59 protein-coding genes and 1 tRNA gene (1 of these 60 cut by a window edge) are annotated in these 55918 nt (G+C 71.1%); 41 read left to right on the top strand and 19 right to left on the bottom strand.

What is annotated here, in order from left to right; genetic code table 11:
- Both VFW71_06830 and clpX read left to right on the top strand, forming a co-directional pair.
- A protein-coding gene (locus tag VFW71_06830) for an ATP-dependent Clp protease proteolytic subunit (GenBank protein ID HEU5002477.1) crosses the window boundary here: on the top strand, positions 1-186 show its 3' portion. It extends 453 nt beyond the left edge of the window; only the last 186 of its 639 coding nucleotides appear in the window; its start codon lies off the left edge, out of view; the stop codon is at positions 184-186.
- A gap of 45 nt (positions 187-231) precedes the next feature.
- On the top strand, positions 232-1506 hold the full coding sequence (clpX, locus tag VFW71_06825) for an ATP-dependent Clp protease ATP-binding subunit ClpX (GenBank protein ID HEU5002476.1): 1275 nt from the start codon (positions 232-234) through the stop codon (positions 1504-1506).
- Positions 1507-1600: 94 nt separating this feature from the next.
- Here clpX and VFW71_06820 read toward each other — a convergent pair whose 3' ends face one another.
- Both VFW71_06820 and VFW71_06815 read right to left on the bottom strand, forming a co-directional pair.
- Complete coding sequence (locus VFW71_06820) at positions 1601-1894, bottom strand: hypothetical protein (GenBank protein ID HEU5002475.1); 294 nt, start codon at positions 1892-1894, stop codon at positions 1601-1603.
- Positions 1895-2109: 215 nt separating this feature from the next.
- A complete protein-coding gene (locus VFW71_06815) occupies positions 2110-3090 on the bottom strand; it encodes a hypothetical protein (GenBank protein ID HEU5002474.1) in 981 nt (326 codons plus the stop codon).
- Between the two features lie 373 nt (positions 3091-3463).
- On the opposite strand from VFW71_06815, the gene VFW71_06810 reads away from it, so the two are divergent.
- The 10 genes from VFW71_06810 to rpmA all read left to right on the top strand — a co-directional run bounded on the left by VFW71_06810 (position 3464) and on the right by rpmA (position 16218).
- Entirely contained in the window at positions 3464-6109 is a 2646-nt protein-coding gene (locus VFW71_06810; GenBank protein ID HEU5002473.1) for a valine--tRNA ligase, read from the top strand.
- Complete coding sequence (locus tag VFW71_06805; GenBank protein ID HEU5002472.1) at positions 5998-7476, top strand: cyanophycin synthetase; 1479 nt, start codon at positions 5998-6000, stop codon at positions 7474-7476. Before VFW71_06810 ends, VFW71_06805 begins: the two co-directional genes overlap by 112 nt.
- A gap of 19 nt (positions 7477-7495) precedes the next feature.
- A complete protein-coding gene (gene ndk, locus VFW71_06800) occupies positions 7496-7900 on the top strand; it encodes a nucleoside-diphosphate kinase (GenBank protein HEU5002471.1) in 405 nt (134 codons plus the stop codon).
- A gap of 321 nt (positions 7901-8221) precedes the next feature.
- Positions 8222-9259, top strand: coding sequence for a rod shape-determining protein (locus VFW71_06795; protein ID HEU5002470.1), 1038 nt, complete (start codon positions 8222-8224; stop codon positions 9257-9259).
- Positions 9260-9379: 120 nt separating this feature from the next.
- Entirely contained in the window at positions 9380-10228 is an 849-nt protein-coding gene (mreC, locus tag VFW71_06790) for a rod shape-determining protein MreC (protein HEU5002469.1), read from the top strand.
- A gap of 32 nt (positions 10229-10260) precedes the next feature.
- Positions 10261-10764 (top strand): rod shape-determining protein MreD, encoded by a 504-nt coding sequence (gene mreD / locus VFW71_06785; GenBank protein ID HEU5002468.1) that lies wholly within the window; start codon positions 10261-10263, stop codon positions 10762-10764.
- 98 nt (positions 10765-10862) lie between these two features.
- Positions 10863-12071 carry a rod shape-determining protein RodA gene (gene rodA, locus VFW71_06780; GenBank protein HEU5002467.1) on the top strand — a complete coding sequence of 403 codons (1209 nt, stop codon included), beginning with the start codon at positions 10863-10865 and terminating at the stop codon, positions 12069-12071.
- A gap of 1710 nt (positions 12072-13781) precedes the next feature.
- A complete protein-coding gene (locus VFW71_06775) occupies positions 13782-15512 on the top strand; it encodes an Rne/Rng family ribonuclease (protein ID HEU5002466.1) in 1731 nt (576 codons plus the stop codon).
- 93 nt (positions 15513-15605) lie between these two features.
- Positions 15606-15944, top strand: a complete 339-nt coding sequence (rplU, locus tag VFW71_06770; protein HEU5002465.1) for a 50S ribosomal protein L21 — start codon at positions 15606-15608, stop codon at positions 15942-15944.
- A gap of 25 nt (positions 15945-15969) precedes the next feature.
- On the top strand, positions 15970-16218 hold the full coding sequence (gene rpmA, locus VFW71_06765) for a 50S ribosomal protein L27 (protein ID HEU5002464.1): 249 nt from the start codon (positions 15970-15972) through the stop codon (positions 16216-16218).
- A 188-nt stretch (positions 16219-16406) separates the two neighbouring features.
- Here rpmA and VFW71_06760 read toward each other — a convergent pair whose 3' ends face one another.
- On the bottom strand, positions 16407-16631 hold the full coding sequence (locus tag VFW71_06760; GenBank protein HEU5002463.1) for a hypothetical protein: 225 nt from the start codon (positions 16629-16631) through the stop codon (positions 16407-16409).
- 214 nt (positions 16632-16845) lie between these two features.
- Here VFW71_06760 and VFW71_06755 point away from each other — a divergent pair, with 214 nt between their 5' ends.
- Complete coding sequence (locus tag VFW71_06755; GenBank protein HEU5002462.1) at positions 16846-18057, top strand: DUF222 domain-containing protein; 1212 nt, start codon at positions 16846-16848, stop codon at positions 18055-18057.
- A gap of 125 nt (positions 18058-18182) precedes the next feature.
- On the opposite strand, the gene VFW71_06750 is transcribed toward VFW71_06755, so the two are convergent.
- The gene (locus VFW71_06750) at positions 18183-18995 is read right to left on the bottom strand and encodes a substrate-binding domain-containing protein (protein ID HEU5002461.1); all 813 of its coding nucleotides are present in this window, start codon (positions 18993-18995) and stop codon (positions 18183-18185) included.
- Between the two features lie 56 nt (positions 18996-19051).
- Between VFW71_06750 and obgE the strand changes: the two genes are divergently transcribed.
- The 3 genes from obgE to zwf are packed head-to-tail and all read left to right on the top strand — an operon-like array spanning position 19052 to position 22934.
- Positions 19052-20362, top strand: coding sequence for a GTPase ObgE (gene obgE, locus VFW71_06745; protein ID HEU5002460.1), 1311 nt, complete (start codon positions 19052-19054; stop codon positions 20360-20362).
- Positions 20359-21441 carry a glutamate 5-kinase gene (gene proB, locus VFW71_06740; protein HEU5002459.1) on the top strand — a complete coding sequence of 361 codons (1083 nt, stop codon included), beginning with the start codon at positions 20359-20361 and terminating at the stop codon, positions 21439-21441. The genes obgE and proB overlap by 4 nt, the downstream gene beginning before the upstream one ends.
- A 41-nt stretch (positions 21442-21482) precedes the next feature.
- Positions 21483-22934, top strand: coding sequence for a glucose-6-phosphate dehydrogenase (gene zwf / locus VFW71_06735; protein ID HEU5002458.1), 1452 nt, complete (start codon positions 21483-21485; stop codon positions 22932-22934).
- A gap of 32 nt (positions 22935-22966) precedes the next feature.
- On the opposite strand, the gene VFW71_06730 is transcribed toward zwf, so the two are convergent.
- Positions 22967-23548, bottom strand: a complete 582-nt coding sequence (locus VFW71_06730; protein ID HEU5002457.1) for a DUF192 domain-containing protein — start codon at positions 23546-23548, stop codon at positions 22967-22969.
- Between the two features lie 142 nt (positions 23549-23690).
- Here VFW71_06730 and VFW71_06725 point away from each other — a divergent pair, with 142 nt between their 5' ends.
- The 9 genes from VFW71_06725 to VFW71_06685 all read left to right on the top strand — a co-directional run bounded on the left by VFW71_06725 (position 23691) and on the right by VFW71_06685 (position 29146).
- On the top strand, positions 23691-23858 hold the full coding sequence (locus VFW71_06725; protein ID HEU5002456.1) for a hypothetical protein: 168 nt from the start codon (positions 23691-23693) through the stop codon (positions 23856-23858).
- The gene (locus VFW71_06720; GenBank protein ID HEU5002455.1) at positions 23858-24496 is read left to right on the top strand and encodes a PH domain-containing protein; all 639 of its coding nucleotides are present in this window, start codon (positions 23858-23860) and stop codon (positions 24494-24496) included. The genes VFW71_06725 and VFW71_06720 overlap by 1 nt, the downstream gene beginning before the upstream one ends.
- Complete coding sequence (gene nadD, locus VFW71_06715) at positions 24493-25128, top strand: nicotinate-nucleotide adenylyltransferase (protein HEU5002454.1); 636 nt, start codon at positions 24493-24495, stop codon at positions 25126-25128. Before VFW71_06720 ends, nadD begins: the two co-directional genes overlap by 4 nt.
- Before the next feature lie 14 nt (positions 25129-25142).
- Positions 25143-25526 carry a ribosome silencing factor gene (rsfS, locus tag VFW71_06710; protein HEU5002453.1) on the top strand — a complete coding sequence of 128 codons (384 nt, stop codon included), beginning with the start codon at positions 25143-25145 and terminating at the stop codon, positions 25524-25526.
- Complete coding sequence (locus VFW71_06705; protein ID HEU5002452.1) at positions 25523-26545, top strand: hypothetical protein; 1023 nt, start codon at positions 25523-25525, stop codon at positions 26543-26545. Before rsfS ends, VFW71_06705 begins: the two co-directional genes overlap by 4 nt.
- Before the next feature lie 58 nt (positions 26546-26603).
- A tRNA-Ala gene (locus VFW71_06700) sits at positions 26604-26676 on the top strand.
- A 79-nt stretch (positions 26677-26755) separates the two neighbouring features.
- Positions 26756-27205 carry an SRPBCC family protein gene (locus VFW71_06695; protein ID HEU5002451.1) on the top strand — a complete coding sequence of 150 codons (450 nt, stop codon included), beginning with the start codon at positions 26756-26758 and terminating at the stop codon, positions 27203-27205.
- Positions 27206-27260: 55 nt separating this feature from the next.
- Complete coding sequence (locus VFW71_06690; protein HEU5002450.1) at positions 27261-28277, top strand: ATP-binding cassette domain-containing protein; 1017 nt, start codon at positions 27261-27263, stop codon at positions 28275-28277.
- A gap of 5 nt (positions 28278-28282) precedes the next feature.
- Positions 28283-29146, top strand: coding sequence for an ABC transporter permease (locus VFW71_06685; protein ID HEU5002449.1), 864 nt, complete (start codon positions 28283-28285; stop codon positions 29144-29146).
- A 5-nt stretch (positions 29147-29151) separates the two neighbouring features.
- Here VFW71_06685 and VFW71_06680 read toward each other — a convergent pair whose 3' ends face one another.
- The 9 genes from VFW71_06680 to VFW71_06640 all read right to left on the bottom strand — a co-directional run bounded on the left by VFW71_06680 (position 29152) and on the right by VFW71_06640 (position 35634).
- Positions 29152-29934: an SDR family NAD(P)-dependent oxidoreductase gene (locus tag VFW71_06680; GenBank protein ID HEU5002448.1), complete on the bottom strand. Its 783-nt coding sequence runs from the start codon at positions 29932-29934 to the stop codon at positions 29152-29154.
- Positions 29927-30286, bottom strand: coding sequence for a holo-ACP synthase (gene acpS, locus VFW71_06675; protein HEU5002447.1), 360 nt, complete (start codon positions 30284-30286; stop codon positions 29927-29929). Before acpS ends, VFW71_06680 begins: the two co-directional genes overlap by 8 nt.
- 111 nt (positions 30287-30397) lie before the next feature.
- Positions 30398-31633 (bottom strand): beta-ketoacyl-ACP synthase II, encoded by a 1236-nt coding sequence (gene fabF / locus VFW71_06670; protein HEU5002446.1) that lies wholly within the window; start codon positions 31631-31633, stop codon positions 30398-30400.
- Positions 31626-31892: an acyl carrier protein gene (locus tag VFW71_06665; protein HEU5002445.1), complete on the bottom strand. Its 267-nt coding sequence runs from the start codon at positions 31890-31892 to the stop codon at positions 31626-31628. The genes fabF and VFW71_06665 overlap by 8 nt, the downstream gene beginning before the upstream one ends.
- Positions 31893-31968: 76 nt before the next feature.
- Positions 31969-32694 carry a 3-oxoacyl-ACP reductase family protein gene (locus VFW71_06660; protein HEU5002444.1) on the bottom strand — a complete coding sequence of 242 codons (726 nt, stop codon included), beginning with the start codon at positions 32692-32694 and terminating at the stop codon, positions 31969-31971.
- Complete coding sequence (locus VFW71_06655) at positions 32691-33728, bottom strand: beta-ketoacyl-ACP synthase III (protein HEU5002443.1); 1038 nt, start codon at positions 33726-33728, stop codon at positions 32691-32693. The genes VFW71_06660 and VFW71_06655 overlap by 4 nt, the downstream gene beginning before the upstream one ends.
- 34 nt (positions 33729-33762) lie before the next feature.
- Positions 33763-34080, bottom strand: coding sequence for a hypothetical protein (locus VFW71_06650; protein HEU5002442.1), 318 nt, complete (start codon positions 34078-34080; stop codon positions 33763-33765).
- Complete coding sequence (locus tag VFW71_06645) at positions 34073-35089, bottom strand: ACP S-malonyltransferase (GenBank protein HEU5002441.1); 1017 nt, start codon at positions 35087-35089, stop codon at positions 34073-34075. The genes VFW71_06650 and VFW71_06645 overlap by 8 nt, the downstream gene beginning before the upstream one ends.
- Entirely contained in the window at positions 35089-35634 is a 546-nt protein-coding gene (locus tag VFW71_06640; GenBank protein HEU5002440.1) for a sigma-70 family RNA polymerase sigma factor, read from the bottom strand. Before VFW71_06640 ends, VFW71_06645 begins: the two co-directional genes overlap by 1 nt.
- 62 nt (positions 35635-35696) lie before the next feature.
- Here VFW71_06640 and VFW71_06635 point away from each other — a divergent pair, with 62 nt between their 5' ends.
- The 3 genes from VFW71_06635 to VFW71_06625 are packed head-to-tail and all read left to right on the top strand — an operon-like array spanning position 35697 to position 38222.
- Positions 35697-36362 (top strand): TetR/AcrR family transcriptional regulator, encoded by a 666-nt coding sequence (locus VFW71_06635; protein HEU5002439.1) that lies wholly within the window; start codon positions 35697-35699, stop codon positions 36360-36362.
- Positions 36363-36381: 19 nt separating this feature from the next.
- Positions 36382-37662 (top strand): histidine--tRNA ligase, encoded by a 1281-nt coding sequence (gene hisS / locus VFW71_06630; protein HEU5002438.1) that lies wholly within the window; start codon positions 36382-36384, stop codon positions 37660-37662.
- Positions 37659-38222: a hypothetical protein gene (locus tag VFW71_06625; GenBank protein HEU5002437.1), complete on the top strand. Its 564-nt coding sequence runs from the start codon at positions 37659-37661 to the stop codon at positions 38220-38222. The genes hisS and VFW71_06625 overlap by 4 nt, the downstream gene beginning before the upstream one ends.
- A gap of 24 nt (positions 38223-38246) precedes the next feature.
- Here VFW71_06625 and VFW71_06620 read toward each other — a convergent pair whose 3' ends face one another.
- The 3 genes from VFW71_06620 to VFW71_06610 form a co-directional block, all read right to left on the bottom strand.
- Complete coding sequence (locus tag VFW71_06620; GenBank protein HEU5002436.1) at positions 38247-39614, bottom strand: cation diffusion facilitator family transporter; 1368 nt, start codon at positions 39612-39614, stop codon at positions 38247-38249.
- A gap of 105 nt (positions 39615-39719) precedes the next feature.
- Positions 39720-40382 carry a response regulator transcription factor gene (locus VFW71_06615; protein HEU5002435.1) on the bottom strand — a complete coding sequence of 221 codons (663 nt, stop codon included), beginning with the start codon at positions 40380-40382 and terminating at the stop codon, positions 39720-39722.
- A gap of 4 nt (positions 40383-40386) precedes the next feature.
- Positions 40387-41721, bottom strand: a complete 1335-nt coding sequence (locus tag VFW71_06610) for an ATP-binding protein (protein HEU5002434.1) — start codon at positions 41719-41721, stop codon at positions 40387-40389.
- Positions 41722-42600: 879 nt separating this feature from the next.
- Here VFW71_06610 and leuS point away from each other — a divergent pair.
- Together leuS and cobO are read left to right on the top strand one after the other, a co-directional pair.
- Entirely contained in the window at positions 42601-45135 is a 2535-nt protein-coding gene (leuS, locus tag VFW71_06605) for a leucine--tRNA ligase (GenBank protein HEU5002433.1), read from the top strand.
- 9 nt (positions 45136-45144) lie between these two features.
- Positions 45145-45693: a cob(I)yrinic acid a,c-diamide adenosyltransferase gene (gene cobO, locus VFW71_06600; protein HEU5002432.1), complete on the top strand. Its 549-nt coding sequence runs from the start codon at positions 45145-45147 to the stop codon at positions 45691-45693.
- A 157-nt stretch (positions 45694-45850) separates the two neighbouring features.
- Here cobO and VFW71_06595 read toward each other — a convergent pair whose 3' ends face one another.
- A complete protein-coding gene (locus VFW71_06595; GenBank protein ID HEU5002431.1) occupies positions 45851-47215 on the bottom strand; it encodes an AarF/ABC1/UbiB kinase family protein in 1365 nt (454 codons plus the stop codon).
- A gap of 278 nt (positions 47216-47493) precedes the next feature.
- Here VFW71_06595 and selD point away from each other — a divergent pair, with 278 nt between their 5' ends.
- The 11 genes from selD to VFW71_06540 all read left to right on the top strand — a co-directional run bounded on the left by selD (position 47494) and on the right by VFW71_06540 (position 55597).
- Positions 47494-48543, top strand: coding sequence for a selenide, water dikinase SelD (gene selD, locus VFW71_06590; GenBank protein ID HEU5002430.1), 1050 nt, complete (start codon positions 47494-47496; stop codon positions 48541-48543).
- Positions 48540-48974: a M67 family metallopeptidase gene (locus VFW71_06585; protein HEU5002429.1), complete on the top strand. Its 435-nt coding sequence runs from the start codon at positions 48540-48542 to the stop codon at positions 48972-48974. Before selD ends, VFW71_06585 begins: the two co-directional genes overlap by 4 nt.
- 51 nt (positions 48975-49025) lie before the next feature.
- Complete coding sequence (locus VFW71_06580) at positions 49026-49949, top strand: VOC family protein (GenBank protein HEU5002428.1); 924 nt, start codon at positions 49026-49028, stop codon at positions 49947-49949.
- Positions 49950-49965: 16 nt separating this feature from the next.
- Complete coding sequence (locus tag VFW71_06575; protein HEU5002427.1) at positions 49966-50241, top strand: ubiquitin-like small modifier protein 1; 276 nt, start codon at positions 49966-49968, stop codon at positions 50239-50241.
- Between the two features lie 24 nt (positions 50242-50265).
- Positions 50266-51198, top strand: a complete 933-nt coding sequence (locus VFW71_06570) for a cysteine synthase (GenBank protein HEU5002426.1) — start codon at positions 50266-50268, stop codon at positions 51196-51198.
- Positions 51199-51205: 7 nt separating this feature from the next.
- Entirely contained in the window at positions 51206-52018 is an 813-nt protein-coding gene (gene murI / locus VFW71_06565) for a glutamate racemase (protein ID HEU5002425.1), read from the top strand.
- A complete protein-coding gene (locus tag VFW71_06560) occupies positions 52003-52761 on the top strand; it encodes an MBL fold metallo-hydrolase (GenBank protein ID HEU5002424.1) in 759 nt (252 codons plus the stop codon). The genes murI and VFW71_06560 overlap by 16 nt, the downstream gene beginning before the upstream one ends.
- A gap of 58 nt (positions 52762-52819) precedes the next feature.
- Positions 52820-53542, top strand: coding sequence for a ribonuclease PH (gene rph / locus VFW71_06555; protein ID HEU5002423.1), 723 nt, complete (start codon positions 52820-52822; stop codon positions 53540-53542).
- Between the two features lie 38 nt (positions 53543-53580).
- Entirely contained in the window at positions 53581-54195 is a 615-nt protein-coding gene (gene rdgB / locus VFW71_06550) for an RdgB/HAM1 family non-canonical purine NTP pyrophosphatase (GenBank protein ID HEU5002422.1), read from the top strand.
- Between the two features lie 62 nt (positions 54196-54257).
- Complete coding sequence (gene mscL, locus VFW71_06545; GenBank protein HEU5002421.1) at positions 54258-54707, top strand: large conductance mechanosensitive channel protein MscL; 450 nt, start codon at positions 54258-54260, stop codon at positions 54705-54707.
- Between the two features lie 8 nt (positions 54708-54715).
- Positions 54716-55597: an A/G-specific adenine glycosylase gene (locus VFW71_06540; protein HEU5002420.1), complete on the top strand. Its 882-nt coding sequence runs from the start codon at positions 54716-54718 to the stop codon at positions 55595-55597.
- On the opposite strand, the gene VFW71_06535 is transcribed toward VFW71_06540, so the two are convergent.
- Positions 55594-55918, bottom strand: a 325-nt coding sequence (locus VFW71_06535) for a DUF559 domain-containing protein (protein ID HEU5002419.1), incomplete at its 5' end; no start/stop codon positions are given. The genes VFW71_06540 and VFW71_06535 overlap by 4 nt on opposite strands.

Genomic DNA, 55918 nt, shown 5'->3' with positions numbered 1-55918 from the left:
CTCCTGGACCAGATCCTGGCCGACAAGACCGGGCAGACACTGGAGAAGGTCTCCCACGACACGGACCGTGACTTCATCATGAATGCCGACCAGGCCAAGGCTTACGGCATCATCGACCAGATCATCGTGGCCCGCGAACAGTCCCCGGTCCTCGCTGAGCAACTCGACGAAGCAACCGCTAGCTGATCCACCCACTGCAGCAAACAACAGCCTTTTAGGGGGAGCGACGGGATGCCGAAGTTCGGCGATGGCGGCGATCTGCTTAAGTGCAGCTTCTGCGGCAAGTCTCAAAAGCAGGTCAAGAAACTCATTGCTGGGCCTGGCGTCTACATCTGCGACGAGTGCATCGACCTCTGCAACGAGATCATCGAGGAGGAACTCACCGAGTCACCGGAGCTGAAGCTCGAGGAGCTGCCCAAGCCCCGGGAGATCTACGAGTTCCTGAAGGACTACGTCGTCGGCCAGGACCAGGCCAAGAAGATCCTGTCGGTGGCGGTCTACAACCACTACAAGCGCATCCAGGCAGGTGCTCGCCGGGACAGCGACATCGAGCTGCAGAAGTCCAACATCCTGCTGCTTGGCCCCACCGGCTGCGGCAAGACCCTGCTGGCCCAGACGCTGGCGAAGATGCTGAACGTGCCGTTTGCCATCGCCGACGCCACCGCCCTCACCGAGGCGGGCTACGTGGGCGAGGACGTCGAGAACATCCTGCTGAAGCTCATCCAGGCGGCGGACTACGACGTGAAGAAGGCCGAGACCGGCATCATCTACATCGACGAGGCCGACAAGATCGCCCGCAAGTCCGAGAACCCCTCCATCACCCGGGACGTGTCCGGCGAGGGCGTGCAGCAAGCCCTGCTGAAGATCCTCGAGGGCACCACCGCCAGCGTGCCGCCCCAGGGGGGCCGCAAGCATCCCCACCAGGAATTCATCCAGATCGACACCTCCAACATCCTCTTCATCTGCGGCGGTGCCTTCGCCGGGCTGGAGAAGATCATCGAGGCCCGTGTCGGCGCCCGGGGCATTGGCTTCGGCGGCGACGTGCGCAAGCGGGAGGAGAAGGAGATCGGCACCATCCTGGCCCAGGTGCTGCCCGAGGACCTGCTGAAGTACGGGCTCATCCCCGAGTTCGTGGGCCGGCTGCCGGTGATTTCCTTCGTGCACAACCTGGATCGCCGGGCGCTGATCGAGATCCTGACCAAGCCCAAGAACGCCCTCGTGAAGCAGTTCAAGAAGGTCCTGGAGTACGACGGCGTCGAGCTCCAGTTCACCGAGGAGGCGCTGGCCGCCATCGCCGACCAGGCGATGTTGCGGGGGACCGGCGCCCGCGGCCTCCGGGCGATCATGGAAGAGGTCCTCCTCGACGTGATGTACGACCTGCCCTCCCGCAAGGACGTCGGCAAGTGTGTGATCGACAAGTCCACCGTGCTGGAGAAGGTCAACCCGACGCTGATCCCCCGCACGGCCGAGCGCAAGCGGCCGGAACGGGGCGAGCGCTCGGCCTAGCTTCTCGGCTTCGGTCTCTCGGCAGTGGAAAACGGCCCCCCGGCGGGGCCGTTTCTGTGTTTCTGGCGAAGCTGGGAGCGCCATTCCCGCCTGATCAGCAGCCTGGCAGGGAGCCGACCGCCGTCGTGGTCCCGGTGACCAGCCAGATGGTGAAGCCCGGCCCGGCGGGCGCCTCGGCGAGGAACTGGGGAACCAGCGCGGTGACGCTCGGGGGCGGCGTGGCATTCAGGGCCTCGTACTCCCCGGCGGCGGCCTCGACGGCCTGCTTGTCGGCCTGGCAGGCGGTGAGCGAGGCCGTGCTGGGGGCCGTCGATGGGACATGGGTCACGCTCTGCCGGGCCGCCAGGGCGATGATGACGAGGGCGGCCGGGCCCCGCAATATGTGCAACTGGATACATACCGGAGCAAACTTGTGGATCCAGCCGCCATAGTGGCGGCCATTTCCACAAGTTTCTGCGCCACTCAACGCCAGCGGCCGGCGCCCCCATGGATCGGGGACACCGGCCGGCTGGCGGCGGGGAATCGGTACTGCGGTACTGCCGTGCTGCGGTGCTGCGGTGCTGCGGTGCTACAGGTGATGCTTGCGTGACCGGAGACTGCGAGTTAGAGCAGCGAGCCCGGGATCTGCACCGGCAGGCCGCCCAGCAGGTAGGTCAGGTCGGGGAGCGGCAGGCTGTTGACCACCTGGGTCGGGTTGGCCACGATCGCCGACAGGTTCGGCACCGGCACCGGCAGGGCGGACAGCAGGGCGGTCAGGTTGGCCGCCGGCAGGTTGCTGAGCAGCGACGTGGGGTCGGCGAGCAGGGCCGTCGGGTTGCCGATGATGGAGTTCAGGGTGCCCAGCAGGCTGCCCAGGCCGAGGCCACCGAGGAGCCCGGTGGGGTTGCCCAGCAGCGACGACAAGTTGGAGGGCAGGGCGACCGGCAGGGTGTTCAGCAGCCACTGCAGGTCGGGGAGGGGCAGGTTGTTCAGCAGGGTGGTGGGGTTGGCCGCCAGGGACGTGATGTTCAGGCCGGTCAGCACGGGCAGGTGACCGAGCAGCGCGGTGAGCTCCGAGGTGGGCAGCGAGGTGATCAGCGAGGTGACCCCGGCGCTGGCCGAGACCGAGCCGGCGGGCGTGGTGACGGTGCCCCCGGCGGAGCCGCCGGTCGAGCCGCCGACGGAACCGAGGATGCCGGTGGCGGTGTTCAGGGCGCCGTTCACGGCCCCGCTGGCGGTGTTGACTGCGCTGCCCACCACGCCGGTGGTGGTCTTCAGGGCGCCGTTGACCGCGCCCGTGGCGGCGTTGAGGGCACTGCCGGCGGCTCCGGTGGCGGCACCGGCGGCATTCTCAGCCGTCCCGGCGGCTCCGGTGATGTCCGGGGTGGGGGCCGAGGCGTTCACCGAGGCCTTGGCACCAGTGGAAAGGTGCGCGTTGCCCGCCGAACCGTTCGACGCTGTCGAGGCGGAGATGGAGGCCTGGCCGGCAGGTGACTTCGAGCCGGCCAGCTGGCCAGCGCCGGTCAGGGCGACCGCAGAGGCGGCAAGGATGCCGACCCCGATGATGCCGCCCGCAAACGGCAAGACGTACTTCGGGTACCGCATAGGAGTAGCTCCTTCCGTGAGTGGTGCAACCTGGTGCGAGGTGCTGACGCTGGCGGAGGCGCTCCTCGCTGCGGTGATCGGCCTCCGGAAGGGCCCTTGCCGCTCGATAAACGTCCCTTAACTAACCTCGGCCAGGGAGTGGCTCACCTGCATAGCTAGGCGAGACCAATTCCCGCTGCACCATTCGGGGGAGCGATCGGGGGATCGGCTTCCACGTGGGCCATAGCCGTTCCCCATGGGCGATAAAACGACGGATTCGAGGGTGGTCGCGCAGCTCCTGGCCGCCGGGCGACGGGGGAACCCGGCCCGACGAGCGGGGTATCCCGGGGGAGCCCGAAGGGGCCACCGGGTGAGCCCCACTACACTGGCTCACATGCCCGAGTTGCCAACGGTGTATGAACCGCGGGAGGTGGAGGACCGCCTCTACCGCTTCTGGGAGGACGGCGGTTATTTCGGCGCGCAGCCGAACCCCGACCGGACCCCATTTACCGTGGTCATGCCGCCACCCAACATCACCGGGGCGCTGCACCTCGGCCACGGCATGGACGAGACGCTCCAGGACATCCTGGTGCGCTGGCGCCGGATGCAGGGCTACGAGGCCCTCTGGGTGCCGGGCACCGACCACGCCGGGATCGCCACACAGAACGTCGTCGAACGTGAGCTGGCCAAGGAGGGGATCAGCCGGCACGACCTCGGCCGGGAGGGCTTCATCGCCCGGGTCTGGGAGTGGCGGGAGCAGTACGGCACCCAGATCGTGAACCAGCTCAAGCGCCTCGGGTGCTCGTGCGACTGGAACCGCCTGCGCTTCACCTTGGACCCGGGCCTGGTCCGGGCCGTGCGCACGCTCTTCGTCGACCTGTTCGACGCCGGCCTTATCTACCGGGGCAACCGGATCATCAACTGGTGCCCGCGCTGCGGCACAGCCATCGCCGATGTCGAGCTGGAACACAGCGAGCACGAGGGCGAACTGGTCCAGTTCCGCTACCCGCTGGAGGGCGGCGGGGACATCACCGTGGCCACCACGCGCCTGGAGACCATGCTGGGCGACGTCGCCATCGCGGTGAACCCGGCCGACGAACGCTACCGGAGCCTGGTGGGCCGCTTCGCCATCCACCCGTTCAACGGGCGCAAGCTCGCCGTCGTCGCCGACGAGGCGGTGGACCCGGCCTTCGGCACCGGGGCGGTCAAGATCACGCCCGCCCACGACCAGACCGACTTCGAGATCGCCGAGCGCCACGGCCTGGAGGCGATCAACATCTTCGACACCCGGGCCCGGGTGACCGACGCCGGGGGGCGCTTCGCCGGCATGGACCGCTACGACGCCCGTGAGGCGGTGCGCACGGCCCTCGATGACCTCGGGCTGCTGGTCGGCTCGACGCCGCACTCCTACGCCATCGCCCGCTGCTACCGCTGCCACACCATCGTGGAGCCGTGGCTGTCAGAGCAGTGGTTTGTGAAGATGGAGCCGCTGGCCCGCCCGGCGATCGAAGCGGTGGAGTCCGGCCGGACGAGGTTCTCCCCCGAGCGCTGGACCAAGTACTACCTGAACTGGATGGAGCAGGTCCGGGACTGGTGCATCTCCCGCCAGCTGTGGTGGGGCCATCGCATCCCGGTCTTCTACTGCGACGCGTGCGGCGATGTCTGGGCGGCCCTCGAGGATCCCGAGCACTGCCGCAGCTGCGGCGCCGGCCACCCCCGCCAGGACCCCGACGTGCTGGACACCTGGTTCTCCAGCCAGCTCTGGCCGTTCTCCACCCTGGGGTGGCCGGAGCAGACCGAAGACCTGGCCTACTTCTACCCGACCTCGGTGCTGGTCACGGGCTACGAGATCATCCACCTGTGGGTGGCCCGCATGATGATGGCCGGGCTGCGCACCCAAGGCGACGTCCCGTTCACGTCGGTCTACATCCACGGCATCGTGCGGGACGCCCAGGGCCGGAAGATGTCGAAGTCGCTGGGCAACGTCGTCGACCCGCTGGACCTCCTGGAGCGCTACGGCACGGACGCCCTGCGGTTCATGATCGCCGAGCACGCCACCGGGCAGGACATCTTCCTGCACGACGAATGGACCGCCGGCGCCCGCAACTTCGCCAACAAGTTGTGGAATGCCTCCCGTCTGGTGATGATGCACCTGGGCGACACGGGGCGGTTGGACGCCCCGCCCACCGGGGACCTGGCGCTTGCCGACCGCTGGATCCTGGCCCGGCTCTCGGCCACCATCGGCGAGGTCACCGGGGGCCTCGAGGGCTTCGACCTCTCGGCCGCCGCCAAGGCGGTCTACGCCTTCGTGTGGAACGAGTTCTGCGACTGGTACCTGGAGGCGGCCAAGCTGGCGCTGCGGGAGGCGAACGCCGGCGGGGCCACCCGGGCCGTGCTCCGCTACGTGCTGGAGGCGGTGCTCCGCCTCCTCCACCCGTTCATGCCTTTCGTCACCGAGGAGATCTGGCAGAAGCTGCCCGCGGCCATGGACGCCGAGGACCCGTCGATCATGCGAGCGCCCTGGCCGCAGCCCTTCGAGGTGGCAGGCGGCCAGGCCGCGGTCGAGGAGTTCGGCTGGGTGCAGGGCGTCATCTCGGCGGTGCGCAGCTTCCGGGCCGACCACCACGTCGAGGCCGGGGCCAAGATCCGGGCGGAGCTGGTGGCATCGTCGGGCGGGGTCCGGTCGGCGCTGGAGCGGGAGCGCCCGACGCTGGAGGCTCTCGGCCGCCTGGCCGAGGTCTCGGTGGTGCCCGGGGCGGGCACGGCGGAGGGCCGCGGCCCGGCGACCCGGCTGGTGGCCGGGCCGGTGGACGTGGTGATCCCGCTCGCCGGCGTGCTGAACCTGGACGCCGAGCGCGCCCGCCTGCGCAAGGCCCTGGACCAGGCCGAGTCCGAGGTGCGCCGCTTCGAAACCAAGCTGGGCAACGAATCCTTCCGAGCCAAGGCGCCCCCGGCGGTGGTGGCCGGGGAGGAACGCAAACTGGCCGAGGCCCAGGCCACGCGGGAGAAGCTCCAGGCCCAGCTCGAGGAGCTGGCATAGCCGCCGACGTCCCCGACGTCCCAGCCGCCGGGCTCTCCTACCGGGAGGCCCTGGCGGTCGTCGAGGGGCGGGGCCAGGGGATCACGCCCGGGCTGGGCCGCATCGAGGCGCTCCTCGGTCTGCTCGACCACCCGGAGCGCACCTACCCCACGGTGCACCTGGCAGGCACCAATGGCAAGACGTCCACCGCCCGCATCGTGGGGGCGGTGCTGGCGGCGCACGGCCTTCCGGCAGGCGTGTACACCTCGCCCCACCTCCAGTCGCTGCGCGAGCGCTTCGTCCGCTGGGGGCGTACCGAAGAGGGACCCCTTGCCGGCGAGGCCATCAGCGAAGACGAGTTCCGGGCGCTGGTGGAGTACCTGGTGCCGTTCGTGTCCCTCGTGGAGCAGGCCGGGGAGCCGGTCACGTACTTCGAGCTGACCACCGCCCTGGCGTTCGAATGGATGGCGCAGGCCACCGTGGCAGCGGGCGTGGTGGAGGCCGGGCTGGGGGGGTCGTGGGACGCGACCAACGTGGTGGCCGGGGACGTCTCGGTGCTCACCCGCATCGGCGTCGATCACCGTGCCTTCCTGGGCACGACGCCGCTGGCCAATGCCCGGGAAAAGGTGGGCATCCTGAAGCCGGGCATGCGCTGCGTCAGCGCGGCGCAGGACGCGGACGTGGCGGCGCTGGTGGCCGCCACCGCGGACGAACGGGGCCTGGCGCTCGCCGTGATGGGCCGGGACTTCGACCTTATCGACGACGAGCCGGCCTTCCGGGGGCGTCAGTTCAGCGTCCGGGGGCCGTCGGGCCAGATCTACTCCGAGCTCTACCTACCCCTGCTCGGCGGCTTCCAGGCGACCAACGCCACGCTGGCGATCGCCGCGTGCGAGGAGCTCCTGGGGCGCCCGCTCAATGAGGAGGCCCTGGGGGAGGCGCTGGCGGCGGTGACGTCGCCCGGTCGGCTGGAGCAGGTGGGTTGGGACCCGGCGATGGTCCTCGACGGGGCGCACAACCCGCAGGCCGCCCAGGCCCTGGCGGTGGCGCTGGCCGAATCCTTCGGGCGGCTCCCCAGGACATTCGTGATCTCGGTGTTCGCCGACAAGGACGTGCCCCAGGTGCTGGCCCCGATGCTGGCCTCGGCTCACCGGGTCATCTTCTGGACCAGCTCCAGCCCCCGGGCGGCGCCCGCCGGCGACCTCGCCGAGGCCGCCCGGGCCCTGGGCACGCCGGCGGGCATGGTGGAGGTCGCGAGCTCGCTGCAGGACGCCCTGGACCGGGCCCGGGCCGGTGCCGATCGGGGCGTGATCGTGATCACCGGATCGCTCTACGCCGTGGGCGAGGCCCGGGATCTCCTTCTGGGTCCGGTGGGGGGCAGCGCGGAGTAGTCCGCTATAGTCCCCGCCCGTGGACCGCACCCTCATGCTCGTGAAGCCCGACGGCGTCCGTCGGGGACTGGTGGGCGACATCGTCGCCCGGGTGGAGCGCAAGGGCCTGACACTCGTTGCGCTGCACCTGATGCAGGCCGACGAGGGCCTCGCCAGCCAGCTCTACGCCGAGCACATGGGCAAGCCGTTCTACGACAACCTGGTGGCCTTCATCACCTCGGGGCCGATCGTGGCGATGGCGCTCGAGGGGCCGGGCGCGCAGGGCGTGGTGCGCACCCTGATGGGGGCCACCAACCCGGCCGAGGCGGCGCCGGGCACCATCCGGGGCGACTACGGCCTGGTCATTGACTCCAACATCGTCCACGGGTCCGACTCGCCGGCGTCGGCCACCCGGGAGCTGGGCCTGTTCTTCCCGGGTCTCTAGGGCTGGAGGAGCGCGGTCGCGGTGCGGCTGCCCGGCTGGTTTCTGTGAGTGCTCAGTCCCGTATAGCACCCCTGAACACTCACAGACAGTCGGAGAGCCACTGAGGCGCCAGCTTGCGGGATTCTGTGAGTGCTCAATCCCGCATAGCACCCCGGAACACTCACGGAAAATGGGGCATGGCAGGCGGCCGAGAAGTCACAGCCGGGCTTTGCCCGGCCGCGAGTTTTGCCCAACTGGCGTAGGGTAGCGTTCCCGCGTTTACCTGTCACCCTTGTATCCCGGGGCCGCCGCCCACCCGAGCCCCTCGTCGAGGGAGACCGCATGCGACTCGATAAAGCCTTCCAGTTCATGGGCCGGGACATGGCCGTGGACCTCGGCACGGCCAACACCCTGGTGTACGTGCGCGGGCGCGGGACGGTGCTGAACGAGCCGTCGGTGGTGGCGATCAACACCAAGACCGGCGCCATCCTGGCGGTGGGGGCGGAGGCCAAGCGGATGATTGGCCGCACCCCGGGCCACATCCTGGCAATCCGGCCCCTGAAGGACGGCGTCATCGCCGACTTCGACGTCACCGAGAAGATGCTGCGCTACTTCATCCAGAAGGTGCACCGCCGCCGGGTGCTGGCCAAGCCCCGGGTGGTGGTGTGCGTCCCCTCGGGCATCACCGGCGTCGAGCAGCGGGCGGTGGAGGAGGCGGCCATCGCCGCCGGCGCCCGGGCGGCGTACATCATCGAGGAGCCCATGGCCGCCGCCATTGGCGCCGGCCTACCGGTGCACGAGCCCGCCGGGAACATGGTGGTCGACATCGGGGGCGGCACCACCGAGGTGGCGGTGATCTCGCTGGGCGGCATCGTGACCGCGCTGTCGATCCGCATCGGCGGCGACGAGCTCGACGAGGCGATCATCGCCTACATCAAGAAGGAGTACTCCCTCGCCCTCGGCGAGCGCACCGCCGAGGAGATCAAGATGGCAATCGGCTCGGCGTTCCCGCTGCCCGAGGAGCCCAATGCCGAGATCCGGGGGCGGGATCTGGTGACCGGCCTGCCCAAGACGATCATCGTGTCGTCGGAGGAGATCCGCCGGGCCATCGAGGAGCCGGTGAACGCCATCGTGGACGCCTGCAAGTCGACCCTGGACCGGACGCCCCCCGAGCTGGCCGCCGACATCATGGACAAGGGCATCGTGCTCACGGGCGGGGGAGCCCTGCTCAAGGGCCTGGACGAGCGGCTGAAGCACGAGACCGGCATGCCAGTGCACCTGACGGAGAACCCGCTGTCATGCGTGGCGGTGGGATCGGGCAAGTGCCTGGAGGAGTTCGAGGCGTTGAAGCCCATGCTGATCGCCTCCAGCCGCCACTAACGACCCCCGGGCCGCAGCGCGGGCCGCACCGCGAGCTCAGGGCGTCGAGCTCGCGCCGGGCACGCCGGGCACGCCGGGCGCACCGAGGCACGGCCGTACAATCTCGGCCGGGAGGACGACGTGAGAGTGACATACCGCAGGTCCAAGTCGCGGGTGGTCCTCGCCGCCTTGCTGGCGGCCAGCGTCACGCTGATCACCATCGGGTACCGGTCGGGCAGCACCGGCCCCCTGCACAAGGTGCAGCAGGCGGCGCTCACTCTCATCTCTCCCCTGCAGAAGGGCGTCACCCGCGTGCTCTCGCCCGTGGGCGGGTTCTTCGACGCCATCGGCCGGCTGCCCTCGGCGGAGAGCCAGAACACCAAGCTGCGCAAGGAGGTCGCCTCGCTCAAGCACCAGCTCAACCAATACCCCGCCATCCAGCAGCAACTGAAGGACGCCCTCGGGCTGTTGCAGGAGCAGACCTGGATCAGCGGGCCGACCTTGGGCGCGGAGGTGATCGCCGGTGGCCCCTCGAACCAGGAATGGAGCGTGTTCCTGGACAAGGGCACCAACGCCGGGGTCGCGGTGGGCATGTCGGTGGTGGCCGAGAACGGGCTGGTGGGCCGCGTCACCGACGTCGGGGGCACCTGGTCGAAGGTTCTGCTCATCCTCGACCCGACGAGCAGCGTCGGCGGGCGGCTGACCACCACCGGCGACACCGGGGTGGTGACCGGGGGCGGGAACGCGGCGCTCAGCCTGGGCCTGCTGGCGGTGACCGAGACGGTGGCCACCGGTGCGGAGGTAATCACGTCGGGCTACAACGGGGGCGTCTTCCCGCCCGGGATCCCGGTGGGCCGGGTCCTCCACGTCAACCCGACCACCGACGGCCTCAGCCTGCGGGCGTCGGTGCAGCCCTACGTTGACTTCAACCGGCTCCAGCTCGTGCTGATCCTCCTGGGCACCAAGCCGGTCCCGTTGCCCGGGACCTAGGCCGGGGCGGGACGGTGCGTCGGGTCGTCGGTGTGGCGACGCTCATGCTGGTCGCCGTGGTGCTGCAGACCACGGTGGGGCATCACCTGGTGATCTTCGGCGTGTCGCCGGACCTCATCCTGGTGGTAACCATCTGCATCGGCCTGTCCACCGGTCCGTCACCCGGGGCCTTCGCCGGCTTCGGCGGCGGCCTGCTGCGCGACTTCATGCTGAACGCCCCCACCGGGCTCTCGGCACTGGCCTACCTGTCTGTGGGCTACGCGGTGGGTGCCATCCGGCCCTACGTGCGCTCGTCCAGTGTGGCCGTCCCCCTGGTGGGGGTGGCGGCGGGTTCCCTGGTGGGCGAAAGCTTCTACATCGGGCTGTCGCTGCTGCTGGGCGTTCCCGCCGAGCCCGGATCCCGCCTGGTGCAGGTGATCGTGCTCACCGGGCTGTACAACACCCTGCTGGCGCCGCTCATCTACCCGATCGTCCGGCGGTTGTCGGCCGACCCGTACGGCGAGGCCGTCTTCCCCGGGCGCGCGGGCCGGGCGTAAATGGGCCGACTGGCTGCGGGCACATGCGCGGGGTCCTCGGGTAGCCTGATGGCCGTGACTGGTTCCGGGCCGGCGGGCCACGCGCGGGGGGACGGCTGATGGCGGGGCAGGGGACCTACCTCGGCCGGACGGGCACCTTTGGCAGGCAACGGGTCATGGCCGGGCCGCTGTCGGCCAAGCACCCGGTGCGCCACGTCGATCTCTCCTTGCTGGCGGCGGCCATGGCCCTGGCGGTGATCGGGTGTGTCGCGGTGTACTCGGCCACCCGGCCGCACCTGCTGGCGGTCGGGACCGATCCCAACTACTACCTGAAGCGCCAGCTCACGTATGTGGCGCTGGCGCTGATCATCCTGCTGATCGCGGTCATGTTCGACTACCGCCAGCTCCGGACGCTGGCGCCGCTGGCCTACCTCGGCGGGCTGGCGGGGCTGCTGCTGGTGCTCACGCCGATCGGGCAGCGCCAGCTGGGTGCGCAGCGCTGGATCACGGTCGGCATCCTGCAGATCCAGCCCTCGGAGCTCATGAAGCTGGTGCTCATCGTGGCCCTGGCCGCCCTCTGGGCCGAGCGGGGCACGGACGACGGCGGCCCGAAGGTGCTGATCGCCGTGGCCCTGGCTGCGATCCCCGCCGCGCTGGTGTACCTGCAGCCCGACCTCGGCACCGTGCTGGTGCTGCTGTTCGTCTCGGTGACGATCATCGTGGTGGCGGGGGCGCGGTTGCGCTGGCTGGGGGTCCTGGCCGCGGGCGGGGCGGTGGTGATCTTCCTCGCCCTGCACTTTGGCTTCATCCATCAGTACCAGCTCGCCCGCATCACCGGGTTCCTCAACCAGAAGTCGGCGGCCGCGTGTCAGACCCAACCCAACGCCTCCGGATGTTCGGCGGCCTACAACCTGGGGCAGTCGAAGATCGCCGTGTCCTCCGGGGGCCTGACCGGCAAGGGTCTCCTGAAGGGGACGCAGACCAACCTGGACTACGTCCCGGAGAACCAGACCGACTTCATCTTCACCGTGATCGGCGAGGAGACCGGGTTCCTCGGCTCCCTGCTGGTCATCGGGCTCCTGGCGTTCCTGATCTGGCGGGCACTCCGGATCGCTGTGTTAGCCCGGGACCAGTTCGGCACCCGCCTGGCCATGGGGGTGGCGGCGATGCTCGCCTTCCAGCTCTTCATCAACGTGGGCATGACGATCGGGATCGTGCCGATCGTGGGCATCCCGCTGCCGTTCATCTCGTACGGGGGCTCGTCGCTGCTGACGTCTTTCTGCGCGGTGGGTATCTTGATGAACATCCACATGCGACGGTTCGTGTAGCCGGCTCGGCGCCAGTCGTTGCCGGATTCCCCGGCGCATGGGAGTATTCGGTACAACCTTCCGGGGAGGCGCTCGCGCGCTGGCCCGGGTGGTCCCGCTGCCCTCCGACGCTGACGCGCCGACCGAGTGCCCCTGCGTAACCCAGGTGCCGCGGCCGAGCCCGGCGGTTGGTAGGGCGGCCCCACGAGGCTCCGGAGTACGCCACGGGCTCCGCAGCCGGAAGATTTTGAGGAGGTTTGTGTGGCTGACGAGGGTACCCCTCGCCCGGACGGGGAAGCCCCCGCGCCGAAGGCGAGGAAGCGGAAGGCAACCGCTCCTGCGGGCGCCGAGCAGCAAGCAGTAGCAACGCCGGTGGAGGGTCCCGCGGAGGGTCCCGCGGAGGGAGAGCCGGCCGGCAGCAAACCCAAGCGCGCACCACGGGCACCGCGCGCACCGGCGGCGCCACGGGTGGCCAAACTTGGGGCCGAGTCCGCCGCCGGACCGGCTGGATCGGCTCCGCCCGAGCGCCCGCCGCCTGGGGGTGGAGCACCTCCGGGCGGAGCGCCTGCGGGTTGGGCGCCTCTCCCCGAGAAGCCGGCCCCGGTGAAGCGTTCGCGGACCCGTCGAGGCGCGGGTACCCCGGCGGCGGAGGTGGCGGAGGAGGCGGCCCCAGAAACCGCCGCTCCGGCGAGGCCGGCACGGCCGCGCCGTGCGCCGGCCGCCACGACCGCTGCAGCGCCGAGCGTGAAAACGACAAGCCCCGAGCCGAGCCCTGCGCCAAGCCCTGTGCCGACTTCTGTGCCGACTCCCGTGTCGGGGGACGTGCCGGCAGAGGCGCCCAAGCGGGTGCGGACCCGGAAGCCGAAGGTATCGGCTGCCGAAGAGGCCGCGCCTGTGGCTTCACCTCCACTTCCGGCACCGCCTGCGCCGCCGGCCGAGGCCGAGACGCCGGCACGGCCCGCCCCGAGGAGGAAGAGGGCACCCTCGGCGCGGCCCGCGGGGTCCTCTGCTGGAGAGCCGCCCTCTGCTGGAGAGCCACCCGCACCGGTCGCCGCACCGGCTGCCCCGGAGGTCCGGGCTCCGGCTACGGCGGCGGGGGCTGCCGCCAGTGTCCCCGAAACCACGGACGAAGCCCCGAGGCCCCCAACCCGCAGGCCCCGTAAACCCAGGACGCCGCCGGTGGCCGGCCCCGAGTCGTCGCCGGCCCCTCCGACCGCTCCGGCCGAGGCTCCCAGCGCCGAGGAACCCACCGGCGAGGCTCCCAGCGCCGGGGCTCGACCCCCCCGACGGCGGCGCACGCCCACCCCTGGATCTCCTGTAGCGGCATCAACTGCAGTCGAGGCGCCGGCTGCGGAGGCGGAGGCGGCGCCCTCGGAAGAGGGCGAGGCCGGCACACCCGGCGAGGCCAGGCCCCGGCGGAAGCGCCGCCGGCGCCGGGGATCCGGGGGAGGGGCGGGTTCTACGCCAGGCGACGCCGACGAGGCGCCAGCCGAGGCTGCACCTGCAGTCGCCGTGGAGGCAGTGCCCGACGAGCAGGCACCGGCCGCCCCGGCCGCCCGACCGCGCCGCCGGCGCCGGGGATCGGGGGGCGGAGCCGCTGGTGAAGAGGCCGCCGCACCCGCACCTGCGGGCGATGCTGGACCGACTCCCGCCGCCTCCGGGCCGACTGATGGGGCTGAGACCCCGCTCTCGCCTTCCGCCCGCCGCCGGAGGCGGCGCAAAGCGGCTGCGGTGGCCCGGGCGGCTGCCGAGGGGGGCGCATCCGAGGAGGAGCCGGCCGCCTCGCCGCCCGCTGTTCGGCCCGCGCGGGCCGAGTCCACGGCGACCGACGAGTCCGAGGAACCCACTCCGCCCGCTCCCGCGGGCAGGCGTCGCCGGCGCCGGCGGGGGAGCGCTTCCGGCGCCGGCACCGCCGAGTCCAGGGAGGCCGAAGAGCTGTCGGTCCCCGCGCCAGCCGTTGAGGGCGAGGAAGCGGTCCGAGCCCCCAGCACCCGGCGCCGCCGCAAACGCAAGTCGAACGGTGCCGCCGCAGGCGAAACCGACGCGGCGGCCGCAGTCGATGCGCCCGAATTGGTAGTCGTCCCCTCAGCCGATGTCGTCCCCGGCGACGGCACCGAGCCCACCGGCGACGGCACCGATCGCAGGCGCCGCCGTACCCGCCGGGGCCGCGCCGAGCGCCAGCCCATTCCCGCGACACGGCCCCGAACCATGCTCATCACGGTCCGCCCTCACCGCACCCAGATGGCTGTGCTCGAGGAGTCGGAACTGGTCGAACTGTACGTGGCCGGCCAGGAGGATCAGTCCATCGTGGGCAATGTCTACCTGGGGCGGGTGCAGAACGTGCTGCCCGGCATGGAGGCGGCGTTCATCAACATCGGCGAGGAACGCAACGCGGTCATCTACGTGGGCGAGGTCTCCTTCGACGAGGACGTCGAGGGGATCGGGCGGCGCATCGAGAAGGTGCTGAAGTCCGGCCAGCCGATCCTGGCCCAGGTCACCAAGGACCCCATCGGCTCCAAGGGGGCCCGGCTCACCTCCGAGATCTCCCTCGCCGGGCGGTACGTCGTGCTGGTGCCGGAGGAGGACTCCCTCGGGGTCAGCCGCCGCCTGGGCGACGAGGAGCGGACCCGGCTGCGTGAGATCGCCCAGCGGCTGCGGCCGGAGGGGTACGGGCTCATCGTCCGGACCGCCGCCCGGGGGGCGACCGAAAGCGACCTGGAGGTTGATATCCAGCGGCTGGTCGTTACCTGGGAGGAAATCTCGGCCCGGGCGAAGCAAGCCCAACCCCCCGCCCTGATCCACGCCGAGCCCGAGATGGCTCTACGGGTGATTCGGGACCTGCTGACCGAGGACGTCGAGCGGGTGGTCACCGACAACCCGGAAGTCTTCGATCAGATCCGCACCTACGTGGCCGATGTGACACCGGCGCTGCTGGAGCGCCTGGAGCTCTACGAGGCCACCACCCCGCTGTTCCGCACCTACAACGTGTACGAGCAGCTGCGCCGGGGCCTCGACCGCAAGGTCAGCCTCCCGTCCGGGGGCCACCTCGTGATCGACCGGACCGAGGCCCTGACGGTGATCGATGTCAATACCGGGCGGTACGTTGGCCGGTCCACCCTGGAGGACACCGTCCTGAAGACCAACCTCGAGGCAGCAGTCGAGGTGGCCAAGCAGCTGCGCCTGCGGGACATCGGGGGCATCATCGTCGTGGACTTCATCGACATGCTGCAGATCCGCCACCGGGAGGAGCTGGTGCGGGAGTTCAAAGCTGCCCTCGCCCGCGACAAGACCCGTACCCAGGTCTTCGATGTCTCCGAGCTGGGCCTGGTGCAAATGACCCGCAAGCGCATCTCCGAGGGCCTTCTGGAAGCCTTCTCCGAGCCGTGCGACAAGTGCGGGGGGCGGGGGATCCTGCTGATGGAGGTCGAAGATGGCGCCCCGGTGGAAGCGAGCCGGGAGTAGAACGGGAGTAGCGGAGTTCCGCTGTATCATGCGGCTTCCATGTCCTCAGACGTGGACGTGGCGCGGACCGGGAAGGCGGCAACGATGTATGCGGTGATCAAAACCGGAGGCAAGCAGTACCGGGTGCAGGCGGGCGATGTGATCGAGGTGGAGCACCTCGGCACCAAGGACACCGAGGTCAGCTTCACCCCCCTCCTCGTCTCCACCGAGGAAGGCACCACGGTGCACGGCAAGGAGGCGGCCGGGTACCCGGTGGCGGCCAAGCTGATGGGCGAAGCCAAGGGCGACAAGATCACCGTGTTCAAGTACCGCAACAAGACCGGCTACGCGGCAAAGACGGGCCACCGCCAGCTTTACTCCCTGGTCGAGATCCTCTCGATCGGTGGCGTGGGGCCATCGGCGGCGCCCGCGGCGGAGTCGGCTGAGGGCTGAGGCCCCCTGCTACCCTAGGAGCGACATGGCACACAAGAAAGGGGCGGCGTCCTCCCGAAACGGGCGCGACTCGCAGGCGCAACGCCTGGGTGTGAAGGTGTTCGGTGGGCAGTCGGTACTGAGCGGGGCCATCCTGGTCCGCCAGCGGGGCACACCCATCCACCCGGGCCTCGGCGTCGGCCGGGGCGGCGACGACACGCTGTTCGCCATGCAGCAGGGCAAGGTGCGGTACCACGAGCGCCGGGGCCGGCGCTTCGTGAGCATCGACGCGTAGCCCCTCCACGCCGGCCGCTGTTTGGGGCGGACACAAGCTGGGTGCGTACCATTCGCGCGCCACGATTGCCCCCGCGGTATGGATCCGAGCGAAGGGACGGTTGCCCGAGTCCTCCCTGGCTCGTTGGAACATCGCCGATCATGCGACTCGTGGTCACGGACGAGTCGTGCCCTCCAGAGTCATGCCCTTCAAGGGAACCTCGCGACCGGGGTAGGGGTCGCCGTCTCCAGCACGATGGGTGGGAACAGTGGGGGCGGCGGTGTGGTCTGCACGATCGGAGCGCCGGGGCCTCCTGAGCCGCGATCGAGCATGTCCATGACCTGCGTGTTGCCCCGGAGGAGGATCACGAGGGCCAAGGTGAGCAGGGCGCCGGCCAAAGCCGCGAGGAAGCCGGGCCGCACCGCCTGACGCATCGGATAAGTGTAGCAGGATCTGCCTTTAACTGTGGACCCTCAACCCCCGCTCGGCTGTTCGGCAGGGCAGGCCCCCGATGTGCCTCATGCTTCGTCAAAATATTCCTGTCGTTTTTTCGCTGGGGCGCGTTTTTGGCCGTTCTCTGTCGTACCCATGTGCTAGTGTGCTGGTTATCGAACTGGTGTTCGTGCCAAGGGTGGCCAGGAGGGCGGGATGGAGACTGCGGTGCGGGAGTCGCTGCCGGCTTCGGGGCTGGCGGCGGCGATCAGCTCCCAGCACGCCGTGGTGGTGGCCGCCCAAGCCGAGCTGATTTCTCTCATTGCCGGCTTCGACGCCCGGGAGTGTTGGCGGGCCGACGGGGCCCGCTCGATGGCCAACTGGCTGGTGGCCGCCCTGCATGTCACCTACGCCACCGCCTTGGACTGGGTGGAGCTGGCCCGGGCGCTGCCCGGGCTGCCCGCCCTGGCGTCGTCGCTGTCCTCAGGGGCGTTGAACCTGGAGTCGGCGGCGGCGGCCGCCAGGCTGGTGGGCGGCGATGGCACCGGGGCGGTGACCGACGCCGGCGTGACCGCCGAGGCGGAGGCCCTGCCGGCCGACGTCCTGCGCAAGGCGGTGCGCCGCCAGGAGCAGGTGGCCGCCCGAGAGCCCGGCGTGGCGCCCCGCCCCGCGCTCACCTGGTGGCACTCCGGGGACGGCTGGACCCAGTTCCGGGGCTGGCTGGCCCCCGAGGACGGGGCGGTGGTGATCGCCGCCATCGAGCGGGCGGTCTCGGGCAAGCCCGACCCGCTGACCGGTGCCTTCGACCCGCCCGACGTGGCCGCCGCCGAGGCCCTGGTGGCCCTGGCATCCACCCGCCTGCGGGAGGACGCCGACCCGGACCGGGCCTGCGTCGTGGTGCACATCAGCGTGGAGTCCCTGGTGTCGGGGGAGGGCATGGCCGAGCTGTCCTCGGGCGGGGCGGTGCCCGCCAGGGTCGTGCGCCGGCTGTCGTGCGACGGCCGCCTCGAGGTGGTATTGGAGGACCAGGCGGGCCTGGTGGCCATCGCCCCCGCTCAGCGGGACATCCCCCACCCGCTCAGTCGCTACCTGAAGAACCGGGACAAATGTTGCCGGTTCCCGGGCTGTGGCATGCGCAGGCATCTGCACGCCCACCACCGGGAGCACTGGGCCGACGGCGGCCCCACCGTCTCGACCAACCTGTTGCTCCTCTGTAAACGACACCATTCCCTGGTCCACGACGGGGGCTGGTCGGTGGTGGGCAATCCCGAGCCCGGGCCGGGGGCGGGCAACCACCTGGTGTTCCTCCGGCCGGACGGGACCCCCTTCGTGCCCTACCCCCCACCTGAGCGACCGGCACCTGAGCGACCGGAGCTGCCCGATGCCTTCCCCATGGATCTCATGGCCGCCTTACGGAGCCGGGAATGATGCTGGCCGGCATCCGGGCGGCCTGCCCCGGGTGGGCAGGGGCTGGAGCGCGGGATGGGCGGCTCGCTGTCCGGCCGGTGCGAGCGCACGGGCGGGCTGGCGAGCGCCCATTGCGGGTGCGCGGGTCAGGAAGCCGGGAGGAACCCGGCGGACTGCAGGATCTGTTGGCCCGCCGGGGAGAGGACGTAGGCGATGAAGGCTGATGCCGCCGACGGGTTGGCCGCACTGCCCACCGCCGCGATGCTGTACCCGGTCACGACGGCGTCGGCCGCCGGGAGTGCCACCCCGGTTACCGACGAGCCACCGGCCGCCACGTCGCTGGCGGCCACCAGACCGGCCTGGGCGGTGCCCGAGACCACGTCTGCGATGACGCTCCCGGCGGTCAGCTCGAGGGTGGGCTTGGCCAGGCGGACTCCGGCCAGGGCAAGGGCCTGCTGGGCCGCCGACCCCAAGGGCAGGCTGGGTTCCACCAGTGCCACCTGCACGCCCCGGCCCGTGAGGGCGGCCAGCGTGGTCAGTCCCTGCGGGTTGCCCGCGGGCACCGCGATCTGCAACGGGTCGCGTGCGACCGGTTTCGCCGTGCCCGAGACCACCAGGCCTGCGGTTGTGAGGGCATCGACGAAGCCGCCGGTCCCGCTGGCGACCGCCACGACATCGGCGGTGGTGCCGCGCTGCAGGGTCGCAGCGAGGGCCTGGGACCCCAGGTACGTCGGGGTGACCGTGAGGCCCCGGTGGGCGCTCACGAAGCCGGTGACAAGGTTGTTGAAGGCGGCCTGGAGGGCGCTGTCGGCGGCGATCCGCAGGGAGCCGCTCAGCGCCGGGCCGCTGGGAGACGCCGCCGGCTTCGCCTTCGGGTGGCTGGTGCACGCCGCGAGAACGACGGCAAGCAGCGCCACCACGACCGCCCGGGCAGCCATCGAGCGCATCGGCAGGGCCATGTCGCCGGACAGTCTAGACCCGGGGGGTGGGCCGCCCCGCCGATACGATGGGATCCATGTTCGTGGACGAGGCGCAGATCATGGTGGCGGCGGGCCGGGGCGGCGACGGCGCCGTCACCTTCCACCGCGAGAAGTACCAGCCCCGCGGCGGCCCGGACGGGGGCAACGGGGGGCGGGGCGGGTCGGTGATCCTGGTGGCCACCGATGGCGTGGGCTCGCTCTCCTGGCTGCGCGACCACCCCCACCAGAAGGCTGCCTCGGGTACGCCGGGCGGGGGCAACCACCGCAACGGCGCCGATGCGGGCGATCTCACGTTGGCTGTGCCGCCCGGCACTGTCGTGCACGACAGCGGGGGCCAGCTCCTGGCCGACCTCGCCCGCCCGGGCGACCGTTACGTGGTGGCGGCCGGCGGGCGCGGGGGCCGGGGGAACGCCGCCTTCCTTTCGGATGCCCGGCGGGCACCGGGCTTCGGCGAGCTGGGCGAGCCGGGAATCAGCGGGCGGTTCCACCTGGAGCTGCGCCTGATCGCCGACGTGGCGGTCATCGGGCTGCCCAACGCCGGCAAGTCCACCCTGGTGGGGGCGCTGTCGGCGGCCAGCCCCAAGGTGGCGGCCTACCCGTTCACCACCCTGGAGCCCACGCTCGGGCGGGTGGTGCCGGGCGACGACCCCGACGCGGCGTTCACGATCTGCGACATCCCCGGGCTCATCGAGGGCGCCCACGAGGGCAGGGGCCTCGGTCTCGGCTTCCTCCGTCATGCCGAGCGGGCGCTGCTCTTTATGCACCTGGTGGATGTGAACGCCGACGACCCTCTGGCGGCGTACCGCCTGGTACGCAGCGAGGTGATCTCGTTCAAGCCCGGGCTCGAGGGGCGCCCGGAAATCGTGGGCCTCAACAAGGTCGACGTGGCGGAGGACGGGGTGCTCGAGCGGATCACGGACCAGTTCGTGGCCGCAGGGCTCGCCCCGGTGGCCATCTCGGCGGCCGAGGGCACCGGGTTGGACGCCCTGGTGGCGAGGCTCGCCGCCGAGGTGGCGGCCAGCCGGGCGGCGCGGGCCGAGACGGTGGAGGGATTCGAGCTCTTCCGCACCGAGCGCACGGCGCTCGGCGTCAGCCGGGACCAGGACGGGACCTGGCGGTTGTCGGGCGACGCCCTGGAGCGGTGGGTGGTCATGACCGACCTGGCCAACGCCCAGGCGGTCGCCCACCTGCAGGAGCGCATGGAGCGGGCGGGCGTCGAGCGCGTGCTGGCGGCCGCCGGGGCGGAGCCGGGCGACGAGGTGCGCATCGGCGAGGCCTCCTTCGAGTGGTTCCCGACCGACACCCGCCCCCGGGGCACGCGGGCGGCCCGACCCGCCGGTCGATGAAGCCTCGCCTGGTCGAGCCCCACCGGATCGTCGTCAAGGTGGGCACCTCCAGCTTGACCGCGGCGGACGGTACCCCGGACCCGCACCGGATCGGGCGGCTGGCCGACCAGGTCGCCACCCTCCGCGGCAAGGGGGTGGACCTGGTGGTGGTGTCTTCCGGGGCGATCGCGGCCGGGATGGCGGCGCTCGGGCTGGAGCGCCGGCCCACCGACATGCCCACCCTGCAGGCGGCCGCCGCCGTCGGGCAGCGCCGGCTCATGGACCTGTGGGCGGAGTTCCTCGAGGCCCAGGGCCGGGTCGTGGGCCAGGTGCTGCTGACCCAGCAGGACATCGTCCAGCGTGCCCACTACGTCAACGCCCGCAACACCCTCGACCGCCTGCTCGAGCTGGGCGCCATCCCGATTGTCAACGAGAACGACACCGTGGCGGTCGAGGAGATCCGGTACGGCGAGAACGACCGCATCTCGGCCCTGGTGGCCAACATCGTGCGGGCGGACCTGCTGGTCCTGCTCTCCGACGTCGAGGGCCTGTACACCGACCACCCCAGCGTCCCTGGCGCCAGCCTGATCTCGACGGTCCCCGAGGTGACGCCCGAGGTCGTGGCGCTGGCCACCACACGGCGCTCGTCACTCGGGTCCGGGGGCATGGCGTCGAAGCTGGAGGCGGCGCGCATCGCCAGACTGTCCGGGGTGGCCACCGTGATCGCCCTCGGCGAGCGCCCGGACGGGCTGCTGGACGTCTGGGCCGGCGAGCCAGTGGGTACGTATGTACCGGCAAAGACGCCGCGGCTGGCAGCCCGTAAGCTCTGGATAGCCTGGGCCCCTGCCGCCCGGGGGCGCATCGTGGTCGACGACGGCGCCCGGCGGGCGGTGTCCCACGGAAACAAGAGCCTGCTGGCTGCCGGGGTGCGGGCGGTCGAGGGGACATTCAAAGCGGGGGATGCGGTGGAGGTTGTGGGTCCGGAGGGCCAGGTGGTGGCGAAGGGGCTGGTCTCCTTCGACTCGGACCTCCTTGTGGACATCATCGGCACCAAGGGCGGCCGCGAGGTCATCCACCGGGACCACCTGGTGGTGCTGTAGCTGCCCAGGGCGCCACAGGAGTCACCAATGAGAGACACCACATGACACTGAGTGCACCAGCGAACCAAACGATCGTCATCTTCGGCGCCACCGGCGACCTGACCGGCCGCAAACTGGTGCCCGCGCTCTACAACCTGTTCGCCGACGGGCTGCTGCCCGAGCACTATGCCGTGGTGGGCTACGCCCGCTCGGACATGTCGTCGGAGGAGTTTCGTGACCAGCTGGCCACGCAAGTGGCCAAGTACAGCCGAACCGGGATGGATTCCTCGCATTGGGAGGACTTCGCCCGGCGGATCACCTACATCCAGGGGGAGATCGCCGGCCCGGGGTCGCTGCACCACCTGGCGGGGATCCTGCAGGGGATCGACGCCCAGATCGGCGGCGAGGGCCGGTGCACCTACTACTGCGCCACGCAGCCCTCGCTGTTCCCCCTCATCGCCGAGCGCCTGGGCGAGGAGGGACTCAACCGGGGTGCCAAGGTGGTCATGGAGAAGCCCTTCGGGCGGGACCTGGAGTCCGCCCGGGAGCTGAACCGGCTCCTCCACAAGGTGTTCGAGGAGGAACAGATCTTCCGGATCGACCACTACCTGGGCAAGGAGACCGTGCAGAACATCCTGGTCTTCCGCTTCGCCAACGGCATGTTCGAGCCCATCTGGAACCGGAGCTACGTGCGCCAGGTGCAGATCGACGTCGCCGAGGACATCGGCATCGAGAGCCGGGGCAAGTTCTACGAGGAGGCGGGGGCACTGCGCGACATCGTGCAGAACCACATCATGCAGCTGCTGGCGTTTGTGACCATGGAGCCCCCGGTGCGCTTCGACGCCGAGTCCATCCGCAACGAGAAGGTGAAGCTGCTGCAGTCGGTGCAGCCGGTGCGTCGCAAGGAACGCGATGTGGTGCGCGGCCAGTACGTGGCCGGGGTGGTGAACGGCGTGCTGGTCCCCGGCTACCAGGAGGAGGCCGAGGTGATGCCCGGCTCGACCACCGAGACCTTCGTCGCCATGCGCCTGCGGATCGACAACTGGCGCTGGGCGGGGGTCCCGGTGGTGGTGCGGACCGGCAAGCGCCTGCCCCGGCGGGCCACCCAGGTGACCATCTCGTTCGCCGCCGCCCCGCACCTCATGTTCGAGGAGTCCGGGCTGGACCGGCCCGGGCCCAACAACCTGTGCCTCAGGATCCAGCCCAACGAGGGCATCTCGCTCACCTTCGACGCCAAGGTGCCGGGACCGGACATGCGGGTGGGCCCGGTGCAGATGGACTTCGACTACCAGGAGAGCTTCACCACTGCCGGCGCCGAGGCCTACGAACGGCTGCTGCACGACGTGATGGTGGAGGACCACACGCTGTTCATGCGGGCGGACGAGATCGAGCGGGGCTGGGAGATCGTCGAGCCGGTGCTCGAGCGCCTGCGTCCCGAGCCCTACTTCGCCGGCAGCTGGGGCCCGGAACGGGCCAAGGAGCTGGTGGCGCCCTTCCCCTGGCACCTGGGGTAGAGCTTCGACCAACTCCGGGTACTGAGGCGGGGCTACCGGTCGAGCTTGACCGTGTCGCCCTCAGCGACGCCGTACTGGTTGGCCAGCCCGGCGTTCATCTCCACCGCCCCCACGTAGGAAGCCGTCGAGTAGTACAGGTGGCACGGGTTGGCGGTGCACGGCACCATGGTCAGCACCGTCACCACCCTGCCGGCGGCGTCCCAGAACACGATGTCCAGCGGGATCAGCGTGTCCTGCATCCAGAACGGGGTGTCGGTGGCCGTGGTCCAGGTGAAGGCCATGCCGTCGGCTGCGGGCATCGAGGTGACGTTCATCAGCCCCACCTCCTGGGCCTGGTCGGTGGCGGCGATCTGCACCGAGAGGGCCAGCTTGGTGCGGTTCCCGGTGCCGATGCTCAGGCGGCCGAGGGGGAGCTGCTGGGCCGGGTTGGCCACCGTTGTGGGGGAGGGCAGGGGCGACGGCCCGGCGGAGGCGGGGTTGGTGCCCGGCGACCGGGAGCCGGCGCAGCCCACCAGGGCCACCAGAGCTACCAGGGCCACCAGGGCCACGGCGGAGTGAACGGCGTCGGCGAGCAGGGCGCGGGGCGCGCGCCGGCCAACTTTCATCGCTTTCATCGCGGGGAAATCCTACGATCGCTTCCGCCAGCATTTTATTGTGACGTATTGTAAAGAATTGAGAGTCGGGATAGTCAGCTCTCGGTAGGTTCGGGGAGAAGGCCCACCGGACCCACGACGGCGCCAAGATCGGGGATGCACGGTGATCAAGAAGATTCTGTGGATCCTGCTGGCGTTCTTCATCATCTTCTGGATACTCCACAGCCCCTCGACCGCCGGCCACTCGGTCCACGGGGGACTCAAGAACCTCTGGGACGGGCTCAAGTCGGCAGCCGAGTCGCTGACGAAGTTCTTCAACCAAGTGTTCTGATGCACCACGGACGTGGGCCACGGCCATCGCCCCACGCGGCGGTGGAGCGGTACCTCGCCCACGGCGAGCGGGTGATCTACATCCTCCGCCGGCACACCGTGGTGCTGGAGTCCGCCGTCGGGATCTGGCTGCTGGCACTGGGCCTCGGCATCGGCGCTGGGGTGCTCTCCTCCAAAGCGCCTAGCTGGCACCTGGGGGTCATCGGCGGCTGGATCGTGCTCGCCGGGGCGGGGATCCTGGCCTTCAGGACCTGGGCGTGGTGGCAGGCGCGCTACGTGATCACCAACGAGCGCGTGCTGCTGGTGGAGGGGGTCTTCAACCGCCGGGTCCGGGCCATCCCGCTGTCCAAGGTGACGCACACGGATTTCAACCGCTCGTTCTTTGGCCGCATGTTCGGCTACGGGCAGCTGGCCCTCGATTCGCCCGGGGGCAGCCAGAACGGGCTCCGGGAGCTGACCTCCATCCCGAGGCCGGACGAGATCTACCGTCTGATCATGTCGCTGGTGTCGGGCGTCGATCCGGATGGTGTGGGGCCGCCCGGAGGTCCCGGCGGCACCCCGGGAGGGCGCGGGGGCGGGGATGGCCCGTTCGACCCCGCGCTCGACGACACCGGCCCGCTCCCGCGGCTCATCCTGTGAGCGCGCCGCGCCCGCGCCGGCTGGGGATCATGGGCGGCACCTTCGACCCGATCCACATCGGCCACCTGGTGTGCGCCGAGGAGGCCCGGTGGCAGTTCAATCTCGACGAGGTGATCTTCGTCCCGGCGGGCTCGCCCTGGCAGAAGCGGGCGGTCACCGGCGCCGAAGACCGCTACCTGCTCACGATGCTGGCCACCGCCGGCAACCCGCACTTCTCGGTATCCCGCATCGAGGTGGACCGCCCGGGGCCCACGTACACCCGGGAGACGCTGAGCGCCCTGGCCGACTTCCACGGCGAGGCCGCCGACCTGTTCTTCATCACCGGGGCCGACGCCGTGCTGGAGATCCTGACCTGGAAGGACCCCGATGCCGTGCTGGACGCCGCCTCGTTCATCGCCGCCAGTAGGCCGGGCTACGACCTGGGGCGGCTGGAGCTGGAGCGTTTTGGCGACCGGGTCCGGGTGATCGAGATCCCCGCCTTGGCGATCTCGTCGACCGACATCCGGCGCCGGGTCCGGGAGGGCCGCCCGATCCAGTACCTCGTGCCGCCCGAGGTGGCGGCGTTCATCGACGAGCGGGGCCTCTACCGGGGCTCCGATGACGCCAACGACGAGGACAAGGAGGCACCGTGAGCTACCCTGGCCCGGTGAACGACTCTCTCCAGCGCGCGCAGATCGCCGCCCGCGCCGCTTCGGACAAGCTCGCCTCCGACATCGTGATCCTCGATGTCCAGGCGCTCATCGCCATCACCGACTACTTCGTCATCTGCTCGGGCCGCAATGAACGCCAGGTGCAGACCATCCTCGAAGAGGTCGAGCGCCGGCTGGCCGCCGAGGGCGTCCGCCCCTACCGGCGGGAGGGCGTCCACCAGCTGCGCTGGGTGCTGCTCGACTACCTGGACTTCGTCGTCCACGTCTTCCATGCCGAAGAGCGCGAGTACTACGAGCTGGAACGCCTGTGGCGGGATGCCCCGAACATCGCCCCGGAACTCGACAACGTCGGGGGCGAAGCGGCGGGCGAGAGCGCGTGAGCCGGGGACGGCGCCGGCGCCGCGGCGGCCAGGGCCGGCCGGCCGGGGCAGCACCGGCGGGATCGGGCGAGGGAGAGGCCGGATCCCCGGCCGAAGGCCGCCGCCCGCGAGCCACGGAGCGGGAGGGCGGCGCCACAACGGCAGGGTCCGCCGGCGGGGCGGACGGCACCCGCCGGACCGGACGGCGCCGGCGGCGGCGCTCAGGGTCGGGTTCGGGGTCGGGGTCGGCCCGCCCGGCACGGGAGCTGTCAGTGCTGGAGCAGATGACCCGCCGGGAGCCGAGGGCACTCCAGACGCTGCCGCCGGACGGCTCCATCCTCGAGGAGATCATCGACGCCATGCGGGAGGAGTACGGGTACCCGGCGACGCCGCAGGAGTACCGGATCATTGTGCGGGTTGCCCAGGAGGAGCCGGCCCGGGCCCGGCGCCGGGTGGCCGCGCCCGGGGAGGCCGAAGGCCAACCGGGCGACGCCGCGGAAGGCGCTGCCGAGGTGGGCGCGGAGGGCGACGAGGAGGGTGCCACCGACGGCGCCACGGGGGCGGGGCCCGCCCGGCGGACGCGCTTGCGCCGCCGGCGCCGGGGCCGTTCCCGCACCGCCGGGACCGGAGCCTCGCCCGAAGGCGGGGACGAGGGAGGGCCTGAAACCGGGGCCGGCGGCGGGGACGCTCCCGACGCCGATATGCACGGCTCGGATGGGGATTCCGAGGCCGCAGCACACGGCCGGACGGCGTCCGGAACCGGGGGCGGGGACGGGAGCCCGCGCCGGCCGAGGACGGGCCCCAGCCGGGGCCCGGCACGGCGGCCACCCCGGGCTCCGGGCCACGGTGAGCCCCGAGGTGAGCCCCGAGGTGAGACCAACGATGAGGGCCGCAGTGAGGGCCGGGGCGAGGGCCGCAGGCCGCCCCGCGAGGCCGGTGGCGCACCCGGCGGGCCGCGGGCTGAGGCCCCCGACGGGCGGCATGGTGGGGAGCAAGGTGGGGCGCCTACTCCCGGACCGCCGGAGAGCCCCGGCGGGTAACGGGCGCATCTGGCTGGCTGCTGGATTGGGCGATCCGGTGCTAAGGTGGGTGGCTCGCGGGGCTGTAGCTCAGCTGGTAGAGCGCCTGCATGGCATGCAGGAGGCCGGGCGTTCGAGTCGCCTCAGCTCCACGAACTCACTCCTGATCCCGGCCAGGCCCGGGAAAGCCTTGCTGCGTGGCATCGCAGCCCGACCGAGAGGACTGAAGCGATGGGCATGATCATCGACAACGAATTCACCGTCCCGGCTCCGGCCGACAAGGTGATGACATACCTGCTCGACGTCGACAAGGTAGCCAAGTGCCTGCCGGGCGCCCAGCTGACCCAGATCGTCGACGCCCAGACGTACAAGGGCAAGATGAAGATCAAGCTCGGCCCCCTGGACCTGACGTTCTCCGGCACGGTCAACATCGTGGAGATGGACAACGACAACGGCCGCATCGTGATGAAGGCCAACGGCAGCGAGGAGAAGGGCAAGGGCATCGCCAGCGCCGACGTCGTGGTGACCATCACCGACCAGGGCGGCTCCACCCATGTCAAGCTGCACCAGGACATCAACATGTCCGGCCAGGTCGCCCAGTTCGGGCGGGGCATGATCGCCGACGTGGCGGGCTCGATGATCACCCAGTTTGCCGCCTGCTTGAAGACCAGCATCCGGTAGGGATCCAGCCCGGTGCCTGATCCATGGCGCCGATGCCTGCGGGGGAGGAGCGGGGATGGCGGATGCAGCAATCGTCGTCGAGGACCTGAAGAAGTCTTTCGGCGACGTGCACGCCCTCGACGGGGTGTCGATCGAGGTGCCGCGCGGGACGGTGTTCGGGCTGCTGGGCCCCAATGGGGCGGGCAAGACCACGGCGGTGCGCATCCTGACCACGCTCCTGCCGCCGGATGGGGGCCGGGCGACGGTGGCCGGCTACGACGTGGTGAAGGACGCCGCCACCCTGCGCTCGGTCATCGGGCTGACCGGGCAGTACGCCGCGGTCGACGAGCACCTGACCGGGCGGGAGAACCTCGAGCTGGTGGGCCAGCTCTACCACCTGGGCAAGGCGGCCGCCCGGGAGCGGGCGGATCAACTGCTGGAGCTCTTCGACCTCACCGACGCTGCCGACCGCCCGGCGAAGACCTACTCCGGTGGCATGCGCCGCCGGCTCGACCTGGGCGCCAGCCTCGTGGCGCGCCCCCAGGTCCTGTTCCTCGACGAGCCGACCACCGGGCTTGATCCCCGGGGGCGCATGGGCCTGTGGGATGTCATCCGCGACCTGGTCAAGGGCGAGACCACCCTGCTGCTCACCACGCAGTACCTGGAGGAGGCCGACGTGCTCTCCGACCAGATCGCCGTGATCGATGGCGGCCGGGTGATCGCCGAGGGCACCGCGGACGAGCTGAAGAGCCGGGTGGGCGGCGAGGTGGTCGAGGTACTGATCGCCGATCCCGGCTCGCTGCCCACCGCGGTGGAGCATCTGTCCGGGCTGGGGGTGGGGGCGGCCCAGGTGGACGAACTCACCCACCGGATCTCCATCCCGGCAGGGCAGGAAGGCCCCGCACTCCTGGCGGAGACGGTCCGCCGCCTGGACGGCGCCGGGGTGACGTTCACCGACCTCGCCATGCGGCGGCCCACCCTGGACGACGTGTTCATGGCCCTGACCGGGCACGCCGCCGAGGCAAACGGCGAGGCCAACGGGCAGGCCAACGGGCAGGCGAAGGGCAGGCGCGGCCGGGGGAGAGGGAGGTAGCCCGCATGGATGCACCAGCAGTCGTGGCACCTGCCAGCGGCCCGCCGGTGGTGCAGGGGGGAACCCTCGGCCACACCGTCACCGACATCCTGGCGGTCACCAAGCGCAACCTGATCCGCTACGCCCGGGTGCCCACGCTCATCGTCTTCTCGACGATCCAGCCCGTGATGTTCGTGCTGCTGTTCCGCTACGTCTTCGGCTCCGCCATCGTCCCCGCCCGGGGCTTCGGCTCCGGGGTGTTCGGCACCCCCAGCTTCCACCCGTATCCCTACGTCGACTACCTGATGCCGGGCATCTTCGTCCAGACGGTGATCTTCGGTTCCACCCAGACCGGGGTCGGGCTGGCCGAGGACCTGTCCAAGGGCATGATCGACCGGTTCCGCTCGCTGCCGATGGCGCGTTCCGCCGTGCTGGCGGGCCGGACGCTGTCCGATACGGTGCGCAACGCCTTCGTGGTGGTGCTGATGGCCATCGTCGGCTACCTGGTGGGCTTCCGGCTGCACGCCAACGTGTTCGGCGCCCTGGTCGGCATCATCCTGGCGATCCTCTTCGGCCTGTGCTTCTCGTGGATCTCGGCCCTCATCGGCCTGGCGGTGCGGGACGTGGAGTCGGCCCAGGCGGCCAGCTTCGTGTGGCTCTTCCCGCTCGTGTTCGCCAGCACCGCCTTCGTCCCGCTGCAGGCGCTCCCGGGGTGGCTGCAGGGGTGGGCCAAGATCAACCCGGTCAGCGTGACGGTGGACTCCCTGCGCGCCCTGCTGGAGGGCTGGCCGAACTCGACCTACCACCTGGCGACGACGCTGGCCTGGGCGATCGGGATCCTGGTCGTCTTCGTGCCCCTGTCGGTGAACCGGTACCGGCGCTCCGTCTAGACCCGCTAGACCGCGCCCGGGAACAGGTCCAGGGTGTGGGCCATGCCGCCGTCGGCGGAGATGGTCTCGCCGGTGATGAACCGGGCGGCGTCCGAGGCGAGGAAGACGATGACATCGGCGATGTCGCCGGGCTGGGCCCACCGCCGGAGGGGCGTCTGCTCGTTGATGCGCTCGACCACCTCCCGGAGCGCCTTGTTGCGGGCCCACAGGTCGGTGTCGACCACTCCGGGGGCGACGGCGTTCACCCGGATCCCGTCGGGGCCCAACTCGACGGCCAGCGAGCGGGTGAGCGCATCGATGGCGCCCTTGGTGGCGGCGTAGGCCGCCCGGCGCGGCGTCCCGACGACGCCGGACACCGACGAGAGATTGACGATCGAGCCCGTCCTGCGCTCCCGCATCCCTGGGATCAGCGCCCGGATCAGGAGCAGGGGGGCGCGGACGTTCACGACGTAAAGCCGGTCGATGAGCGCCGCGTCGGTGTCGGTGGTCGGCAGCCGGGCGGCCGTCCCGGCGTTGTTGACCAGGATGTCGACCCGGCCGAAGTGGGCCTCGGCCTCGGCGGCGATGGCCGGGGGTGCATCGGGGTCGGCGAGGTCGCCGGCGATGACCAGGTGTTCGCGCCCCAGCGTGTCCGCCACCGCCTGCAGTGCCGGCCGGTCCCGGGCGGTGAGGGCCACCCGCGCCCCTGCGGCATCCAGCGCCCGGGCGGTGGCTGCGCCGATCCCGCGCGAGGCGCCGGTGACCAGGGCCACCCGGCCGCCGAGCTCCGGCCTCGATGCCTCAGGCATCGACGATCACCGTCGCGATGGCCAGGCCGCCGTCGTGGGCGAGCGACACCGACAGGTGGGCATCGCCGGCCAGCGCTGCAGCCCGCCCGTGCAGGGCCAGCTCGGGGCGCCCGGTGGCGCCCTTCACCACCTCGACCTCCAGCCAGGAGAGCCGGGGCCACCCCCGCCCGAGTGCCTTGAACGTGGCCTCCTTGGCGGCGAAGCGGACGGCCAGGGACTCCATCGGGTGCGGTCGGCCGGCGGCGTAGCGCTGCTCGCGGGCGGTGAACAGGCGGTCGGCGAGGCGGGCGGAACGGGCGAGCGCGGCCTCGAGGCGGGCCACCGAGACGATGTCGACGCCGACGTGGGTCACCGGGTCCTGCCCTGGGCCGAGGCGAGGCACATCCAGACGAGGTCCACAGCCGCCCACCGACACCACCACGCGGCCGCCTCCGGCATCGGCTCCGCCGTGGACCCAGAAGGTCTAGGGACGGCTCAGCAGGATCGACACATTGTGGCCGCCGAAGCCGAATGAGTTCGACATGGCCACCTCGACGTGGGCGGGCCGGGCCTCGTTGGGCACCACGTCCACGTCGCACTCCGGATCGGCCTCGTCGTAGTTGATGGTGGGCGGCAGGACTCCCCGGTTCATCGCCAGCACGCAGAGGGCAGCCTCGGTGGCCCCGGCGGCGCCCAGCAGGTGCCCGGTCATCGACTTGGTGGCCGACGACGGGGGAGAGGAGCTACCGAACACTTTCCGGATGGCCTTCGCCTCGGAGGCGTCGCCCAGGGTGGTGGAGGTGGCGTGGGCGTTGATGTAGCCCACTTCGCCCGGGGCCAGCTGGGCGTCCGCCAGGGCGGCGGTCATCGCGGCGCACGCCCCCGCCCCGTCTGGGTGGGGTGCCACCATGTGGTAGGCGTCGGAGGACAGGCCGTAGCCGATGGCCTCGGCGAGGACCCGCGCCCCCCGGGCCTTGGCGTGCTCGAGCGACTCCAGCACCAGCACGCAGCCCGCTTCCCCGATGACGAACCCGTCCCGCCCGGCCTCGAACGGCCGGGAGGCGTGCTCCGGGTCGTCGTTGCGGGTGGTGAGGGCACGGGCGGCGCAGAACGACGCCACCGACATCGGCGAGATGCAGGCCTCGGCCCCGCCGGCCAGCACCACGTCGGCGGCGCCGGTGCGGATGTACTCCATCGCCCGCGCCAGGGCGTGGCCACTGGAGGCGCACGCGGTCACGGTGCACTCGTTGGGGCCGGTGAAGCCCAGCTCGATGGCGAGCGATCCGGAGGCGGCGTTGGGGATCATCATGGCGATCAGCGACGGGCTCACGAAGCGCGGCCCCCGCTTCAGCATCTGGGTGTGCTCCTCCTCCCAGAGGCTGATGCCCCCGATGCCGCTGCCGATCACGATGCCCACCCGGGCCGGGTCGGGGTCGGTCGGCTTCATGCCGGCGTCCTCCAGGGCCATGACCGCCGAGGCGTAGGCGAACTGGGCGAAGCGGTCCAGGCGCCGGGCCCGGGCGGCGGGCAGGTAGGTCAGGATGTCGAAGTCCTTGACCTCGCAGGCGACCCGGGACTTGAAGCCACTGGCGTCGAAGCGGGTGATCGGGCCGGCGCCGGAGTGCCCGGCGGCGATCGCGGTCCAGAAGTCCTCGACCCCGGTCCCAACCGGTGTGACCGCCCCGATGCCGGTGACGGCGATGCGGCGCCTCTCAGGCACCCGCGGCTACCTTCCCGCCGAGAAGGTCCACTGCCTCGCCCACGGTGGTCACGTTCTCCAGCTCGGCGTCGGAGACCTCGATCTCGAAGCGCTCCTCGATGGCCATGACCGCGCTCATGAGGTCGATCGAGTCCAGGCCGAGGTCGTCGAACAGGTTGGCTTCCGGGGTCACCGCCTCGGGCTCGACCTTCAGCCGGTCGACCAGCACCTCCCGCAGCGCGTCCAGGATCTCTTTGTTGTTGTCCACCGTCTCAGCCATGGCGTAGCCTCCCCTTCCCTTCTTTACGTTTATGTACCGGCAATTCCTACCACACCCCTCTGAAAAAGCCCCCGCTTTAGGTGAGCCCCCCGTCGATGGTGATCTCGCACCCGGTCATGTATGAGGAACGGGCGCAGAACACCACCGCCTCGGCCACCTCCTCCGGGGTCCCCACCCGGCCCATCGGGATGCGCTCCACCAGCCGCTCGCGCTGCGCCGGGGTCATGGTGAGCGTCATGGCGGTGTCCACCAGGCCGGGCACCACCACGTTGGCGGTGATCCCGTGCCGGGCGACCTCCCGGGCCACCGACTTGCTGAAGCCTACGATGCCCGCCTTGGCCGCGGCGTAGTTGGCCTGCCCGGCGTTGCCCACCGATCCGGCCACCGAGCCGATCGACACGATGCGCCCCCATTTGGCTTTGAGCATGCCGGGCAGTGCCCGCCGGGTGCACAGGAAGGCGCCGGTCAGGTTGCCGGCGAGGATGTCGTCCCAGTCGGCGTCCTTCATCCGCATCACCAGGCCGTCGCGGCGCACGCCGGCATTGTTGACCAGCACCTCGACCGGGCCGAGTGAGCGCTCGACCTCGCCGAAGGCGTCGCCCACGCTGTCCGGGCTGGTGATGTCGATGTGGACGGCAACGGCGTCGTGGCCGCACGCGGCGGCGGTCTCGGCCGCCCCGTCCTTGTCCTGGTGGTAGCCGACCGCGACGCGGACGCCCGCATCGGCGAGCGCCCGGGCACTGGCCCGGCCGATGCCCCGGCTGGCGCCGGTGACGAAGCCGACCCGGCCGGTGAGGCTCACTGGGGCACCACCGCGGCCATCAGCTCGTCGGCTTCGCCGGCGGCCGCCGCGGTGTCCAGGTCGGGGGGCGGGCCCAGGGTCCAACGGATCATCGCCCCGCCCCAGGTGTAGCCGCCGCCGAAGGCCAGCAGCAGCACCCGGTCGCCCGGGGAGAGCAGGCCGGCCTCCCACGCCTCGCACATGGCGACGGGGATCGAGGCGCCCGAGGTGTTCCCGTAGCGGTCGATGTTCATGTAGACCTTGGCCATGTCCAGGTGCAGCGCCTCGGCGCAGTCGGCCAGGATCCGGCGGTTGGCCTGGTGGGCGATGAGCAGCTCGAAGCCTCCGGCCCCCATCTCGGCCCCCAGGGCGGTCATCGTGCGCACTGCTGAGCGGTAGACCTCACGCCCGTGCATGGTCATGCAGTTGAGGTGCTGCTCCAGGACCTCGGGCGTGGGCGGCATGTAGTTGCCGCCCGCGGTGATGAAGACCTGCTCGCCGCCCGCCCCGTCGGCGCCCAGCTGGAAGCGCATCGGCTCGGCGTCGTCGTCCCGCTCGATCACCGCCGCACCGGCACCATCGCCGAACAGGGGGGCGGTCACCGGGTCGTCCAGGTTCAGGCACTTGGAGAGGGCGTCGGCGCCGATCACCAGCACCCGGCGGACACCGAGCGAGGTGATGAGCGAGCCGCCCACCGCCAGGGAGTAGACGAATCCCGAGCATGCCGCCGACAGGTCGAAGGCGGGCGCGGTGGTCATGCCCAGGTTGCGGGCGATGACGCACGCCGTGGAGGGGAACTGGTGCTCCGGGGTGCACGTCCCCACGACCACGGCGCCGATGTCCTGGGGCGTCAGGCCGGCGCGCTCGATCGCTTGGCGGGCGGCGGCGGTGCCCAGGGTGGCGGTGGACTCGCCCGGACCGACGTAGCGCCGTTCCCGGATTCCGGTCCGGGATTCGATCCAGTCGGGATCGACGCCTAGGCGCTCGGCAATCTCTGCGTTGGGGACAACTCGGTCAGGTACTGCCTTGCCCAGGCTCCGTAATGAGATCTGCATCCCTAATCCTGGCGCTCCGCCTTCGGCTCCACTGTTACAGCCTCCGGAGCCACAGCACGGGTTCGCGCCTGCGGACGGGGGAGCCATAGGGGACCAGGAAGCCCATCACCCAGCCGGCGAAGGGGGAGTGGACGGGAACGAGGCGGCCGTCGGTGCCGGCCACCTGGGCGACGACGTCACCCGGGCAGACGTACTCGCCAATGGCCGCCCCCCGGTCGCGGAGGGCACCCTCGCAGGGCGACAGCACCAGGCGCTCCTCCACCTGGAGTCCCTCGCCCATGCTGTCCAGCGACGGATCGAACCACTCGATCCGCAGGTCATCGGTGTCTCGCAGATCAAGCTCTTCAATCATCGACGGTCACCCTCTCTCCCGGCTCGTTTCCGGCGGTCACGGGGTCGCCAGTGGATGCAACGTAGGACTCGGCATCGGCGTCGCTGCCGACCGAGGTGGTGGACATCTGGGGAACCGACTGCTTGGCCAGGCCGCAGAGCACCCGGGCGGGGCCCACCTCGACCAGGGCCCCGATGCCGGCGTCCTGCATCGCCCGGAGGGTCTCGGAGAAGCGCACCGGCGAGGTCATCGCCTGCACCAGCAGCGCCTTGATCTCGGCCGGGTCGGTGTGCGGCCGGGCGTCGACCCCCGAGTAGAAAGGGCAGACCGGCTCATGCAGCTCCACGGTGGCGAGGGCCTCCTCCAGCTCGGCCGCCGCCGACGCCATCAGCGGGCAGTGGCCGGCGATGGGAACGTCGAGGCGCACCACCCGGCGGGCGCCCGCCTCCCGGCAGGCCTCGGCGGCCTGGGCGAGCGGGGCGTCGAGCCCGGAGATCACCGTCTGGCCGGGGCTGTTGCGGTTGGCCACCCACACCCCGTCGATGCCGGCGCAGAGGGCCTCGATGGCGGCCCCGTCGAGCCCGATGACCGCAGCCATGCCGCCCGGGTTGATCTGGGCGGCGGAGAGCATGCCCTTGCCCCGCAGGAACACCAGAGCCAGCCCATCCTCGAAGCTGAGCGCCCCGGCGGCGGTCAGGGCGGCGTACTCGCCCAGGCTGTGGCCCACCACGGCGTCCGGGCAGGCCCCCCGGCTGGACAGCGCCCGCAGGGCACCGACTGCCGTGGAGTACAGGGCGGGCTGCAGGAGATCTCCCGGCCAGCCGGGATTGGGGACGGCGGTGCACAGGCGGGCGAGGTCGGCCTCGAGCAGCTCCTTGGCGGCGGCGAACAGGTCGCCGCAGGCATCCAGGCCGGCGGCCATCCCCGGGCGCTGCGAGCCCTGCCCGGGGAACATCCAGCCGACGAGGCGCCCCGGGTGCCCGGCGTCCTGGTCGAAGACGAGGTCAGCCACCGGCTTGGTGGGGGCCATTACGAGACCTCCTTGCGCAGGTGGGCGATGGTGCGGTGCAGCAGCACGCGGGCCGAGGTCTCGGTGCGACCCAGCACCTCGGCGATCTCGGCGTGGGGGAGCTGCTCGACGAAGCGCAGGACGAGGGCCCGGCGGCGCTCCTCAGGCAGCTCGGCGATGGCGTCCAGCACCCGCTCGAGCATCTCCTCGTCCAGCACGATCTCGCCCGGGTCCTCGGACTCGTCCGCCGCCTCGGGGATCTCCTCGACCGAGACCACGTACCGGCGCCTGCGGGCGTGGTTGGCGGTGGCATTGCGGGCGGAGGTGAACAGCCACGAGGCGACTTCGTCACCGTCCTTGGCCGGGTCCAGGTGGTCCAGGGCCTGCACGAACACCTGCGCCGTGAGGTCCTCGGCGTCGTGGTGGTTGCGCACGCGACGAAGGATGTAGGCATTCACGGGGCGGATGTAGCGGGAGTAGACTTCTCGAAACGCCGTCTCGCTCCACTGGGCGGCCAGCTGCACCTTCGCCGGGACGCGCTGCACCTTCACCTGAAGTTTGTCCATTACTAGCTATGACACGCCACATGGCGAAGTGTTACGGGTTACCTGAGGTAACTTTCATGCCGATGAGATCACGCCTTTCCCGGGACGAACGCCGGCGGCGCCTATTGGAGGCCGCCCGGGAGGTCTTTGGCGAAAAGGGCTACCGGAAAACGGAAGTCGAAGAGATTGTCCGCCGGGCGGGCGTGACGAAACCGATGCTCTACCGGCACTTCCCGGGCGGGAAGGCGGAGATCTACATGGAGGTGCTCGACGAACACCTCTCCCGCCTGCTGGGAAAGCTGTCGGAAGCGATGAACTCCACGGACCTTCCGCTGGAGGGCCTCCGGCGGGGCATCGACGCCTACCTCCGCTTCGCCCAGGAGAACCCGGAGGCCTTCCACCTCCTCGCCGAGACCACGCCGGAGCTGGACGCCGGCATCGTCGACCGCCTGCGCGAGGTGCGCACCTCGATCGCCCGGGGCCTGGCGGACTCCATCGGGGCCGTGCTGGCCGAGGCCGGCCTGCCTACCGAGGGGGCGCCGGTGTACGCCCACGTGCTGCTGGGGGGCGTCGAGTCCGTGGTGTCGTGGTGGCTGGACAATGGCTCACTGGAGCGCTCCGCGGTGGTCTCCCACCTGCTCACCCTGCTCTGGCGGGGTTTCGACGGGCTGCCCCGGGGCGGGCAGCGCCTGCGCCTGGAGCTCTCCCGGTTGGGTGACCTCGCCACCGTTGCCCAGCTGGGCGCCTGACCGGCGCCCGCAGAAGCAGGTGGAGCAGCCCAATACCAAGCCGCCGTCGGGGATGCGGGACTTCCTCCCCGGCGAGGTCCAGGCCCGCGCCAGGGTCCTGTCGGCCGTGCAGCGGGTCTTCGAGTCCTACGGCTTCGCCCCGCTGGAGACCCCCGCGCTGGAGCGCCTGGAGATCCTGCAGGGCAAGTACGGCGAGGAGGGCGACCGCCTCATCTTCAAGGTGGCCCAGCGGGGCGCCCGGGCGGGCGAGGACCCCGACCTCGCCCTGCGCTACGACCTGACGGTGCCCCTGGCCCGGGTGGTGGCGGAGTACGGCGACAAGCTGGGGAAGATCTTCAAGCGCTACCACATCGCCCCGGTGTGGCGCGCCGACCGCCCGGGCCGGGGGCGGTTCCGGGAGTTCCGCCAGTGCGACATCGACGTCGTCGGCCCTTCCTTCGGCCTGGCGGACGCCGAGGTGATCCAGGTGGTGACCGACGCCCTGGCGGCGGTGGGCCTTACCGGCTTCGAGGTGCGCCTCAACTCCCGCAAGGTGCTGCAGGGGCTGATGGAGGCGTTCGGGATTGCGTCTGGCCTGGAGGCCGGTGTCCTCACCGCTCTGGACAAAGTAGACAAGGTGGGCTGGGACGGGGTGGGCGCCGAGCTGGTGGCCGAGCGGGGCCTGGACCAGGCTGCCGCGGCGGCCCTCACCGACGCCGCCCGGGATGTGGGTGAGGTCCGCCGTGTGGTGGCCGAACGGTCGGCAGTGGGCCGGGAGGGCCTGGCCGAGGTGGACGCCATCGCCGAGGCCCTGCCTGGCCGGACCGTGTTCAGCCCGCACCTGGCCCGGGGGCTGGCCTACTACACCGGCCCGATCTTCGAGACCTATGTCGAAGGCTTCCCCTCGGCCATCGCATCGGGGGGCCGGTACGACGGGCTGGTGGGCATGTTCGCCGGGCGGCAGATCCCGGCGGTGGGCGGCTCGCTGGGCATCGAGCGGATCCTCCTGCTGGTGGCAGCCGAGCCCGGGGCGGTGACCTCCCCCGCCCGGGTGCTGGTCACCGTGTGGGACGCCGGTGCCCGGGTGTCCTCGATGGTCCTCGCCGCCGACCTGCGTGCGATGGGCATCCCCGCCGAGGTGTACCTGGGCGATGACCGCATGGGCGAGCAGCTGGGCTACGCCTCGTCCCGGGCGATCCCCTTCGCCGTCATCCAGGGGCCCCGGGAGCGCGACCGTGGGGTGGTGGCGGTGCGGGATCTCGCCACCCGCACCCAGGCGGAGATGGCGCCCGGGGCGCTGGCGGGGTACCTGAAGGCATGAACCGGCGCCGGGCGGCGGCCGGGCTCCTGGTGGCGCTGGCGCTCTGCGGGGCCGGGTGCTCCCCGAAGGCGGCGCTCGGCCCGGAGCCGACCGGGTCGGTCCCGCAGCTCTCCGAGTCCCCCTCGGCCGTGCTGGCGCCGTCCGACAGCGGGCCGCCCACGGAGTCCGCGGGCCCTGTGCCGACGTCCACGCTGAGCAGACCGGCATTCCTGGTCCAGGCCAACGCCATCTGCGCCACCAGGAACGCCGAGCAGAGCGCCCTGCCGGCACCCACCACCGAGGCCCAGATCCTGCAGGACCTCCGCCAGGCAATCGCCATCGCCCAGAGCGCCGTGGCCAAGCTCCGGGCGCTGCCCGAGCCGCCCGCCGACCGGGCCTCGCTGCAGGCGGACTTCGCCAAGGTGGACACCTTCGTAGCCTCGGCGCAGCGCGAGGTCGATGCCATCCAGGCGGGCAACACGGCGCAGGCATCGCAGCTCGACGCCCAGACCCAGCAGCTGAGCAATGCCGCCGACGAGGCGTTCAACGCCTACGGGATGACGGTCTGCGGGCAGGGCTGAGCCGGGGGCTCTCAGTCGTCCGCTTTAATCCTCAAGTGGCTCGAAGTGCACCGTCACCCGCTCGACCGCGGGCCAGCGCCGGTGCACTTCGCCCTCGATGGCGGTGGCCGCGTCGTGGACCTCGCTGACCGGGAGCCCGGCAGCCGCCTCGCAGTGCATCAGCACCGACAGGGCATCTCGGGAGTTGGTCACCACCACCTCATGGCAGTTGCGCACCTGCGGCTGCGCCTCGGCCACCGCGGTGACCGAGGCCACCAGCTCGGCTTGTGCGGCGGTGACATCCACGCCCGGGGCCGCCGGATCCTCCAGGGGCTCCAGGTGGGTGTCCACCCGGGCGACGCGCTGCAGTGCGCCGACCTCCCCGGCGATATCGGCCTCCAGTGCCTCGGCGAGGGCGTGCGCCTCGGCCAGAGCCATCGTGGACGGGAACTTGGCGTGCAGGGCGATGTGCAGCCCGTCGTCGTGGTGGGCCACGAAGACGTTGTGCACCTGGTGCACGTCGGGGTGGCGGCCGGCGATCGACAGGACCTGCTCGGCTACCACCGTCTCGTCCGCCAGCGGCTCGACGTGGACGATGACGTCGGCCCCCGGCTCCACCGAGCGCACCGCGTCCTCCACCTCCTCGGTGAGGGTGTGCGCCACCTCCAGAGGGAGGGTCCGCGACACCCCGACCACGATGTCGGTCTGGGGCTGGCCCCCGGCGTAGCGCACCCGGACCCGGCGAACCTCCTCCACGCCCTCGATGGTCTCCGCCGCCCGCCGGATCCGCCCGACCGCCCCCGCCGGGGTCCGGTCCATGAGGGCATCGATGCTGCGCTTGCCCAGCCGGACGCTGGAGAAGCCCACGTAGGCAGCGATGAGGAAGCCGCCGGCGGCGTCCGCCCCGGGATGGCCCAGGCGCACGGCCAGCAGGCCGGCGAGGACCACGACCGAGGTGAGCAGGTCGGCCCGGAAGTGCACGGCGTCGGCCAGGAGGGCGGGGCTGTTGTGCCTGCGGCCCGCCCGGGCGAGGCCCTGCGACCGCGTCAGGTCGACCAGGATCGCCAGCCCCATGACCGCGAAGGTGTACCAGGCGGCGTCGACGGGAGGCGCCGGGCGGGTGAGCCGCAGGATGGCTTCCCGGGCGATGCCGACCGACAGCAGCAGCAGGGCGACGGCCTCCACCATGGCGGCGACGTTCTCCGCCTTGCCGTGGCCGTAGGGGTGGTCGGCGTCCGGCGGGCGGGCCGCCACCGAGACCGCGAAGAGCGTCAGCCCGGTGACCATGGCGTCGAGTCCGGAGTCGGCCGCGACCGAGAGCAGCGCCAGGCTGCCGCTGGCGGCGGCGGCGGCCAGCTTGACGATCACCAGACCGGTTGCTGCCGCCAGGGAGGCGAGCGCGGCTCGCCGCACGGGTCGGCGGTCAGGAAAGGAATTCGCCTGGGGGTGGGCGGTATTAACCATTAAGGGAGAAGGCTAAGGACCGTACCGATCATCAGAGGCAAGTCTACGGCCCCGTTACCGGACCATCCCCTGGCGGAGAGCCCGGGCCACAGCCTGCACCCGGTCGGTCACCCCCAGCTTCTGGTAGATGTGGGTCAGGTGGGTCTTCACCGTCTCCTCGGAGACCACCAGCGTGCCGGCGATCTCCTTGGTGGTCTTGCCCAGGGCCAGCTCCTGGAGGACCACCTGCTCCCGGTCGGTCAGGCCCTGGCGCGAGTCGGCCTTCTTGGCCAGCGCTCCGATCCGCTGCAGGAACGGCATGGTCACCTCGGGATGCAGGAATCCCTTGCCCGCCGCCACTGCGTGGATCGCCCGGACGAGTTCCTCCCGGTCGACGTTCTTCGGCAGGAATCCCGCTGCCCCGGCCGCCACCGCGGCGATCACCGTCTCCTGGTTGTCGAACATCGACAGGATGAGCACCCGGGTCCCGGGCGCCAGGCGGGCGATCTCCCGGGTCGCCTCGATGCCGTTCAACCCCCGGAGCTTGTAGTCCATCAGGACCACGTCGGGGCGCAGCTCGACGCAGTGGGCGATCGCCTCGTCGCCCGAGGGGACGGTGCCGACCACGCTGAATGCGGAGTCGAACGACAGCATGGTGGCGAGCGCCTGCGCCAGCACGGTGTGGTCCTCGGCGATGAGGATCCGCACCGGGGGCGGGGCGTCGGGGGCGGGCATCATGGCGCTATTCACTGCTCCGTACTGGGATCCGGACCACCACCTGCGCTCCTCCCTCCTCGCATCCCTCGAACCAGGCACCGCCGCCCACCAGAGCCACCTTGTCCTTGGTGAGGGTCAGGCCCAGGTGCAGCCCGCTGCTGCCGTTGCCCGGCGGCCCCCGGCCGTCGTCGCGCACCCGTAGTTCTACGGAGTCTCCCAGGCGGCGGAGGTGGACGTCGACATGGGAGGCCTCGGCATGGCGCACGACATTGGTCATCGCCTCCTGGGTGCACTCGTACAGCAGCATTGCCACGGCGAGGGGGATCTCGCCGGGCTGGACGGTGGCGACGTCCAGGCGCACATCGATGGCGGTCTCCGCCTGGAAGGCCCGGGCGTAGCGCTCGAGGGTGGCGGGGAGGTCGGCCCCATCCAGGGCGCTGCGCCGGAGGTCGGCGATGGCGGTGCGGATGTCACCGATCGCGCCCGCCACCTGCTCCTTGACGGTGCCGGCGATGACGCCCGCCTGGTCCAGGTGGCCGGTCTTTATGGCCGAGCTGATGTTGTCCGCCTGGATCTGGACCGCGGCCAGGCGCTGCAGCACCAGGTCGTGCATGTCGCCGGCGATGCGCGCCCGCTCCCGCTCGCGCTCGTCGATCACCCGGTTGGCCAGCTCGGCCCGTTCCCGCTCGGACTGCTCGAGCTGCTTGGAATGGCGCAGGGCGTAGCGGGCGAAGAGGAGCGGGACCAGGAAGGGGGCCACCGCCCACCAGCCCAGCATGGCGTAGACCTTGGCGAAGATGATGCCGAGGAAGCCCAGCACCAGGTAGCTCCCCAGGAAGCTGGGCCAGGGCGAGACGATGCGGTGCAGCGTCTGGCTGAGCGGCGTGTCGTACCAGAAGCACTGCGCGGCGGCCACCAGCACCACATTCAGGGCGTTGTAGCCGACGATCGCCAGGACCACGCCCCAGGGGCCGAGGGCCTTGACGTGCAGGAAGCTGGCGGCGCACGCGGTGGCCAGGGCCAGCTGCGCCCGGTTGAAGGCGGCGTGGGACAGGTGCACCTCCCGGCGCAGCTCCCACTCGGTGAACGATCCCACCAGCACCACCGCAGCCGCCAGCGGGGCGGGGAACAGGTAGGCGACGGCGATGTCCACCGGTCCCGCCATGGTCACCTCGACGTCGCTGGTCACCGGGGCCGGGAGCAGGTTCGAGCTGGCGCAGGCGACCACCCAGAACGCTAGGGCGCCGACCGCGACGTGGCCCCCCCACCAGTGGCCCGTGAGGGCACCCAACCCGATGAAGGTGACGGCGGCGGCGACGACCGCCGAGGGATATGCGACCGTGCAGAACTTGTGGGCCATCGGCTCCTGGGCTGTGACCGGTCAGCCTCAGGAAGATTGTCGATCCTCCGCCCGCATGGTGTCCAGGACCGGACAGATCCCTGGGAGTGACCCGGGTCGGGGAGGGATTTCTCCCACCTGGTAGGAGGTCAGTTCCTACCAACGAGGGATAGGCACGGGGCGGGACTCGGGCCGAGAATGGCGGGGTGCGGGCGTCATCGTCGCCGGGTCCGGCCGGACCCGATGGCACCGGCCTCGCACATCCCCAGGTGCCAGATGGGCGCCGCACTGAGAAAGGAAACGATCATGGCCGCACTTGTCAAGAAGTACGCCCCCAAGGTCATCGGTCTCGCCACCATCGCCGGCCTGTTCGTCGCCGGGGGCGCTGCGGTCAACTGCCGCTAGGCCAGCTTCGTAGCTCGTTGCAGTACGGCATTTGCACCACAGATTCGGTTTGCATCACAGATCGGTTTGCATCACAGATCGGGAGGGGCTCCGGCGGAGGTCTCACTGCTGTCCGGCGATGTCCATGGCGGTAACCCCCCGGCTGCTGCGGGAACTCACGGATAGCCCGAGTCCCACCGGCAGCCCCTCCCGTCCCATCAGCGGCTGTCCCACCCGCTGACTGCCGAGGCGCCCGACCCCCCGGGCGCTTCGGCGCGTCCGGGGACATGGGGGGCGGCCGCCGCCGTCTCGGTGCGACCAAGGTAGGGGCGCTGACGCGGCCTTCCGGCTTTTGTGCAGCTCTGAACAGGATTATCGTGTTCATTCGTGCACAAAAGGGGTATACCGGTGCGACGTCCCCCGGGGCAGCGGACGCCGCGCCAGCGCCCCCGGCCGGGCTGAGCCCAGACCAGGTGAGCGCATGCCCCGGGCAGCGGTGCGGTACCGTTTGGTCCCATGGCAACCGTTCCCGATTCCGCCGCGCCCTCGCCCGCGCACTCGCCCTCGTCCACTGCCGGGGTGGGCGCCGCCGACGCCGCCCGCTACGAGCCGCAGAGCTTCGAGGAGGCCTGGGTGGAGGCTTGGGAGGCGAGCGGCCTGCACGCTGCCCCCGAGCACCCCGATCCCGCCCGCCGGCGCTACGTGCTGGAGATGTTCCCGTACCCGTCGGGCGACATGCACATGGGCCACGTCGAGAACTACTCGATCGCCGACGCCATCGCCCGGCAGTGGCGCATGAAGGGCCACCAGGTGCTGCACCCGATGGGCTACGACGCCTTCGGCCTGCCGGCCGAGAACGCCGCCATCAAGCGGGGCGTGGACCCGGGCGAGTGGACCTTCGCCAACATCGAGCGGATGCGCCGGTCCCAGAAGCGGCTGGGGTTCTCGTACGACTGGAGCCGCCAGCTGGCGAGCGCCAGCCCCGACTACTACCGCTGGAACCAGTGGATCTTCCTCCAGCTCCTGGAGCGTGGGTTGGCGTACCGCAAGACCGCCCCGGTCAACTGGTGCCCGGTGGACAAGACGGTGCTGGCCAACGAGCAGATCTCGGCCGGGGTGTGCTGGCGGTGCGGGTCGGTCCCCGAGGTGCGGGACCTCGCCCAGTGGTTCCTCAAGATCACGGACTACGCCGACCGCCTGCTGGACGACATGGAGATCCTGGAGTGGTCCGAGCAGGTCCTGGTTCAGCAGCGCAACTGGATCGGGCGCAGCCGGGGCGCCGAGGTCGTCTTCGAGGTGCGTCCCACCGGTGGTGGTCCGGGGCGCTCGTACCCGGTGTTCACCACCCGGCCGGACACGCTGTGGGGGGCGACCTTCTTCGTCGTGGCGCCCGAGCACCCCTTCGCCGCCGAGCTGGTGGCCGGGACCCCCGACGAGGCGCCCTATGCCGCTTACCTGGAGGAGGTCCGCCGCCAGACCGAGGTGGAGCGGGTCTCGTCCGAGCGGGTGCGCAAGGGCTACCGCCTGCCGGCGGTGGCGGTGAACCCGGTCAACGGCGAGGAGATCCCGGTCTGGGCCGCAGACTACGTGCTGATGCACTACGGGACCGGGGCCATCATGGCCGTGCCGGCGCACGACACCCGGGACTTCGAGTTCGCCCGCCAGTCCGGCATCGAGATCCGGGTGGTGATCCAGCCTGAGGGGGTCCCCGCACTGGACCCGGCGGACATGACCGAGGCCTCGGTGGGGCCCGGGACCATGGTGAACTCGGGCCCGTTCACCGGCACCTGGTCCGACCCCTCGACCGGCGCCGGGGTCGAGCAGGTGATCGCCTGGCTGGTGGGTCAGGGCAAGGGCAAGGGGGCGGTGAACTACCGGCTGCGGGACTGGCTGGTCTCCCGCCAGCGCTACTGGGGCACGCCGATCCCCATCGTCTACTGCGCGGACTGCGGCGAGGTGCCGGTGCCCTACGACCAGCTCCCCGTGCTCCTGCCCGAGCACGCCGACTACACGCCCACCGACGATGCGGTCGGGCCGCTGGCCAACGCCACCGACTGGGTGCAGGTGCCCTGCCCGGCGTGCGGGGGGCCAGGCCGGCGGGAGACCGACACGATGGACACGTTCTTCGACTCGTCGTGGTACTTCCTGCGCTTCTGCGACCCGCAGAACGACACCGCCCCCTTCGACCCGGACCGGGTGGCGGCCTGGTGCCCGATCGACCAGTACGTCGGCGGCATCGAGCACGCCGTGATGCACCTCATCTACGCCCGCTTCTTCACCAAGGCGTTCCAGGACATGGGCCTGGTGACCTTCCCCGAGCCCTTCCTGCGCCTGTTCAACCAGGGCTCGATCTCGATGGGCGGCAAGGCGATGTCGAAGTCGCTGGGCAACGTGGTGGAGGCATCGGTGGCGGTCGAGCGCTTCGGGGCCGACGCCACCCGCCTGTTCATCCTGTTCTGCAGCCCGCCGGGGGCGGCCTACGATTTCCCGGCCGACGGCGTCGAGGAGATCGGCCGGGTGGCCTTCGGCTGGTTGAGCCGGGTGTGGCGGGTGCTGTCGTCGGCCGAGCCCGGTGCGGTGAGCCCGGCCCTCAACCTCGCGGTGCACCGGACGGTGAAGGCGGTGACCGACGACTTCGAGTCCTTCAGCTTCAACACCGCCATCGCCCGCATGATGGAGCTGCTGAACGCGCTCTCCAAGGCATCCGGGCCGCCGCCCCGGGAGGCGGTGGAGGTGTTCCTGAAGCTGCTGGCGCCCATCGCCCCCTTTATCACCGAGGAGCTGTGGCACCGTCTGGGCCACGAGGGGTCGATCCACCTCGAGCCCTGGCCGGCCTACGACCCCGCCGTGCTGGCCGCCGAGCGGGTGACCATGGTGGTGCAGGTCAACGGCAAGGTGCGCGACACCATGGACGTGTCGGCGGACATCGCCCGGGCGGAGATGGAGGCCTTGGCGCTCGGGAGCGAGAAGGTGAGCCGGGCACTGGACGGACGGACACCCTCGAAGGTGATCGTCGTGCCGCCCCGCCTGGTGAACCTGGTCCTCTCGTAGGGATCCGGGATGCCCAGCGCGCCCGGGCGGGCCCCCCGGGACCGGGCCCTGCTGATTGTCCATACCGGCAACGGCAAAGGGAAGTCCACCGCCGCCTTCGGCATGATGCTGCGGGCCTGGGCGCAGGGCTACCGGGTGGGCGTCTTCCAGTTCTTGAAGTCAGGCAAGTGGAAGATCGGCGAGCGGGCTGCGGCCGAGGCCCTCGGGGGCATCGTCTGGGAGGCCATGGGCGACGGCTGGACCTGGACCTCCCGGAACCTCGAGGAGTCGGCCGACCTCGCCCGGGAAGGGTGGGCGGAGGTCCGGCGCCTCATCGAGTCCGAGGCCTTCGATTTCCTGCTGCTGGACGAGTTCACCTATCCGATGGCCTTCGGCTGGGTGGACACCGCCGAGGTGGTCTCGGTGCTGGTGGGGCGGCCTGGCTTCCAGCACATCGTGGTGACCGGCCGGGACGCCCCGGCCGAGCTGGTGGCGGCGGCGGACCTGGTGACCGAGATGCACCCCGTGAAGCACCCCTACGAGGAGGGGATCAAGGCCCAGCGTGGCATCGAGTGGTGATGTCTGAGGCGCTGGGCGCATTCTGTGGTGGAATCCCCCCGTTCGCGACGGATCCAGGGCGAGATGAAAAGCGGCCCCCGCCGGGGGGCCCTCGCCTGCGAGCAGCCCGACCCGGATCGGCTCCGGGAACTGTGGCCCCGCCCATCCGGCCGGGCTGTTACTTCGGGTGGCTCTCCATCCACGCCGCCTCGGCCTCGCCCAGCTCGGTGGAGGGCTCGGCGGCGTCCCAGAACTCCAGCACGATCCGGTGCCAGTTGGCCGTGGCCCCCAGCTGCGCCAGCACGGCGAACAGGCCCAGCTCCAAGCGGTAGACGAGGATCCCCCAGCGGGGCAGGTTGAGCTGGCGCAGGAACGAAAACCATGGGTTGCGGGGGTCGAGCATGGTGGCGGTCCGCTCGGCGATGAACTCCCGGGTGAAGGTGTACTCGTGGTCCTCGGCCACCGGGTCCAGCACCAGGCGCACCCACTCGTAGAAGCGCTGGGGGTCGGTCTGCTCCGGCCGGGTGACGTAGCGCATGGCGATGGCGTTGCGGAAGACCCCGGCGACATCCTTGTCCCGCAGCGCCATGAAGGCGCCCTGCAGGTAGGGCGTCATGCGGGGGTCGAGGTTGCAGGCCAGCCCGAAGTCGAAGAACGCCATCCGGCCGTCGGGCATCAGGAAGTAGTTGCCCGGATGGGGGTCGGCGCTGGTGAAGCCGTAGCGGTACAGGGACCCGTAGTAGAAGCGGAACAGCATCTCGCCCACCCGGTCGCGCTCCTCCTGGGGCAGTGCCATCACCTCGGCGAACGGCCGGCCCCGGGCCCGCCCCATGGTGAGGATCCGCTCGGTGGACAGCTGGGGCAGCGACCGCGGCACGATGACGAACGGGTGGTCCTGGAAGCGGTCGGCGAGGGTGTCCATGTTCTCGGCCTCGAGGAGGTAGTCACACTCTTCCAGGAGGCGGGCGCGCATCTCCTCGAGGGCATCCCCGGCATCGAGGCCGGGGGCCAGCAGCGGCAGGAGGGGCCGGACCGCAGTGGTGACCGCCAGGTCGGAGCGGATGGCCTCCTCGATGCCCGGGTACTGGATCTTGACCGCCACCTCCTCGCCCTCCTTGGTGGTGGCGAGGTGGACCTGGCCCAGGCTGGCGGCGGCCACCGGCTCGGCGCTGAACTCGGCGAAGAGCTCGTCGGGCAGCATGCCGAACTCGTGCTGGAACACCTCGCCCACCAGCTCCGCCTTCATGGGCGGGGCGGCGTCCCGGAGTGAGCCCAGCACGCCCTGGTACATGTCCCGCACCTCGGGGGGCAGGATGCCGGCGTCGATGAACGAGGCGAGCTGGCCCAGCTTCATCGAGGTGCCCTTGAGGCGGCCGAGGGTGTCGACCAGATCTTCGGCGGTGGCGAGGTGCAGATCCTCGAGCAGGTTCTTGATCGAGTCCCCCCCGAGCAAGGATTTGGGCCCGATCATCGCCAAGCGGACTGACCCTTTGATGGACGTCGCGGCCAGGCGGCTGAAGCGCCCGACCTTGCCCGTGGGCACCGCGTTGTGGGGTTCCTTGGCGTGCCCGCGGCCCGGCTCCGGGGGCCGGGGAGGACTGGCGCGGGGCGGGGCGGGGTGGGGACCCTGGTCGGAACGGGCGGCCGCGGAGGTGTGTCGCGAGGCTTTCTTGGGGCCTTGCCCCCCCTCCTCCGAGGGGGCCGCCTTGCGGGGGTCCGGCACCACTCCAGGCTACCGTGCCGCCGCCGGTCCCGGGCCGGATCCGGCTCCCGACCCCCCCGGCACGGCGCAAATGCGCTGCCGGGATATAACAGAGGGCTATGACCCCGCCCCGTCTGACGCAGTACAGCCACGGCGCCGGCTGAGCCTGCAAGCTCGGTCCCAGCGACCTGGCGCAGGTCCTGCGCCGCTTTCGAGACCACAACCGGAGCGAGGACCCCAACCTCCTCCTGGGCCTGGACGCGCCCGATGACGCCGCGGTCTACCGGGTGGCGCCCGACAACGCCATCCTGCTCACTGTCGATTTCTTCACCCCGATCGTGGACGACCCCTACCTGTGGGGCGCCATCGCCGCGGCCAATGCCTTCAGCGACTGCTACGCCATGGGGGGCCGGCCGGTGCTGGCCCTCAACCTCGTCGGCTGGCCGCAGACGCTGGATTTCGAGCTCCTCGCCCGGGTCCTGGAGGGCGGGGCCGACAAGGCCACCGAGGCGGGTGTGAGCGTGGTGGGCGGGCACACGGTGGAGGACGCTGAGCCCAAGTACGGGATGTCGGTGACCGGCATGGTGCACCCCGACCGGCTCTTGACCTCCGCCGGGGCCCGGGCCGGCCTGTCGCTCGTCCTGACCAAGCCCCTGTCGATGGGGATCATCGCCACCGCCATCAAGCGGGACGCCGCCCCCGATGCTCTCGTGGCCGACGCCACCCGGATCATGGCCACGCTCAACGCCGGCGCCGCCCAGGCGATGCTGGCCGCCGGGGCCGAGGCGGCCACCGACGTCACCGGATTCGGGCTGATCGGCCACCTGCACAACCTGCTGCGCCTGTCGGGGGTAGCCGGCGAGATCTCGGCGGGGGCGGTCCCGCTGCTCGATGGGGTGGCGGATCTGGCCGCGGCTGGCTTCGTCCCCGGCGGCACCCGGCGGAACGCGTCGTACTATTCCCCCTCGGTGGACTTCAGCCCGGCCTTGAGCGATGCCCTGCGCACCGTCCTGTTCGACGCCCAGACGTCGGGCGGGATGCTCATCGCGGTGGACCCCGGCGCCGAGGATGCCCTGGTGAGAGACCTGACGGCGCGGGGGACCCCGGCGGCGGCGGTCATCGGGCGCACGGTGGCCGGCGAGCCCGGGCACATCGAGGTGGCGCCATGACCGCCCCCAAGCAGCTGGTCATCCCGCAGGACATCTACGACTCGATGGTGGCCTACTGCATGGACGGCCTGCCCAATGAGGCGTGCGGGTTCCTGGGCGGGAGGGACGGGGTGGTGGAGCGGATTTACCGGCTCACCAACGCCGCCGCCTCGCCCGTGTTCTACAAGCCCGACGACCGCGAGATGATCGCCGCCCTGCGGGACATCGACGACCGGGACCTCGAGGTCTCCTCGATCTTCCACTCCCACGTGGCCACCCGGGCCTACCCGTCGCCCACCGACATCCGGGAGGCGCACTACCCGGACTCGGTGTTCGTGATCGTCTCGCTGGAGGACCGGGCGCAGCCGTACTCCAAGGGCTACCTCATCCACAAGCAGGACTGGCGGGACCCGACCGGCGAGGTGGAAGAGGTGGAGGTCGTCGTCCGGTAGGGCCGCAGGTAGCGCGGGAATGAACGATCCCCGCCCATGGTTTCACCCTGCATGAACGAGACCGCAACTACAGAGACCAAACAGTTCTCGATCGCCCCGGCCACCGGCGTCGGGGCCGTCCACCTGGGTGTCACCGACGGCGCCACCGCCCGGGACTTCTACCGGGACGTCGTGGGGCTGGCCGAGCTGCCCGGCGGCGAGGACGAGTCCATCGTCATGGGGGCGGGGGGCACGCCCTACGTCGTGCTGCACCCGGGGGCCGACCGCCCCGTGCCCGACCGCACCACGGGCCTGTACCACCTGGCCCTGGTGCTGCCCAGCCGGCGGGAGCTGGCCCGGGTGATCGGGCGGCTGATGTCGCTGCGCTACCCGAACTCGCCCACCGACCACGTCATGACCAAGTCCGACTACCTCTGGGACCCCGATGGCAACGGCATCGAGATCTACTGCGAGTCGCCCGAGGACGGCGAGTTCGGCTTCGCCAACGGGATGTTCGTGGCCCGGGACGCCAACGGCACCCTGCGCTCCGGCCGGGACCCCATCGACCTCGACGCCCTCTTCGACGAACTGCAGCCGGGCGACGCCCTGGGCGACCCGCTCCCCGAGGAAACCTACATGGGCCACGTCCACCTGCACATCGCCAACCTGGGCGAGGCTGTCGGCTTCTACCACGGGCTGCTGGGCTTCGACATCATGGGGGTGGCCGACCGGTGGGGCGCCGCCTTCGTGTCGGCGGGCGGCTACCACCACCACCTCGGCCTCAACACCTGGGCGGGCGAGGGGGCTCCGCCGGCTCCCCGGACCGCCTCAGGGCTGCGCCGCTATACCGTCGAGCTGCCCGACGCCACCGCCCTCGGCGAGGTGCTGGGCAGGCTCCAGGACGCCGGCGTGGGCCTCGACGAGGACGACGGCGGGGCGTTTTTCCGGGACCCGTCGGGCAACCTGGTGCGCGGCCAACTACGCGCGGCTCGGTGATAGGGTCACTCCCGCAATGGCCGTCGATGTCCGGATCCCCGCTGTCCTCCGCCCCAACGTAGGCGGCGCCAGCAAGCTGAGCGCCCCCTCCGGGGCGCTGCGCGACGTCGTCTCCGAGCTGATCGCCCAGTACCCCGGCCTCGGCGAGCAGCTGCTGGGCGAGGACGGCGAGCTCCACAAGTTCGTCAACGTCTACCTCAACGACGAGGATGTCCGCTACCTCGAGGGCCTGGACACCCCGCTGAGGGACGGCGACGTGCTTTCGATCCTGCCGGCCGTCGCCGGAGGCTAGCCCGGCCCCGCACCAGATCTCGCAATGCGCTTCGACGACATCTCCGGGCTGGTCGGCAACACCCCGCTGGTAGGCCTGCCGAGCATGTCGCCCAAGCCCGGCGTGCGCATCTGGGCCAAGCTGGAGGGCCAGAACCCCACCGGGTCGCTCAAGGACCGCATCGCCCGGGCCATGCTGGATGCCGCCGAGGCCTCGGGCGAGCTGACCCCGGAGCGCCGCCTGCTGGAGCCCACCTCGGGCAACACCGGGATCTCGCTGGCCTTCCTGGCGCGGCGCCGGGGCTACCCGCTCATGTGCGTCATGCCGGAGACCGCCTCGGCCGAGCGCCGGGACCTCATCGCCGCCTACGGTGCCCAGATCAAGCTCACCGACGGCGAGTACGGCTCCAACGGCGCCATCCGGGTGGCCGAGCAGATGGCCGCCGACGACCCCACCTTCTTGATGCTCTACCAGTACGGCAACCCGGCCAACCCCGGGGCGCACTACGCCACCACCGCCCCGGAGATCGTCCGGGACTGCCCGCAGATCACGCACTTCGTGGCCGGCCTGGGCACCGGCGGGACGCTGACCGGCGTGGGGCGCTACCTCAAGGAGCACCGCCCGGAGGTGCAGGTGGTGGCCGCCGAGCCCCAGCAGGGCGACCTGGTCTACGGCCTGCGCTCGATGGCGGACGGGTTCATCCCGCCGGTGTTCGACGAGAAGATGCTCGATCGCCGGTTCAAGGTCAACGCCGAGGACTCGGTCCGCCTCACCCGGCGGGTCCTGGCCCAGGAGGGGATCTTCTGCGGGATCTCGGCGGGGGCGACGGTGCATGTGGCCCGGCGCGTCGCCATGGGGATCGACGAGGGCGACATCGTGTGCCTGTTCGCCGACGGGGGCTGGAAGTACCTCTCCACGTCGATCTGGACCAAGGAGGTCGAGCAGGCGGCCACCGACGTGGAGTACATGCCCTGGTGACCGGGCTGTGAGTGCCCGGCAGAACCGGCCCATCGGGGTCTTCGACTCCGGGGTCGGGGGGCTCACCGTGGTGCGGGCGCTGGAGGAGCTGCTCCCCCAGGAGCACCTCGCTTACTTCGGCGACACCGCCCGCGCACCCTACGGCCCGCGGACCGTCGAGGAGGTCCGCTCCTTCGCCTTCCAGATCATGGACCTCATGTCCGCCCAGGACGTGAAGATGCTGGTGATCGCGTGCAACGCCATGACCGCCGCCGCGGCCGGGGAGGCCGCCGAGCGCTACGACGTGCCGGTGATCGGGGTGATCCAGCCCGCGGTGCGGACCGCCGCCCGGGCCACCCACAACCGGCGGGTCGGCGTCCTGGCGACCCCGGTGACCGTGGGCAGCGGGGCCTACCAGCGGGCGCTGGCCGCCGCCCGGGACGACCTCGAGGTGCTCTGCCAGGCCTGCCCGGCCTTCGTCGACCGGGTGGAGGCGGGCGACACGTTTTCCGAGGAGCTGATCGGCCTGGCCGAGGGCTACCTCGCGCCGCTGCTGGCCGCGGGCGTGGACACGCTGATCCTGGGCTGCACGCACTACCCGCTGCTGAAGGGCGTGCTCCACTGGGTGACCAAGGGGGATGTCGAGCTGATCTCGTCGGCGGATGCGGTCGCCCGCGACGTGTATGCCCGGCTGGTCTCCGAGGACCTGCTCCGCCGGGTCGCCGAGCTGGGCACCCGGCGCTTCATGGTCTCCGGCGACCCCGAGCAGTTCCGGGAGGTAGGCTCCCGGTTTTTGCCGGAGCTGCGCGAGGTGGAGGCGGTGCCATGGCGTACGAGGTGATCGTGCTGGGCGGCTCGGGGACCTTCCCCGCACCGGGAGCGGCCTGCTCGGGCTACCTGTTCAAGACCGCGAACACGCGGCTGTGGGTGGACTGCGGGCCGGGCTCGTTCGGCAACCTGCAGCGTCACGTGAAGCCTTCGGAGCTGACGGCCATCGTGCTCAGCCACCTGCACCTCGATCATGTCGTCGACCTGTACGCCTTCCTCTACGCCCTGCGCTACGGCCCGGAGGCGGGCGAGCCGGCGGGGCTGCCGGTGTATGCCCCGGCGGGTGCAGCGGCGTTCCTCGGCGGGCTGCTGCCCGACGGGGACGCCACCTTCGGGGGCTACCTGTCCTTCGTCGAGGTCAATGACAAGCTGATCCCCGACATCGGCGACTTCGAGCTGCGCTTCTGCCGGACCCGGCACCCGGTCGAGTGCTACGCCCTCCGGGCGACCGCCGAGGCGCGCACGGTGGCCTACACCGCCGACACCGGCCCCAGCCGCGCGGTCATCGACTTCGTGTGGGGCGCCAACCTCCTCATTGCCGAGGCCAGCCTGCACACGACCACCAAGGAGCTGCAGGAGCTGCACATGACCGCCACCGAGGCGGGCGAGATGGCGTTCCAGTGCCAGGTCTCACACCTGCTCCTGTCCCACCTCGTGCCCGGCCGGGACCCGAAGGTGTCCCGGGAGATGGCCGCCCGGGAGTACCGGGGCGAGATCGACGTGGCGTCGGACAACTTGCGCATCCTTGTGTACTGACCGTGTGCACTGACCGTGTGTAGTGACCCCGTTCGTACCGACCGTGTAGGGTTCGCCGGTGCATAGAGCTGACGGGCGGGAGGCCTCCGACCTGCGCCCCATCACCATCACCCGGGGCTACACCGACTTTGCCGAGGGCTCGGTCCTGTACGAGGCCGGGCGGACCCGCGTGCTGGTGACCGCTTCGGTGGAGGAGCGGGTGCCCGACTTCCTCCGGGGCCAGGGCAAGGGCTGGGTCACCGCCGAGTACTCGATGCTGCCCCGGGCCACCGAGACCCGGACCCCCCGGGAGGCGGCCAAAGGCAAGCAGAGCGGCCGGACGATGGAGATCCAGCGCCTGATCGGCCGTTCCCTGCGCTCGGTGTGCGACTTCGCTGCCCTCGGGGAGCGCACGATCTGGCTGGACTGCGACGTGCTCCAGGCCGACGGCGGCACCCGCACGGCGTCGATCTCCGGGTCGTACGTGGCCCTGGCGGACGCCATCGCCGGGCTGGTGGCTTCGGGGAAGCTGAAGGCGTCGCCGCTGCGCGAGGAGGTGGCGGCGGTCAGCGTGGGCATCGTGGACGGGGTGCCGTCTTTGGACCTGTGCTACGTCGAGGACTCCTCCGCCCAGGTGGACCTCAACCTGGTGATGACGGCGTCGGGCCGCTTCGTGGAGCTCCAGGGCACCGCCGAGGGCGAGCCGTTCAGCCCGGCCGAGCTGCAGACCATGATCGACCTGGGGGCCACCGGCATCGAGGCCATCGTCGCCGCCCAGCGCAAGGCGTTGCAGGCCCCTTGATCCCTGCTTGATGGGCCCCGCTTGATGGGTCCCGCTTGATGGGTCCAGGCGACGGACTGGTGATCGCCTCGACCAACCCCGGCAAGATCGTCGAGGTGCGCCAGATCCTGGCGGGGCTGCCCTTCTCCCTGCTGACCGCTGCCGACGTCGGGGAGTGGCCGGAGGTGGCGGAGACCGGATCCACCTACCTGGAGAATGCCCGGCTGAAGGCGCTCTTCGTCAGCCGGCGGACGGGCCTGGCGACGCTGGCTGACGACTCCGGGATCGAGGTCGATTTCCTGGGTGGGGCGCCCGGGGTGCACTCTGCGCGCTACTCCGGGGTCGGCGGGGGCCGGGATGCGACCGACACCGCCAACAATGCCAAACTGGTCGCCGCCCTGGAGGGCGTGCCCGCCGAGGGCCGGGGAGCCCGCTACCGGTGCGTCGTGGTCCTGGCCGGCCCGGACGGCACGGAGGTGGTGGGCGAGGGCGTGTGCGAGGGCCGGATCGGCTTTGTCCCCCGGGGGAGAGGAGGTTTCGGCTACGACCCCTGGTTCATTCCCGAGGGCGAGACCCGCACGATGGCCGAGCTGTCGGCCGGCGAAAAGGACGCGATCAGCCACCGTGGCAAGGCCCTCCGGCACATTGCCCGCCAACTGGAGGAGAATTTGTAGCGTTTCGGGGCTCCCGTCGTACGGGTCCCGAGGAGCGGGCGACCAGAGGGAAGGAGGGACCGGTGGCGGGCAAGGGTTTAGGCACCGAGTTCAAGGAGTTCGTCCTGCGGGGCAACGTCATCGACCTGGCGGTGGCCGTGGTGATCGGCGCCGCCTTCGGGGCGGTGGTGACCGCCCTCGTCAAAGACCTGCTGACCCCGCTGATCGCCATACCGGGTAAGGCAAACTTCCAGAACCTTGCGTTCCACGTGCGCAAGAGCGCCTTCGCCTACGGCGACTTCATCAACGCGGTGATCTCGTTCCTGTCCATCGCACTGGCCGTGTTCCTGTTCGTGGTGAAGCCGGTGAACATGCTGATCGCCCGCCGCCACCAGGAGCCCACCCCGGAGCCCGCCGTCGCGACCCGGCCGTGCCCGGAGTGCCTGAGCGAGATCCCCAAGGAAGCCCGGCGCTGCAAGTTCTGCACCGCCGAGGTGCCGCCGGTTCTGGTGGAACCCGCTCCCGCCGAGTAGTCCGACCGGTGACGGAGCTCCTCGACTGGTACGGGCCGCGGCGCCTGGCCTACCCGTGGCGGGCGGCGCCATCGCCGTACGGCGTGCTGGTGGCGGAGGTGATGCTGCAGCAGACCCAGGTGGCCCGGGTGGTGCCGTCGTGGGAGCGCTTCATGGGTGGATTCCCGTCGGTTTCGGTGCTGGCGGCGGCTGACTTGGCGTCCGTGCTCCGGGCGTGGGCCGGGCTGGGCTACAACCGGCGGGCCGCCGCCCTGCACCGGTCGGCAGGGCAGGTGGTGGCGGCACACGGCGGGATCATCCCCTCCTCCGTGGGAGAGCTCCGCCGGTTGCCCGGGGTCGGGGCCTACACGGCGGCGGCGGTGGCCTCGTGCGCCTACGGCGTCCCCGTGGCGGCGGTCGACGTAAACGTTCGCCGGGTGGTCGCCCGCGCCCGGCTGGGCGCCCCGGCGTCCCAGGTGACGCCCTCGGTGGTGGCCGACGAGGCCCAGGCATGGCTGGACGGGCGGGACGAGCGGGACCCTGGGGCCTGGAACCAGGCCCTCATGGACCTCGGCCGGGAGCATTGCCGGGCGGTGCCCCGCTGTGAGGGTTGCCCGCTGGCGTCCGCGTGCCGGTTCCGGCGGGCGGGCGGCGCTGCAGCGGGCGGCGTTGCGGGCACGGCAGCCGCCGCCCCGGCCGCGACCCGGCGGCCGTCTCCCTTCGCCGGGTCGACCCGCCAGCTCCGGGGCCGGATCGTCGAGGCCCTCCGCCAGGTGCCCTCCCTCCCGGTGGGGGAACTGGCCGGGCGCTGGGCCGAGTCCGGCCCCCGGGTGTCGGCTGCGGTGGACGCCCTGGTGGCCGAGGGCCTGGTGGCCCTGGAGCCCAACGGCCGGGTGCGCCTGGGCGGCTAGTTCATCCCGAGCGCCTCCCGGACCTGGGCGACGACCTTCTCGGGGTGGAACACGAGGTCGTCCCAGGTGATGTGGAGCACCCGCCAGCCCAACAGCATCAACACGTTGCTCCGCGCCAGGTGCTGGCGCCACTTCTTCCTTCCCCAGTGGTACCGGTACCCGTCGAACTCGATGGCGAGCTTCAGCTCCGGGTAGCTGAGATCCACCCGGTAGGTCCTGCCGTCCCGGGCCAGGGTGAACTGGCGCACCGGCGGGGGCAGCCCGGCGGCGATCATGAGGCGCTCCAGGAGGACCTCGGGCGTGCTCTCGGCCGCCGCCTGG

Source organism: Actinomycetota bacterium (assembly GCA_035765775.1).
In the GTDB taxonomy this organism is placed as follows: Bacteria; Actinomycetota; CADDZG01; order JAHWKV01; family JAOPZY01; genus DASTWV01.
This window is presented reverse-complemented; position numbering and strand designations above follow the sequence as displayed.

Bases quoted from the DNA above. Each gene is read 5' to 3' on its own strand.
- VFW71_06795 (HEU5002470.1), top strand. From the start codon at position 8,222: ATGCGACTCGATAAAGCCTTCCAGTTCATGGGCCGGGACATGGCCGTG.
- proB (HEU5002459.1), top strand. From the start codon at position 20,359: ATGAAGCCTCGCCTGGTCGAGCCCCACCGGATCGTCGTCAAGGTGGGC.
- VFW71_06760 (HEU5002463.1), bottom strand. From the start codon at position 16,631: ATGCGTCAGGCGGTGCGGCCCGGCTTCCTCGCGGCTTTGGCCGGCGCC.
- VFW71_06610 (HEU5002434.1), bottom strand. From the start codon at position 41,721: ATGGCCCACAAGTTCTGCACGGTCGCATATCCCTCGGCGGTCGTCGCC.
- VFW71_06690 (HEU5002450.1), top strand. From the start codon at position 27,261: ATGGCGGATGCAGCAATCGTCGTCGAGGACCTGAAGAAGTCTTTCGGC.
- VFW71_06625 (HEU5002437.1), top strand. From the start codon at position 37,659: ATGAACCGGCGCCGGGCGGCGGCCGGGCTCCTGGTGGCGCTGGCGCTC.
- VFW71_06810 (HEU5002473.1), top strand. From the start codon at position 3,464: ATGCCCGAGTTGCCAACGGTGTATGAACCGCGGGAGGTGGAGGACCGC.
- obgE (HEU5002460.1), top strand. From the start codon at position 19,052: ATGTTCGTGGACGAGGCGCAGATCATGGTGGCGGCGGGCCGGGGCGGC.
- VFW71_06635 (HEU5002439.1), top strand. From the start codon at position 35,697: ATGAGATCACGCCTTTCCCGGGACGAACGCCGGCGGCGCCTATTGGAG.
- VFW71_06650 (HEU5002442.1), bottom strand. From the start codon at position 34,080: ATGATTGAAGAGCTTGATCTGCGAGACACCGATGACCTGCGGATCGAG.
- VFW71_06580 (HEU5002428.1), top strand. From the start codon at position 49,026: ATGAACGAGACCGCAACTACAGAGACCAAACAGTTCTCGATCGCCCCG.
- VFW71_06750 (HEU5002461.1), bottom strand. From the start codon at position 18,995: ATGGCCCTGCCGATGCGCTCGATGGCTGCCCGGGCGGTCGTGGTGGCG.
- VFW71_06570 (HEU5002426.1), top strand. From the start codon at position 50,266: ATGCGCTTCGACGACATCTCCGGGCTGGTCGGCAACACCCCGCTGGTA.
- VFW71_06655 (HEU5002443.1), bottom strand. From the start codon at position 33,728: ATGCAGATCTCATTACGGAGCCTGGGCAAGGCAGTACCTGACCGAGTT.
- leuS (HEU5002433.1), top strand. From the start codon at position 42,601: ATGGCAACCGTTCCCGATTCCGCCGCGCCCTCGCCCGCGCACTCGCCC.
- VFW71_06755 (HEU5002462.1), top strand. From the start codon at position 16,846: ATGGAGACTGCGGTGCGGGAGTCGCTGCCGGCTTCGGGGCTGGCGGCG.
- VFW71_06665 (HEU5002445.1), bottom strand. From the start codon at position 31,892: ATGGCTGAGACGGTGGACAACAACAAAGAGATCCTGGACGCGCTGCGG.
- VFW71_06615 (HEU5002435.1), bottom strand. From the start codon at position 40,382: ATGATGCCCGCCCCCGACGCCCCGCCCCCGGTGCGGATCCTCATCGCC.
- VFW71_06640 (HEU5002440.1), bottom strand. From the start codon at position 35,634: ATGGACAAACTTCAGGTGAAGGTGCAGCGCGTCCCGGCGAAGGTGCAG.
- VFW71_06585 (HEU5002429.1), top strand. From the start codon at position 48,540: ATGACCGCCCCCAAGCAGCTGGTCATCCCGCAGGACATCTACGACTCG.
- clpX (HEU5002476.1), top strand. From the start codon at position 232: ATGCCGAAGTTCGGCGATGGCGGCGATCTGCTTAAGTGCAGCTTCTGC.
- rodA (HEU5002467.1), top strand. From the start codon at position 10,863: ATGGCGGGGCAGGGGACCTACCTCGGCCGGACGGGCACCTTTGGCAGG.
- VFW71_06680 (HEU5002448.1), bottom strand. From the start codon at position 29,934: ATGCCTGAGGCATCGAGGCCGGAGCTCGGCGGCCGGGTGGCCCTGGTC.
- rpmA (HEU5002464.1), top strand. From the start codon at position 15,970: ATGGCACACAAGAAAGGGGCGGCGTCCTCCCGAAACGGGCGCGACTCG.
- VFW71_06560 (HEU5002424.1), top strand. From the start codon at position 52,003: ATGGCGTACGAGGTGATCGTGCTGGGCGGCTCGGGGACCTTCCCCGCA.
- VFW71_06720 (HEU5002455.1), top strand. From the start codon at position 23,858: ATGCACCACGGACGTGGGCCACGGCCATCGCCCCACGCGGCGGTGGAG.
- zwf (HEU5002458.1), top strand. From the start codon at position 21,483: ATGACACTGAGTGCACCAGCGAACCAAACGATCGTCATCTTCGGCGCC.
- VFW71_06685 (HEU5002449.1), top strand. From the start codon at position 28,283: ATGGATGCACCAGCAGTCGTGGCACCTGCCAGCGGCCCGCCGGTGGTG.
- rdgB (HEU5002422.1), top strand. From the start codon at position 53,581: ATGGGTCCAGGCGACGGACTGGTGATCGCCTCGACCAACCCCGGCAAG.
- VFW71_06815 (HEU5002474.1), bottom strand. From the start codon at position 3,090: ATGCGGTACCCGAAGTACGTCTTGCCGTTTGCGGGCGGCATCATCGGG.
- cobO (HEU5002432.1), top strand. From the start codon at position 45,145: ATGCCCAGCGCGCCCGGGCGGGCCCCCCGGGACCGGGCCCTGCTGATT.
- VFW71_06730 (HEU5002457.1), bottom strand. From the start codon at position 23,548: ATGAAAGCGATGAAAGTTGGCCGGCGCGCGCCCCGCGCCCTGCTCGCC.
- VFW71_06695 (HEU5002451.1), top strand. From the start codon at position 26,756: ATGGGCATGATCATCGACAACGAATTCACCGTCCCGGCTCCGGCCGAC.
- VFW71_06575 (HEU5002427.1), top strand. From the start codon at position 49,966: ATGGCCGTCGATGTCCGGATCCCCGCTGTCCTCCGCCCCAACGTAGGC.
- VFW71_06645 (HEU5002441.1), bottom strand. From the start codon at position 35,089: ATGGCCCCCACCAAGCCGGTGGCTGACCTCGTCTTCGACCAGGACGCC.